General features: G+C 44.6%; 64 protein-coding genes (1 of these 64 running past the window's edge). 49 read left to right on the top strand and 15 right to left on the bottom strand.

Annotated features, from left to right (window positions below):
• From R8N46_RS20670 to R8N46_RS20605, 14 genes are all read left to right on the top strand, one after another.
• On the top strand, positions 1-276 hold the end of the coding sequence (locus R8N46_RS20670; protein WP_103412199.1) for a hypothetical protein. The gene continues 282 nt to the left of window position 1, outside the view; only the last 276 of its 558 coding nucleotides appear in the window; its start codon lies beyond the left edge, outside the window; its stop codon occupies positions 274-276.
• A gap of 11 nt (positions 277-287) precedes the next feature.
• A complete protein-coding gene (locus tag R8N46_RS20665) occupies positions 288-644 on the top strand; it encodes a hypothetical protein (RefSeq protein ID WP_103412200.1) in 357 nt (118 codons plus the stop codon).
• Between the two features lie 31 nt (positions 645-675).
• On the top strand, positions 676-1,143 hold the full coding sequence (locus tag R8N46_RS20660; protein ID WP_261799810.1) for a hypothetical protein: 468 nt from the start codon (positions 676-678) through the stop codon (positions 1,141-1,143).
• 2 nt (positions 1,144-1,145) lie between these two features.
• A complete protein-coding gene (locus tag R8N46_RS20655) occupies positions 1,146-1,943 on the top strand; it encodes a hypothetical protein (protein WP_318098531.1) in 798 nt (265 codons plus the stop codon).
• Positions 1,944-2,072: 129 nt separating this feature from the next.
• Positions 2,073-4,793, top strand: a complete 2,721-nt coding sequence (locus R8N46_RS20650; RefSeq protein WP_318098530.1) for a hypothetical protein — start codon at positions 2,073-2,075, stop codon at positions 4,791-4,793.
• A 2-nt stretch (positions 4,794-4,795) separates the two neighbouring features.
• Positions 4,796-5,137 (top strand): hypothetical protein, encoded by a 342-nt coding sequence (locus tag R8N46_RS20645; RefSeq protein ID WP_103412204.1) that lies wholly within the window; start codon positions 4,796-4,798, stop codon positions 5,135-5,137.
• A gap of 3 nt (positions 5,138-5,140) precedes the next feature.
• Positions 5,141-6,565: a lipopolysaccharide biosynthesis protein BplA gene (locus R8N46_RS20640; protein ID WP_318098529.1), complete on the top strand. Its 1,425-nt coding sequence runs from the start codon at positions 5,141-5,143 to the stop codon at positions 6,563-6,565.
• Positions 6,566-6,676: 111 nt separating this feature from the next.
• The gene (locus tag R8N46_RS20635) at positions 6,677-8,098 is read left to right on the top strand and encodes a hypothetical protein (RefSeq protein ID WP_318098528.1); all 1,422 of its coding nucleotides are present in this window, start codon (positions 6,677-6,679) and stop codon (positions 8,096-8,098) included.
• A gap of 4 nt (positions 8,099-8,102) precedes the next feature.
• Positions 8,103-8,540 (top strand): hypothetical protein, encoded by a 438-nt coding sequence (locus R8N46_RS20630; RefSeq protein WP_103412207.1) that lies wholly within the window; start codon positions 8,103-8,105, stop codon positions 8,538-8,540.
• Positions 8,541-8,543: 3 nt separating this feature from the next.
• Positions 8,544-9,098, top strand: a complete 555-nt coding sequence (locus R8N46_RS20625) for a hypothetical protein (RefSeq protein WP_103412208.1) — start codon at positions 8,544-8,546, stop codon at positions 9,096-9,098.
• 113 nt (positions 9,099-9,211) lie between these two features.
• Positions 9,212-9,814 (top strand): hypothetical protein, encoded by a 603-nt coding sequence (locus R8N46_RS20620; protein WP_164368816.1) that lies wholly within the window; start codon positions 9,212-9,214, stop codon positions 9,812-9,814.
• Positions 9,811-11,322 (top strand): hypothetical protein, encoded by a 1,512-nt coding sequence (locus tag R8N46_RS20615; protein WP_318098527.1) that lies wholly within the window; start codon positions 9,811-9,813, stop codon positions 11,320-11,322. Before R8N46_RS20620 ends, R8N46_RS20615 begins: the two co-directional genes overlap by 4 nt.
• A 5-nt stretch (positions 11,323-11,327) precedes the next feature.
• On the top strand, positions 11,328-11,639 hold the full coding sequence (locus R8N46_RS20610) for a hypothetical protein (RefSeq protein WP_110097063.1): 312 nt from the start codon (positions 11,328-11,330) through the stop codon (positions 11,637-11,639).
• Positions 11,614-13,380, top strand: coding sequence for a hypothetical protein (locus R8N46_RS20605; RefSeq protein ID WP_318098526.1), 1,767 nt, complete (start codon positions 11,614-11,616; stop codon positions 13,378-13,380). Before R8N46_RS20610 ends, R8N46_RS20605 begins: the two co-directional genes overlap by 26 nt.
• 41 nt (positions 13,381-13,421) lie before the next feature.
• Here R8N46_RS20605 and R8N46_RS20600 read toward each other — a convergent pair whose 3' ends face one another.
• Both R8N46_RS20600 and R8N46_RS20595 read right to left on the bottom strand, forming a co-directional pair.
• Positions 13,422-13,979, bottom strand: a complete 558-nt coding sequence (locus R8N46_RS20600) for a hypothetical protein (RefSeq protein ID WP_318098525.1) — start codon at positions 13,977-13,979, stop codon at positions 13,422-13,424.
• 158 nt (positions 13,980-14,137) lie between these two features.
• Complete coding sequence (locus R8N46_RS20595) at positions 14,138-14,890, bottom strand: hypothetical protein (protein ID WP_103412213.1); 753 nt, start codon at positions 14,888-14,890, stop codon at positions 14,138-14,140.
• Between the two features lie 309 nt (positions 14,891-15,199).
• Here R8N46_RS20595 and R8N46_RS20590 point away from each other — a divergent pair, with 309 nt between their 5' ends.
• From R8N46_RS20590 to R8N46_RS20575, 4 genes are all read left to right on the top strand, one after another.
• Positions 15,200-22,132, top strand: coding sequence for an SNF2-related protein (locus tag R8N46_RS20590; protein ID WP_318098524.1), 6,933 nt, complete (start codon positions 15,200-15,202; stop codon positions 22,130-22,132).
• Positions 22,133-22,219: 87 nt separating this feature from the next.
• Positions 22,220-22,636 (top strand): hypothetical protein, encoded by a 417-nt coding sequence (locus R8N46_RS20585; protein WP_103412215.1) that lies wholly within the window; start codon positions 22,220-22,222, stop codon positions 22,634-22,636.
• A gap of 145 nt (positions 22,637-22,781) precedes the next feature.
• A complete protein-coding gene (locus R8N46_RS20580) occupies positions 22,782-24,446 on the top strand; it encodes a portal protein (protein ID WP_103412216.1) in 1,665 nt (554 codons plus the stop codon).
• Positions 24,439-25,470 (top strand): hypothetical protein, encoded by a 1,032-nt coding sequence (locus R8N46_RS20575; protein WP_318098523.1) that lies wholly within the window; start codon positions 24,439-24,441, stop codon positions 25,468-25,470. Before R8N46_RS20580 ends, R8N46_RS20575 begins: the two co-directional genes overlap by 8 nt.
• A 119-nt stretch (positions 25,471-25,589) precedes the next feature.
• Here the strand turns inward: R8N46_RS20575 and R8N46_RS20570 are convergent, their stop codons facing one another.
• Complete coding sequence (locus tag R8N46_RS20570; protein WP_110097010.1) at positions 25,590-25,925, bottom strand: hypothetical protein; 336 nt, start codon at positions 25,923-25,925, stop codon at positions 25,590-25,592.
• Positions 25,918-26,577 (bottom strand): cobyrinic acid ac-diamide synthase, encoded by a 660-nt coding sequence (locus R8N46_RS20565; RefSeq protein WP_158652731.1) that lies wholly within the window; start codon positions 26,575-26,577, stop codon positions 25,918-25,920. Before R8N46_RS20565 ends, R8N46_RS20570 begins: the two co-directional genes overlap by 8 nt.
• Positions 26,578-27,264: 687 nt before the next feature.
• Here R8N46_RS20565 and R8N46_RS20560 point away from each other — a divergent pair.
• The gene (locus R8N46_RS20560) at positions 27,265-28,311 is read left to right on the top strand and encodes a replication initiation protein (RefSeq protein ID WP_318098522.1); all 1,047 of its coding nucleotides are present in this window, start codon (positions 27,265-27,267) and stop codon (positions 28,309-28,311) included.
• Positions 28,312-28,505: 194 nt separating this feature from the next.
• Here R8N46_RS20560 and R8N46_RS20555 read toward each other — a convergent pair whose 3' ends face one another.
• From R8N46_RS20555 to R8N46_RS20540, 4 genes are read right to left on the bottom strand one after another with little or no spacing between them, the layout of a single operon-like run.
• Positions 28,506-29,348, bottom strand: coding sequence for a DNA adenine methylase (locus tag R8N46_RS20555; protein WP_164368922.1), 843 nt, complete (start codon positions 29,346-29,348; stop codon positions 28,506-28,508).
• Between the two features lies 1 nt (position 29,349).
• A complete protein-coding gene (locus R8N46_RS20550) occupies positions 29,350-29,610 on the bottom strand; it encodes a hypothetical protein (RefSeq protein ID WP_103412222.1) in 261 nt (86 codons plus the stop codon).
• 17 nt (positions 29,611-29,627) lie between these two features.
• Positions 29,628-29,990: a hypothetical protein gene (locus tag R8N46_RS20545; RefSeq protein ID WP_222714869.1), complete on the bottom strand. Its 363-nt coding sequence runs from the start codon at positions 29,988-29,990 to the stop codon at positions 29,628-29,630.
• Positions 29,980-30,345 (bottom strand): DUF4406 domain-containing protein, encoded by a 366-nt coding sequence (locus R8N46_RS20540; RefSeq protein WP_103412224.1) that lies wholly within the window; start codon positions 30,343-30,345, stop codon positions 29,980-29,982. The genes R8N46_RS20545 and R8N46_RS20540 overlap by 11 nt, the downstream gene beginning before the upstream one ends.
• A gap of 205 nt (positions 30,346-30,550) precedes the next feature.
• On the opposite strand from R8N46_RS20540, the gene R8N46_RS20535 reads away from it, so the two are divergent.
• The 7 genes from R8N46_RS20535 to R8N46_RS20505 all read left to right on the top strand — a co-directional run bounded on the left by R8N46_RS20535 (position 30,551) and on the right by R8N46_RS20505 (position 35,332).
• The gene (locus R8N46_RS20535) at positions 30,551-30,832 is read left to right on the top strand and encodes a hypothetical protein (protein WP_103412225.1); all 282 of its coding nucleotides are present in this window, start codon (positions 30,551-30,553) and stop codon (positions 30,830-30,832) included.
• Positions 30,833-31,020: 188 nt separating this feature from the next.
• Entirely contained in the window at positions 31,021-31,437 is a 417-nt protein-coding gene (locus R8N46_RS20530; RefSeq protein ID WP_110097014.1) for a hypothetical protein, read from the top strand.
• A gap of 27 nt (positions 31,438-31,464) precedes the next feature.
• The gene (gene rdgC, locus R8N46_RS20525; protein WP_103412227.1) at positions 31,465-32,376 is read left to right on the top strand and encodes a recombination-associated protein RdgC; all 912 of its coding nucleotides are present in this window, start codon (positions 31,465-31,467) and stop codon (positions 32,374-32,376) included.
• Positions 32,367-33,155, top strand: a complete 789-nt coding sequence (gene trfA, locus R8N46_RS20520; RefSeq protein WP_103412228.1) for a plasmid replication initiator TrfA — start codon at positions 32,367-32,369, stop codon at positions 33,153-33,155. Before rdgC ends, trfA begins: the two co-directional genes overlap by 10 nt.
• Positions 33,156-33,219: 64 nt before the next feature.
• Positions 33,220-33,570, top strand: a complete 351-nt coding sequence (locus tag R8N46_RS20515; protein WP_103412229.1) for a hypothetical protein — start codon at positions 33,220-33,222, stop codon at positions 33,568-33,570.
• Positions 33,571-34,249: 679 nt separating this feature from the next.
• A complete protein-coding gene (locus R8N46_RS20510; RefSeq protein ID WP_103412230.1) occupies positions 34,250-34,789 on the top strand; it encodes a hypothetical protein in 540 nt (179 codons plus the stop codon).
• Between the two features lie 12 nt (positions 34,790-34,801).
• The gene (locus R8N46_RS20505) at positions 34,802-35,332 is read left to right on the top strand and encodes a hypothetical protein (RefSeq protein WP_233902835.1); all 531 of its coding nucleotides are present in this window, start codon (positions 34,802-34,804) and stop codon (positions 35,330-35,332) included.
• A 47-nt stretch (positions 35,333-35,379) separates the two neighbouring features.
• Here the strand turns inward: R8N46_RS20505 and R8N46_RS20500 are convergent, their stop codons facing one another.
• The 7 genes from R8N46_RS20500 to R8N46_RS20470 all read right to left on the bottom strand — a co-directional run bounded on the left by R8N46_RS20500 (position 35,380) and on the right by R8N46_RS20470 (position 39,280).
• Positions 35,380-35,625 (bottom strand): hypothetical protein, encoded by a 246-nt coding sequence (locus tag R8N46_RS20500; protein WP_103412231.1) that lies wholly within the window; start codon positions 35,623-35,625, stop codon positions 35,380-35,382.
• Between the two features lie 57 nt (positions 35,626-35,682).
• Positions 35,683-36,006, bottom strand: coding sequence for a hypothetical protein (locus R8N46_RS20495; protein ID WP_103412232.1), 324 nt, complete (start codon positions 36,004-36,006; stop codon positions 35,683-35,685).
• Between the two features lie 59 nt (positions 36,007-36,065).
• Positions 36,066-36,884: a 3'-5' exonuclease gene (locus tag R8N46_RS20490; RefSeq protein ID WP_318098521.1), complete on the bottom strand. Its 819-nt coding sequence runs from the start codon at positions 36,882-36,884 to the stop codon at positions 36,066-36,068.
• Between the two features lie 10 nt (positions 36,885-36,894).
• Positions 36,895-37,491: a hypothetical protein gene (locus R8N46_RS20485; protein ID WP_103412234.1), complete on the bottom strand. Its 597-nt coding sequence runs from the start codon at positions 37,489-37,491 to the stop codon at positions 36,895-36,897.
• Between the two features lie 48 nt (positions 37,492-37,539).
• Entirely contained in the window at positions 37,540-38,730 is a 1,191-nt protein-coding gene (locus R8N46_RS20480; protein ID WP_110097016.1) for a hypothetical protein, read from the bottom strand.
• A 51-nt stretch (positions 38,731-38,781) separates the two neighbouring features.
• Positions 38,782-38,979, bottom strand: a complete 198-nt coding sequence (locus R8N46_RS20475) for a hypothetical protein (RefSeq protein WP_103412236.1) — start codon at positions 38,977-38,979, stop codon at positions 38,782-38,784.
• A 76-nt stretch (positions 38,980-39,055) separates the two neighbouring features.
• Positions 39,056-39,280, bottom strand: a complete 225-nt coding sequence (locus tag R8N46_RS20470; protein ID WP_038195521.1) for a hypothetical protein — start codon at positions 39,278-39,280, stop codon at positions 39,056-39,058.
• 171 nt (positions 39,281-39,451) lie between these two features.
• Here R8N46_RS20470 and R8N46_RS20465 point away from each other — a divergent pair, with 171 nt between their 5' ends.
• From R8N46_RS20465 to R8N46_RS20355, 23 genes are all read left to right on the top strand, one after another.
• Positions 39,452-40,627, top strand: coding sequence for a tyrosine-type recombinase/integrase (locus tag R8N46_RS20465; protein ID WP_110097017.1), 1,176 nt, complete (start codon positions 39,452-39,454; stop codon positions 40,625-40,627).
• A 95-nt stretch (positions 40,628-40,722) separates the two neighbouring features.
• The gene (locus R8N46_RS20460; RefSeq protein WP_110097018.1) at positions 40,723-41,235 is read left to right on the top strand and encodes a PadR family transcriptional regulator; all 513 of its coding nucleotides are present in this window, start codon (positions 40,723-40,725) and stop codon (positions 41,233-41,235) included.
• A 49-nt stretch (positions 41,236-41,284) separates the two neighbouring features.
• Entirely contained in the window at positions 41,285-42,292 is a 1,008-nt protein-coding gene (gene yejK, locus R8N46_RS20455) for a nucleoid-associated protein YejK (RefSeq protein WP_164368909.1), read from the top strand.
• Positions 42,289-43,017 carry a hypothetical protein gene (locus tag R8N46_RS20450; RefSeq protein ID WP_318098520.1) on the top strand — a complete coding sequence of 243 codons (729 nt, stop codon included), beginning with the start codon at positions 42,289-42,291 and terminating at the stop codon, positions 43,015-43,017. The genes yejK and R8N46_RS20450 overlap by 4 nt, the downstream gene beginning before the upstream one ends.
• 3 nt (positions 43,018-43,020) lie before the next feature.
• The gene (locus tag R8N46_RS20445; protein ID WP_164368905.1) at positions 43,021-43,422 is read left to right on the top strand and encodes a hypothetical protein; all 402 of its coding nucleotides are present in this window, start codon (positions 43,021-43,023) and stop codon (positions 43,420-43,422) included.
• Positions 43,419-45,170 (top strand): DEAD/DEAH box helicase, encoded by a 1,752-nt coding sequence (locus R8N46_RS20440; RefSeq protein WP_164368903.1) that lies wholly within the window; start codon positions 43,419-43,421, stop codon positions 45,168-45,170. The genes R8N46_RS20445 and R8N46_RS20440 overlap by 4 nt, the downstream gene beginning before the upstream one ends.
• Positions 45,171-45,181: 11 nt before the next feature.
• Positions 45,182-45,640, top strand: coding sequence for a hypothetical protein (locus R8N46_RS20435; protein ID WP_274021041.1), 459 nt, complete (start codon positions 45,182-45,184; stop codon positions 45,638-45,640).
• A gap of 2 nt (positions 45,641-45,642) precedes the next feature.
• Entirely contained in the window at positions 45,643-46,407 is a 765-nt protein-coding gene (locus R8N46_RS20430; RefSeq protein WP_318098519.1) for a hypothetical protein, read from the top strand.
• Positions 46,407-46,691: a hypothetical protein gene (locus R8N46_RS20425; RefSeq protein WP_274021039.1), complete on the top strand. Its 285-nt coding sequence runs from the start codon at positions 46,407-46,409 to the stop codon at positions 46,689-46,691. Before R8N46_RS20430 ends, R8N46_RS20425 begins: the two co-directional genes overlap by 1 nt.
• Complete coding sequence (locus R8N46_RS20420) at positions 46,679-47,593, top strand: DNA cytosine methyltransferase (RefSeq protein WP_318098518.1); 915 nt, start codon at positions 46,679-46,681, stop codon at positions 47,591-47,593. The genes R8N46_RS20425 and R8N46_RS20420 overlap by 13 nt, the downstream gene beginning before the upstream one ends.
• A 292-nt stretch (positions 47,594-47,885) precedes the next feature.
• Positions 47,886-48,134: a hypothetical protein gene (locus R8N46_RS20415; RefSeq protein WP_110097029.1), complete on the top strand. Its 249-nt coding sequence runs from the start codon at positions 47,886-47,888 to the stop codon at positions 48,132-48,134.
• Positions 48,025-48,633 carry a transglycosylase SLT domain-containing protein gene (locus R8N46_RS20410; RefSeq protein WP_315972593.1) on the top strand — a complete coding sequence of 203 codons (609 nt, stop codon included), beginning with the start codon at positions 48,025-48,027 and terminating at the stop codon, positions 48,631-48,633. Before R8N46_RS20415 ends, R8N46_RS20410 begins: the two co-directional genes overlap by 110 nt.
• Positions 48,630-49,028, top strand: a complete 399-nt coding sequence (locus tag R8N46_RS20405) for a hypothetical protein (protein WP_318098517.1) — start codon at positions 48,630-48,632, stop codon at positions 49,026-49,028. The genes R8N46_RS20410 and R8N46_RS20405 overlap by 4 nt, the downstream gene beginning before the upstream one ends.
• Positions 49,015-49,224: a hypothetical protein gene (locus tag R8N46_RS20400; RefSeq protein ID WP_103412246.1), complete on the top strand. Its 210-nt coding sequence runs from the start codon at positions 49,015-49,017 to the stop codon at positions 49,222-49,224. The genes R8N46_RS20405 and R8N46_RS20400 overlap by 14 nt, the downstream gene beginning before the upstream one ends.
• Positions 49,211-49,642 (top strand): hypothetical protein, encoded by a 432-nt coding sequence (locus R8N46_RS20395; protein ID WP_103412247.1) that lies wholly within the window; start codon positions 49,211-49,213, stop codon positions 49,640-49,642. The genes R8N46_RS20400 and R8N46_RS20395 overlap by 14 nt, the downstream gene beginning before the upstream one ends.
• Positions 49,643-49,654: 12 nt before the next feature.
• Positions 49,655-50,821: a hypothetical protein gene (locus R8N46_RS20390; RefSeq protein ID WP_204330654.1), complete on the top strand. Its 1,167-nt coding sequence runs from the start codon at positions 49,655-49,657 to the stop codon at positions 50,819-50,821.
• Positions 50,811-52,529, top strand: a complete 1,719-nt coding sequence (locus R8N46_RS20385; RefSeq protein WP_110097031.1) for a protein PacB — start codon at positions 50,811-50,813, stop codon at positions 52,527-52,529. The genes R8N46_RS20390 and R8N46_RS20385 overlap by 11 nt, the downstream gene beginning before the upstream one ends.
• A 630-nt stretch (positions 52,530-53,159) precedes the next feature.
• Positions 53,160-53,714, top strand: a complete 555-nt coding sequence (locus tag R8N46_RS20380) for a hypothetical protein (protein ID WP_110097032.1) — start codon at positions 53,160-53,162, stop codon at positions 53,712-53,714.
• 65 nt (positions 53,715-53,779) lie between these two features.
• On the top strand, positions 53,780-54,370 hold the full coding sequence (locus tag R8N46_RS20375; RefSeq protein WP_110097033.1) for a tyrosine-type recombinase/integrase: 591 nt from the start codon (positions 53,780-53,782) through the stop codon (positions 54,368-54,370).
• A 10-nt stretch (positions 54,371-54,380) separates the two neighbouring features.
• A complete protein-coding gene (locus tag R8N46_RS20370) occupies positions 54,381-54,698 on the top strand; it encodes a hypothetical protein (RefSeq protein WP_318098516.1) in 318 nt (105 codons plus the stop codon).
• Positions 54,699-54,712: 14 nt separating this feature from the next.
• On the top strand, positions 54,713-55,360 hold the full coding sequence (locus R8N46_RS20365; RefSeq protein ID WP_318098515.1) for a hypothetical protein: 648 nt from the start codon (positions 54,713-54,715) through the stop codon (positions 55,358-55,360).
• Between the two features lie 44 nt (positions 55,361-55,404).
• The gene (locus R8N46_RS20360) at positions 55,405-55,614 is read left to right on the top strand and encodes a DUF4236 domain-containing protein (protein ID WP_164368856.1); all 210 of its coding nucleotides are present in this window, start codon (positions 55,405-55,407) and stop codon (positions 55,612-55,614) included.
• 294 nt (positions 55,615-55,908) lie between these two features.
• On the top strand, positions 55,909-56,261 hold a 353-nt coding region (locus tag R8N46_RS20355; RefSeq protein WP_318189664.1), incomplete at its 3' end, for a hypothetical protein.

Here is a 56,261-nt window from a genome sequence, read left to right as displayed (position 1 = left end):
AGCGTAGCACCATTCAAAATCCAATATCTCGAAGCCATAAGTCAATACGACTTAGAAAGTGATGAACTGCCGGCTCATATCACGGGGATGCTGCAAAAGTATCTCAAAGTCCTTATCGAAATCCCTAACACAGAGCGTGAACAGTACTCACGTAGCGCTGCAGGCTTACCACTTGATGGAATGCCACAGTTATCAGAGCTGCACGAGCGTAAGCGCCAATTAGAAGAAGAAATGGAAGAGTCGGGCAATATGCTGATGCCTTCCATGTTGCTTTAGGAGAGCGGTCCATGCGCCATAATGACGTTTCAATCGGTACCCCCTTATATTTCTACCAGATCACGCCAGAGGGACCGCTGGTGGGCGAATGGTTAACTTGCACAGTGACAGGGGAGCACGAGCAGGTTTGGCTCGTAAGTTACGAGAATAGAGTCTACGCCGTCGATAAGACCACATTAGTAAGCGAACGTACCGCTTTCTATACCCAAAAAGCGACTGAGAACGAACCTAAAGGGCGTTATGCGCTCTCTGAGTCATTACGCCAGTTCTTTATGGCTAATCGTCACCACAACATGCCTTATCCTCTGATTCGACAGATGTATGACGTGGTGAACAACCATATCACGGGAGCAGCTGATGGCAGCTGATTTCAATCGTGAGAAATTGCTGGTTAAAAAGATGGTTCACACCTATTTCCAGCATCAATGGCAATTTCGCCTAGAAATCGAAGAGCAACCGCTAGATTTTGAAATTTTCATTAAGGACGTGACCTACGGACCTATCGAGTTGGAATATGAACCTGTCAAGGTGGGCGTAAACCAACTGCAGTTTCCTACTGGCGTTATGCCTGTCTCTATTTCAATGACTGTTAGAGATCATGATGATGAGCGGATCCACAAGTGGTTTGCAGAGTGGACCAGCAAAGTGGCAAACGGGGACGGTACCGTGAATCCACCGTTTAACCCTGAGACGAAATGGATCAGGGACTGGAAAAAATACACCCTGCTCCATAAGGGCACGGGCTTTGAAGAAGTGTTGTCTGAGACTTACCCAGTCGCACCGGTACAGCTAGGGGATGTCACACAAAGTTATTCTGAGCATTCTTTTAAAGAATTCCCTCTGACCGTTATCCAATTCCGGAGTTAATCATGTTTGCACCGTTTTCATTACCCAGCAAGCCTATAAAGCAAGTGCTCATTAGAGAGGCAACTACGGCAGAAACACTGGATTTTTGTGATGTTTTGCCAGAGCACGAAGAAGCGCTAACCACTAAGTTTCTGAACACCATTCAAGATAAGGAAGCATTCTCTGACTGTTTGGAGTGGACCGCTGAGGATCGTCGCCTAGCACTTTTCTGGTACTGGATTCATACCACTGAAGACACCTTTGTTTCACTGGATTATGACTGTCCTCACTGTAAACAACCTCACACTCATGAATTTGACATGCGTGATTTAGCGGAGGGTTATCAAGAGATTAGCGGTCTAGCAAGTCGAGATCTGACTTTTGAAGGTCGAAAGTTGGTGATTTCACCGTTAACAGGTAGCCATATGGAAGAGCTTGAGAATATGCGTCTTGCTCTCATGGTAGAGAAAGAGGGTTCGCCAGCAGCAGTGCGAAAACAAGCCGAGATCCGCTTCCATAAGCTCAAGTCAGCCTTGTATATGGCAGATGACCATGAAAAAAGCGCTTACAAGCGAGACGCAAGCCTGAATAACTGGCTACGTGAGTTGCCAGAAACCAAGTATCAAACCCTGCAAGTGCTGGTCAATGATGCGTTGGCAAGTATGGTGCATGGTTTGCCGAGTAAAGTCATGGATGATGGCAAGATTATGTTGCGGTCGCCTAGTCATATTTGCCCTACCATCAAGACCAAAGAAAACAAGGAGGTGACAACTGAGTTGTTGCTTCCCTTTCGGAATTACAGCCGGATTCCGCGAGTATAGTAGTCGTTCTTGGGATGTCATGCTCAATGAGCTATCCCTTGATGCTGGTCAACCGATCGACAGCCTGCTTTGCTCTCCAAGAAGCCGTGTATTGACCATGCATAAACGTTATAGAAAGGCAGGGCAGTCGTGACCACCAAAGACACTCAACAGACCGAAATTGTCGTAGATCCAACTCAACTGTCACCTGTCGATCAGGTGACAGACAAAGCACAGCAGGCAGAAGACTTCCAACCGAAGATCATAGCCATTCTTGATAAGATTGAGTCCAATACGTCTGCTTTACTTCGCCGTGAGTCTATTGCTGGTGGCAAAACCAGTGTACAAGCGGCTTCAAGCTCGAAAACTGCTACCAATACAGTATTAGATAGATACCAATCAAGCACCAATAAAGCACTTATTAGTCAGGTGGTAACATCCACTGACACCACATTGTCTCAAGGTAATGTCGCCCCTCGTTCTGCCAATAAAACACAAGCTCATGCGCTCGCAGGTGAAAACAAAACGCCGGATACGTCGATTCAGCAATCGAAACATGAACAAAGCCATAAAGAGCTTACTCATGAGCAGAGAAACGCTATAAGCAAGCAGCGTAGCAATGCAAGCGTCATAGAGCAGCAATACCAAAAGAGCGAACAGTCCAACCAAATTGCGGATGTGACGTCGGCAAACTCAACAGATAAGGTTTCCCAGAAAGATCAGGCAGACCATCAAACACTAAGCCATGACAAGCAATCGCCCCAGTCTAGTGTGGATGTAGCCCCAACTGGTCAAAATAAGCGTAAACCTGATGCTCGTACCAAACAAGAACCGACATCGGTTAAGCAAGCCGTACCAATCTCAAACAATGAAACCGCTTCTCAGGGTGAAGCGCCCAGTGCTACAGCAAGCCAACAGGCACAAGAAGAACAAAAGGAAAAGCGGGAGCGATCTGGTCTATTAAAAACCGTTGGTGATGTCTTTAAAAAAGCAGCAGAGGAAAGAGAAGAGCTTGAAGCTGGTGATACAGCGACTGACGCTGCAGGCTCTGCTATGGGTGGCTCTCTCTGGGAGGCAGCAAAAGAAGTCAAAGAAGCCACTGATGATGTAAAAAACAGTTCTCTTGGTCAAAAAATCATTGAGAAAGTCACCGGAAAGAAATCAGACGAAGACGAAGAAAGTGATACCTCGACACCGAAAGAAGCGGTTGCCAAAGAGAACAAGAAAGGACCAGTCAGGGATGAGCGTGGGCGTTTTATTAAGCAATCAGAGGCGACTTCTGTTGTAAACCAGCGAAAAGAAGATACCCATAAAACACTAAATCAGTATCAATCAAATACTAACAAGCAAAGTGAAGGTTCAGAAAACACTCTATCTCAAAAAGACAGAGAGACCCATGCGACTGCAAGCGCACAAAATATTGATGGTCATAGCAATAGCAAGGTTCCAACGGAGAGTAAAAGCACTCATGTAGTATTAGATAGATACCAAACTAATACACACAATGAGAGAGATAGAACTACCGAAAAGAAAACGAACACCTCGCACATTCCTGAACGTTCAGAACAAACTCACCGTGAGGTTAACTCACATAAGCAAGCTAGTGTGACGTCTGCTAATGTCGTAAAGGAAAGAGAGCAAGTCCGCAGCAATGAAGCTATTGCGGATCGTCTTGATGAGCAGGTAGAGCTTTCTCAAGACCAACATAAGGAACTGATTAAGACCATCGAAAAGAAAGAGTTCGGCGGCGAATCTGGCGGCTCTCTAATGGATAGCGTTAGCGATCTAACAGATATGTTTGGTGGTGGTGATGGCAAAGAGAAAGGCGGCAGCAAGCGAGGAAGAGGCAAAGGTAGAAAAGGTCGACTAGGCTCGCTGTTTGACCGCTTAAAGGGAACTAAATCAGCTTCAGCCACAAATGCTTCTGCTCTAAAGTCAGCTCCAACAAGCCGTCTTGGTAAAGTTGCACAAGGCGTAAAGAATGCAACCGGAAGCTTAGCCAATACAGGGGTAGGTAAAGCAGCTGGTGGCGCACTCAAAACCGTGGGTTCCGTTGCCAGCCGTGCAGCAGCCCCAGTCGCAGCATTAGCGACTGGATACTTTAAATATAACGAAGTTAAAGATAGAGAAGATCTCACAGGCTCTCAGAAAGCAGTTCAAGTAGGTGCGACAACCGCTGGATCGCTAGGAGGTGCAAGTGCCGGCGCGGCTATGGGTGCGGCTATGGGTTCCGTGGTCCCAGTAGTGGGGACATTAATCGGTGGTTTATTAGGTGCCGCAGTTGGTGGATGGCTGGGAAGCAAGGGAGGTGATGTTGTTGGCGAAGCAGTCAGTGACAGAATGGAAGGTACTGATGGTAAAACACGCGCAGAACGTGAAGCGGAAGCGCTGCAGTCTGCCGAGAAGTCCTCTGAAAGCGCGACAACCAACACAGACAACACGGATAACTCTGAATTAACGACAAACAACAATGAGTCAGCGCAGGCGCTCGCTACCAACAGCAAAGATCAGATGCATAGTACAAATGCCAGTGCTGCAATCAGCTCACAGGCGTCTGAAACCACAGTAATGCCAGAGCAGCTGAAAGCAACATTGCCAGAGATAAGTCCGTCAAAAGCAGCGCTTCATCAAGCGACAACGAAAGAGACTCGAACGGAAAAGACTGAGACTGTCGCTAAAATTGATGAGAAAAAACTAGGTAAAGCAATCGTTGATGCCATGAACAAATCACAGCAACAAAGCGGTGTTAGTGCAGGCTCTTCAGGTCCTCGTTATGCTGCCTCTCAATCAAAATCAGCTTCGGTGCCAACCCCGATTAAAACCGAGTTTGAAGATAAAACTCTCGTGTTGATGGCACATGACAGGATCTAAGTATGGAAGAACTTAATCACCTACTCAATGTTGATAGCACAGGGCTTGCCGTCTCTTACGATGGCAAAGCCCTCAATAACAATATTGAAGAGTGGTTTGATAACCCAGAGCATACTATTGCAGACAACCCCGCATGGGGACATAACTTGGCGCCGTTTCAGTTCTGCGCACAAACAGAAGATGATGCAGTGATGATGGAAATGGCAATCGTGGAAAAGTTACCCCGTGACGTCCAAGGTGTTGTAATCAAGGGGATCCGAGTGACCTTTCCTGAGCTTGATCTCTGCCGCATTGTCATTAGCCATCAATTCGGCTTGTTCGATAACAATATTCCATTGAGGTAGCCAATGAGCAATCTTGAAAACAAGGCAGAAGCACGCGCTTCCTTTACCGACATTATCCGCAAAAAGCCGGTATTAGAACCATTGGCAGATAGTCAGGTAATGCAGGGGATAAACACCTTCCAAAACCTCGCCTTGGAATATGCCATCCATAAACTCGAACGGGCGGTCCAAGAGGGGTATTTGAGTACTGCCTATAATCGCAGTTCAATTCTAGCGCTTGCTGAAGACCGACAGTACCTACCTCGTAAGGCTGCCCCTAGCCGTGGACAGATCCGTATCAGAAACAAACAGAGCCGAGATCGCAGCGTCATGGCGCATTTCCCTATTGTTTCTGAAGATCAGGTTTACTACATGATTAACGAAAGTGTTCGTGTGGCAGCTGGTGGAGAGGTCGTTGTTGAAGGCTCTCAAGTTAAGCAGCATGAACTATCGTTCGTTGTGGAGAAAGAACAACCCTTCTTAGAGTTTGAGTTTGGGCGCTCTATCAGTGTTAACCTGCATAAGTTCAGAGTATTTGTTGATATGGGAAGTGGCTATGAAGAATGGCTACCTACCAATCGCTTTCGCAACGCTCGCGCTGATAAAGTGTTTGATGAGTTTTACTCGCATACCGATCAGGTAGGGATCCGATTTGGCAACAATATTTTCGGACTTATCCCAGCAAAAGACTCAAAAGTAAAAGTTGAGCTATGGCTAACTGAAGGTGACACAAAGTTAATGCCAAACCAACCACTGACGCCAGTGGATGATGACGCAGAAGACATCGAATTTGAAACTGCCTCCGTCTTTACTGGTGGCGCTGCCAGAGAAGAAACAGATGAGCTACGCCGTAATGCGCTTTATTACCCGCTCTATGACGACAACCATGTTTGGGATGATGATTACCTGTTCTTTATTAAGCGCCACTTTCCTGAAGTGATTTGGGGTAATGTATGGGGAGAGGCAGAGCAAGAGAAAATGGATGGTCAACTAAAGCTGGAGAACGTCAATAAGATCTTTCTTTGTGTTTATGCGCCGAACAATGACGCTATCGGTACCGAGATTGCTGCATACATGAAAGAGAACATTCCCCAATTTAACCGCCGTTACCAGAATGTCCCTGTAGATGCTCAGGCATTTACTGCCAAGATCACTGGCAAGCTTTTACGCAGCGTTACGCTAACCGATGCCGAGAAGTTAATCAGCGATACTCTTTGGAACAACTACGGAAAAGACGCTTCAAAGCGAAAGGCAAAAGCCCTCAAACGCGATCTTTACCGTCTGATGAATAACTTAAACATCTTTGAGAGTGAAGATGACATTGATATTGAAATTCTAGGTAAAGCAGAGCCAGAAAACCTCAAGCAAATGATATACATCAATCTTGAAGCCTCCATGGAGATGCTTGACATAGATTACACAAACAACGCTAAGTTAAGTATTTACTAGATACTGATATAACACCTAATAAATACTCGCCATAGGTAAAAAATCTTTTTGTCGTGGCGGGTTCTTGCCTTAAACCGTACCCTCATTCGAGATTTAGAGTGAGGTTTTCCTGTGGCTGAAAAATGGTTAGTTGAGCGTCTTACAAAGAGCAAACAAGGCTCTCCCCAATGGGTAGCGCTTGCTGAAGCATTGGAAGAATACTGGGATACCTATTTTTTCAGTGAACTCCAAACATTTGAAGATAGTAAAAACATCTTCACTGCCAACGATGAGCATCTAAATAAGAAAATTGCCGAGTTTGGTGATTATTTTGATACTGCCTTGCCCATCGACTCTTCAGGTAAGCGGCTGTCTATTTCTTGGCAGCGAGCCAACATTCATGAAAAAGACACTATCGTTCCTTTCGTGAATGCCTTGTGCGTGAACTTCGCAGGGCTTGGTGTGACATGGGAACCTCTCTACTCCAACCGCAGTCAAGCGTATACCTTAGACAATCTATATACAGAGCAAGAGATCCAACTAAAACAGTGGGAGCTAGATGATTTCTGGATGACCTCTCGGGGCAAGATTGCAGTTGATCTCACACACCTTCATCAATTGGGCATGGCTAAAGAAACTTTTATTGCCATAGCTCAACGAGAAATTGAACGATTACGCCCCTCTCATATCGTGTATGACGGTGAATATTTCATTCTAACCATCAATTTCAACTATGAGCCGTTGGGTTATCACGTTAAGCGCCAGACCATAGCCGAAAAAGGCGGCTGTATGTTCTACCGCTTAACGGCTTCTTTTGATGAGCGACCAGCTGACGTACCTTGGTTAGATGAAAGCCCTTTATATGTCGAGCATGTTCGTGGAGTAACAACCAGCCAAGTTGACTTTTCTCTGGGCAATATTTCATGGTCCCTTGATTTGTTCGTTGATTTGGGCGATCGCCGTGTACCACTTGCGGGGAAAGAAGGCGACGTAATCGGGGCGTTGCAGGAAATATCAACGATTGAGCGTTCTGTTCCTATTGAGCATGGGTTTATGCCTATGGATGGTGGTGCTCTATCAGCCGTCCGTTATCCATGCTTGACGTTCAATATGCACTATCAATTTGATGCGATGCCAGCAGACAGCGTTCCAACAAACGATCCTTTACACGGGCAAAGTCGAATGACGATTAGACCTGTCTGGATGAGTTATCAACTGGGGGCGGATTGGTCCCTTGATTTGTTTGTGAAGACACAAGACGGCACTGCAGCATTATCTGGAAAGGAAGGCGATAAACTTCCGCCATTTAAGCAGCATCGAATCCAGTTACGCTCATTTCAAACGGAAGTGAGCCAGCATGGCTTTATTCAAACGAAGCAAACGCAGTCATCTTGTTCCATCGCTTACAGCGCTCAAGCTGAATGCACGGTCAGAGAGTACCCCTCTTTGCCTTTTGAGTTAAAGCAACCAACAGAGATAAACCAAAATCCATGGCTGGGGTTTGACGAAATCCCAGCTGATTTCGCACCGTTAGACACACCACTTTGGAATTAGCGCTATGTCGACAAACCAACCATGGCAGATTGCAGAGCTACTGCCTCGTTTTTACGAAAAAAATGCTCTCTCAATTGCAGGACTGGCGAAACAGTTCAAGATCGTTAAATTTAAGTTTGGTCATGATCCGTTGCTGGTGGATGACAGCAAAACCCCGCCAGCACTCTCACCATTCAATGCAGCAGAAAACGACATCAAAAACGTTTTCTTTGAAGGGACCATTAATCCTGCAGAAGATGTTGTTTGGGCTAATGGGCGATTACTATTCCGCTGTATCATGCCTGAAAATACCTTATCAGAGCCGAAGCAATACAGCCAAACCGGCTTATATGACGATGACGGGGATCTGGTTGCCGTCAGTATTGATTTGCCAGATTGGGTAACACCTGAAGAGGGCATTAACACACACCCATACGTTAACTTCCCTATTTCCGGAGAGTAATGGATGAATACATACCCACAACAACCAATGGACGACTTGAGAGTAGACACAGCATGGCGTGAAAACTTCTCGGGTGCGTCCATGAACCAAAAGTTACAGGGGTTACTACCTAAAGGGGTTTACTCTGGCTTTTCGGTCAAACCAAAGACGGGGCTAACCGTCGAAGTCTCAGGAAGTGATCAGAATATTGCGGTTCTTGAAGTCGGCACTTATTCACTGACAGCAAGAATGCCAAACAATGTTACCAAGCAGGTAACATTGACTGCAGGTAAAACGCAATATGTGGTGCTCGAAGCACAATATGCACTTCACCAAGCGTCTTCTGTCGGTATTTACGTTCGAGATAGCGTGCCGAGTAACGCTATCATGTTGGCTAAGATTACGCTTCCGTCAGGGGCAACATCTGTCCCTGTAGACAGCATTGAGCAAGCATTGCCATCTAAACCAGTTTCAGCCTCAGATTATGCAGAGCTGGCAGCGTATACCATCGACAATGGACGCCGAACACTAGAACTGCAAGAAGAAGTAAACCAGCTCAAAAAGCACCTTGGTCTGTAATCCTCCTATTTACTCTCTCACACGAGGGAGTAAATTTTCCTGTTGATGCGATCCTACCCCCTGCGCTCTACCATCGAACTGTTAACAACACAATCACAGTGTGGAGCGTTCCCGTGAGTTACTTATCTTTCGATTATGCCCAATTCAACGAAAAGGGACTAAAGAAGGTCATTGATGAATTTAAACGTCAAGATCTCCAAGTCACAAGCGTTGAAGCGGACAACAAAGCCAAACGACAGTCTGGAGTGCAGACTAAAAAAGCCACTCTTCATTTTGCCGATGGTCAGAAGCTCATGCTTCAGGCAACCGCGCAAGGGGCTATTTTCCAAGTACGCCTCAATACAAGAGTGATCCCAATCAAGCATGTTGATGATCTAAAAAAAGCCGTTGCAGAAATTGCCGGCAAGGTCAGTGCAAACAGCAAGCAGTTTCAACAGACATTAAAAAAACGAGCAGCCAGAGCCAGCAGTACGAGTAAAGACTCATCAAGCCGAGCTAAAACATCACTTAAAGCTCAGATAGCACTGGCAAACGCTGATAAGCAAGATTTGGAAGCTTCAGTTGCTGAGAAACGAAAGCAAAAGCAGGCATTAGAAGACGGTTTGCCAGCTAAAGAGCAAAGAAAGTCAGATATCAGCACCCACATTAACCAAGAATATTCTGTTTCAGAGCAACTAGAAGCGGAGCTAAAACAGCTAGAGGAGTCCGCAGCATGAACCCAGTGAAAGGATTAAAAGTTTTTGCCATGCCGGACCCACTGGCAAAAGGCTTTACTCGCTCTCAAATCAAAGAAGCAATGTATCAGCTAACCGCAGATCCAGAACAAGAAGCGTTAATGTTTGAGGTTGAGCCTTTGTCAGTCATGGATGCTGCGTATGTTGAGGGGGAACTCGTTGGCAAGCATGATGGTTTTATTCTGGATGCGGTGACAACCAGTTATGCCTCATTCCCTCGCACAATGAAAGCGTTGGCTAGAGCACTAAACCGAGCCTTATCAAGTAGCAATATTACTGTGACAGATCATGAAGTCGGTGAGCCAAAGAAAAACAACCTCTTCGCTACCGTTGCGGCACAATTTTCGTTAAGTGACGGGCAGGCAGTGAGCGTAGTTTTCCATGCGCCTGACGAAGATCCAAAGGTATTTAAGCCTGATGATGTGGTCATTGCCTTTCGTTGGCTGCTAAACAAGCGAGATATTACTCAGGTTGTCGCCCCTGAAATGAATCAAGGGAAAATGCGTGAAGTATCGCTCTCAACGATTGGAAAGCGCATTGGTAATCTTGCCGGCGCTAACTCAGAAGCGTTCCAAGCGAAGCAAAAAGAAGTCAATGATGCTCGAAATCAATTAGCCAGCCTTCAAGAGTCCTCTAATGCACTGCTTGATGAACTCAATCAACTGACAACTGAAGTTTCACAGTTAGAAACCCGCGATCAAGAGCTTGAACACATGGTTACGGTGAAATCTGAAGAACTCGCCAGCCGTCAAGCGTATAACGATAGCCTACGGGAGAAGATTGCCGCGCTAAAAGCAGCTCAGCCTGAGCCAAAGCCAGAGCAAACCCCAGCACAAGGTGAAGGCGAACCTGCTCCCGAAGAAAATGCGACATTAGAACGGTTTAAGCTGGTTGATTCTGGGCTATTCAATGATGTGGTTTCGTCGATGAGCACGATCGCTGCTATTGCCCGTGGTGAAGAGAAAGGGTTAACTCGCTCACTCTTTGTCAATTCCATTGTTAACAAGCTAAAGACTCGACATAACAATGGGCACTCTGAAGTCGTTGATGCTGCACTAGATTTTATCTCTGAAGCACAGAAAGTCCTCGATAAGCCGATCATTTCAGCTCGAAATAGTGTTTGGTCTTTGCATAGTAATGCCGCTGGCAGCAAGGAAGATAAGGATGAACAAGCTACGCCGGATTCGCCAGAAGCATCATCAACGTCTGCAGATACGCCGTCACCGGAGGCAACAAACACACCGGAAGAGTCCCAAGAAGGGGAAAGTGATGAAATGAAAGATCAATCTATAGGTGATAAGCCTCAAGCAGTACTAACATTAGAAGATATCATTAATGGTGTACATGATGATGTTGCTGCAGATGATGTGCTTGAAATGATAGAAGAAGCCAGCGAAGAGTTAGAAAAATTGGGGCTGGTGGATCAATTCGATGCCCTGATCGGCTCAGCGGTAGAAAAATACGCAGAGCTTGATGAGAAGCAGGAGTAATAAGCATGTTATCTGGTGTAGAAAAGCTCAAACTGGCGAAGGAAATACGCCAGTTGAGAGTGCAAATTAAAAGCGCGTCAATTAAAGGGATAGAGAAGTTGAAAATTGCCAAACAAATAAAGGCTATTCGCGCTCAGATTGTGGGTGGTGCTAAAAAGCTCGCTTCTCGCCTTGATGAACTCATTGGTGGCAAATTTGATCACCTAGAGCCAGTTAAGTTTATCGCTATTGTGCGTGAAATATCAGAAGAGTCGGGCGAATTTGAGTCCGTAAAGCAACCAGTAGTTAACTATGTCGAAAAAAGACTCCCAGCCTAAAAAGAAGGCAGTCATTTCCGCCATACAAGCATCCAGTGAGATAGACGGTCTTAGCGCCGTCTTTCTTGCGGCTTTTGGCGAAATGATAAGTGCCCAAACGCACCAAGCTAAGGCACTAAAACAAAAGCTAATCGACACCGAGGATGATTTAGAAAAATTTCAAGTTTGGCGCGATATTGTCTCGCTGCAAGTTGAGTTGAGCCGATACAATGACAACCGACTAGAATTGATATCAGAGCAGGGTGCTGATCTAAACAGTTTACGACAAGCCTATATTGTTCCTGACGATCTTGATGAACGACAGCGACAATTCTGGCAGCAGCATGGCGAGCAATTTCTCAGCAAAGTAATTGAGCCAGAAAAAGCGCAATTACTTAAAGATGTCGCTCATAACATTAACGAATTGCTGCGTAGTAACCCAGACATCAATAAAAAGATTGAGCGACTTGAAAATGAATACATCTCTCCACTCGCAGAGAAAGCCCGTGGGGTGATCGGTCAAATTCACGAACAAGGGCAAAGTGAAGCTCTAATGTCCGAATTTGAAATGATTCGCTCTGCCATTGAGTCTGCTCACCGGACGCAAATAGACCCTGTGCTTATGGCATCCAGTGAAGAATTAGACCAAACCGCACGACTTCAACTTCAAGCGTTACAAGATCAAAAGAAGCGGATAGGGACAGAGTTGATGTCCAGTGTGTATGACTCCCTGCTTGCACATTCTAGCGTCTCTCAGGAAGAGGCTGACCTCTGGGCTACCCATCAAGAGATCAGTGCGTCTGCTATCGCCAGAATGCGAAAATCAGGCTACCCAGAGTCAGAAGTCCGCCGTGACATGGCAACATATTATCGCTTGCTTAACGGTAGGCTCGATAATGTCCGATTGGTAACAACTGGTAGCAAACGAGCCAGTGCCATAATCAATACCGCGACCATTGATATTGATCATGATTTTGACCGTCGCGCGCTATTTCACGAAATGAGCCACCTACTTGAAGCTGACGAGTCAGTTAAATTAGCCAATCAGCGGTTTATCCAAAAGCGTGCCTCTGGCTCCCCACAACGACTCAGCGAACTGACCAACAACCGATCATACAAAAGTGATGAGATAGCTATCCCAGATAACTTTTATTCACCGTATGTCGGAAAAGTGTATGAGAGTGGCGCGACCGAGGTTGCCTCCATGGGGATCCAGCAATTTTCCTCACTTGAAAGCATGTACGCCTTGTATGACAGTGACGAAGAAATGTTTACGTTAATGGTTGGTATGATGACAGGCGTTAACGATACCCTCATACAACGCCAGAAAAAGCAGCTCGAAAAGCAGGTCCATGGAACAAGTTTTGCCAATGCAGTAAAGAAAGTAATTGCGACACTATCATGGCAAGATGGGCATCGTATGGCTTCTGATGAAGCATGGCAACAAGCATTAACGGGAAAAGGGAAGACTAATGCCCACAATAAAAAGTGGGGATGGACTCGGACGCTTGGAACTTGTCAGCTATTTCCAGCCAAGGCGCCTAGACAGCGCAAGCAAATTTACGGTGTAACTGTGATGAGTGGCAAGCAAGACCAAACCCGACACTTCTTTAGAGAAAGAGTGCAGGCAGAAATATTCATGTATCTTCATGAATTATCAGCACGAGGGATTAAACCACTTCCCCAAAGCGCCTTTTATCTAGCCTGCAACAATCAAGCACCCGACTGGTATCAATCAGATACTGAACTACCACTAATTTAATACTTACATTCCGGCTCCAAGTACGATACGGAGCCGGTTTTTTATTCGCACCCTAAAATTCTTGTCATACCTTCTACCACACTCAATCGAATGCGAGCTAGGGAGAGTTCCAGCTTCGCTTTCTCTAGGCTTTCTTCAGCCAGCTCTTTGGCTGTCGGTAAAACCTTAGCCTCACTGTGCAATACAGGTAGATCCGCTTGTGTAAAGAAATCCAACACGTAAGGCTGAAATAGCTCGACTGGTGGCGTTGAATATCCTTGATGGACTGCTCGCTCATAAATCCGCTCAAACTGATCTGGATTTGCGTGCTTACAGTAAGTCAGGAAGCGATCACGCATCGTTCGGTCTGCAACACTAATCATGACAGCAGCATCATGAATACGCGCCCCGAGAAAGATTGACAGGACCGCCTTTCGTGTTTCTTCGTTGTATGGGAAGTTAGCCTTATCCCCACACGGAATAAATTCTTGCTTGCCTCCTTTTTGCTGGTGGCTGGTGGCATTTGCTTCGCTCTTGCGTCCTTCTGATTCCAGATATCTTGTCCCAAAATCCGTATTTTCAATGTGGGCTAAAACTGTATGGATGTAATCACCTAGCACTACATATTTCTCCTTCTAGGTCGAATTTGAACTAACGTCAGTTACATACTGTTTATTTATACAGTATTTTTAATCTTTTTTATATAATTCAAAGACTCAGTAAGGGCGAGTATGCATAAACATACTTATGGTGTATGTAGACAAAAGTGTCCACAAATCTAGCGTATCCTGAATGAATCGCTCTTGGTGATAAGTCGAAATGATGAGTGGCTGGATAATAAAGTACGAAGTTCTGACACGCTGTAACCAGTCTTATCACGGATACGAGCTTTGAGAGATCGCACGGTAGATGGCGTAATCCCTAGTCTTTCTGCGGATTCTTTGTCAGACAATCCCATTTTTTTACAAAATACGAGACGAGATTCCGCCATGCTAAGAGGAGTGGAAAGGTCAGCAAAGTCAGGCAGCTTTACATGTCTAGAATCCATAGGACGGAAAAAATCATTTATCAAAAAAGCGATCCCGATCAAATTTCCGCTTAGGTCAATTAGGGGGTATTTCTGAGTTTCAACAGTATGCAATTTGATACTGTCTCCGAAAAAGTAGTCGCAATCTGCAAAAATCATCGCCTGACGCTCTTCCATAATGAGGCGATCTTGCATGTCGTAGCTCTTGGCTGTCTCATGACGAACGCAGGATGGCATTTCTTCAAGTCGCTTACCGTAAAAGCTATACCCACAAGGTAAATCCACCAACTCCCTATAATGGCAGTTCATTATGAGAAATTCTGAATTAAGCCCTTTAATGCCGGCAGGACCAGGATATCGCATCAATTCAGCAATCAGACAATCACACAGCACGAACTGTCCCGCATGAATCCCATAATGAATGGACGTGTCCTTTCGTGGGTAACACCGTTGGCATAGATGCTTATTCTTCTTTAAGCAGTCTTTATACTTATTTGCGGTCATTCCGTCCTCTACATATCTATTCGACCGCCAACTGAAAGCGTAATTTATACGTTAATTATTATGTTAATTTTTATTGTAGACCACCTTTTGACAATTTTATGTGGATGCCTGTATTCATTGAGCTTGTTACCCTCCCGATGAACATTAATGTTTGCCCATCAAAAGGAGGATGGCGAACCTCCCGCCATACGCTGAATGTACAGATTCTTAATAACAACCCCTTTTAAATCAGAAGTTTCCATTCTGATTGACTCTCACTGGGAACAAAAAGCAACCGTCGAAATGGATGGCACAGCCGAAGATCAGACGATGATAAAAAATTTCATCCGTTTTCATGGCATGACCCCAGACGGACGAATTGCTCAGCTTCCAGAAATGGCACCAATGAGTGCTCATTACTCGTTCACCACTAAAGCCGCGATTGAACAAGGTTTTTCTATTGCGTTTATTGAAGGTGAGCAAAAACCGTACCCACACCGTGATGTTGTGTTTGATAGCGCGGAAGATGAAGAACCATCCTTCACGACCAAACCACAATCATTCAAGCTGCAGGACCGTTATCAGTTCCAAGGTTTACCGATTTCCATTGAAAACAAGGCAGGCACTAAACGTTCAGGTGTAGACCCTGATGGTAGCGAATGGGCAGTGTCAATGCATTATGACTACGGGTACATAAGATCGACCAAAGGAACCGATCAGGAAGGTATTGATTGTTATGTAGGTCCGAACCGAAAAGCCGATCACGTTTACATCGTGAAGCAACATGCGATCGAAAAAATCAAACAATGGTCATCAAAATACTGCCCTCAATGTAAGGAGCACGTTCAAGACTGCGCTTGTCCTGAGTTTTTTGACGAAGACAAGGTAATGCTAGGCTTTGACAACAAAGAGCAAGCCCGAACCGCTTATCTAAAGCAGTATGATTCTGATCTGTTCTTGGGACCGATCTCTACAATGCGCATTGAAGACTTCAAAAAAGCGATCGCTGAAGCTGATGGAGAGGAATTAGACTTACCATTACAGTTTGTGCATGACCATGCTGTGCTTGATAGCGCGACAGATGAACAGGTGCAAGCTCTATTGGCAGCTAAAGATATCAATGAGTTAGAAGCTACTTTCAACCAGATATTCCAGCCTATCGCATTTGCTGGCGATCGTGAGTTTGGTCTAAAAGCCAGTGGCGTAAAAACCCGAGAAGCGATCAACAACAAAGTAAAAGCGATCGTTGATCGTATTAAAGCGTCAAATTGGGACACAAGCACGCTCACAGCGGAAGATTATGATCTGCTTGTTCAATACTCAGGGCGTGGCGGTCTGAGTGAAAATAGCCAATACGAATATTACACTCCAACCTACATTGCAGAAGGGTGCTGGGAGCTGTTGAGTGCGAATGGGTTTGATAACGGCAACGTGTTAGAGCCATCTGCCGGCGCTGGTGTATTTAATGCCACTAAGCATCAAGGCGTTAAAATGACAGCAACGGAAATCGATCCGATCAGTTCTGCCGTGAATAAAATTCTTCACCCTGAAGATAATGTTTTCAATCAATCGTTTGAAAAGATGGCGGTTGAATCACCTGACAACCACTTTGATTCTGTAATTGGCAACATACCTTTTGGCAGTGCCCGTGGTGCGTCTGCTCACGATGACCCTGATCATAAAAGTGAAAAGCTCATTGAGCGTTACTTTATTAACCGCCTTATCGACAAAGTAAAGCCTAGTGGATTACTTGTTCTCGTTGTGCCTGTGAATATTGTGCGCGAACGTGGAAAAGTATGGCAAAAATGGCGAGCCAAGATCAGCAAAAAAGCTGAGTTCCTTGGTGCTCACAAGCTCCCAAGCAAAACATTTGGCAAACAAGGTACCGGTGTTGTTACAGATATTATCGTCTTACGTAAACACTCCAAGAATGCCGCAGAGAAAATCGCTCAACTACCAATGGAGCAGTTACAAGCGGCAAATGTACTATGGGACACTTTCTTAGAAGGTAAGTGGTGGGAGCGTGACGGTAAACCTTTTATTCATGGGAAATTTGTTCCAAAAGATGCCAGTAAAGTACGTGACGACGACAAAGTGATCCGTGATGCGAGTGTTACAGATGTCGCCCTCAAGCGTAAGCTGGCGGCAAAATTCCATTCTCGCATTGACTGGGAAGCCCTAGATACAGCTGAGCCAGCCATTAAGAACTACGTGGAAGGTGATCGCCGTGTTATTGATGAGCGCACGTATGAGTTCACTCGTGGCAACTGGGAGCCTGTTGATGCATTACAAACGACCACTGATATTGATGAAAGTAAATACGGTGTGGCGTCTTTGGAGGCGCTTCAGGGGCTACTTGAAAGTAATCATGGTTTAATGTCGCTCTCAGTGAAGCAGGCATTTGCTGCAATGAAAGCATGGGGACATTTGTTTTCTAAGCCTCAAAAGCAAGCTATTGAATTTGCCATGACGCAACCAAGCGATGAGTATCGAGAGCAAATCTTCCGAGGTTCATTAATAGGTGCTGATCTAGCTCGCTTCCAAAATGATACTAATCAGGATAATTGGAATGCCACTGAACAAATGCGTTTGCAAGAGCTGGTGGCAAACGAAATCAACAAGTATGGACACCCTAAACAGAACAAGGGGCTGATTCTAGCAGGTGAACGCTCTCGCTATTTTGGCGTTTTTTCTAATGCTATGGACGAAAATGGTGATTATTCAACCTTATTAACTGGTGAAGTCAGCACAAAAGGTCTGGCGTTTGATGATACAAATCCACATGCAATTGTGGAGCATCTGTATCTACGTGAAGGCATGATGCACATTACGCTAGAAGACATTCAGCAACTCTATAAAGGCAAGACCCCAATTCAATCATTGTCTGACTTGGCAGATGATAAAAACCTCGCTATTCATCCCGATGGTCTGGTTATGCCAATGAGCCGCTTTTGCTCCGGCGATGTTTACCAAAAAGTGCTTACTCTTAGTCATGCACTCAATGTCGAAACCGATCCAAAACTTAAAGCCAAGTACCAGCAGCAACTGGAAGAAATAGAGCAGCGCCGATACAAAACACAGCCGGAAAATATCGCATTTTCAATGCGCCACAAGTGGATTGACCGCCAGTATGTGTTGGAATTTATGCATGAGAAAGGGTACTCAAACTTAGATTACCTCGTCGATAAAAAGCAGGTTGCGACGGACGATGACACTGGCGGCAGTTTTGTTGAAAACGTGAAAGTGCGTGATACCAGCTCTCCATTTGGTGAGTTTGTTGGTTATGAAGACAATCAAGGCTTCAATAAGCAGCTTAATAGCTGGCTAAATGGCGGCAACGTCACTAGCTCAAAACAAGAGTATATCGAAGAGTACAAAGAGCGCGTTGCGCGTTTGGATGAAGAGTTCCGCTTATGGATGCAGCAGCACAAAGATATTGATGATCTGGCGGAGCTGTACAACCAGAAGTTTAACTCTTACATCCCATTTGAACATTCTGATGCCGATTTAGGTTTAGAAGGTGTTAGCGCCATGGTTAAACCTCATGGCTACCAATGTTCCGCTGTACGCCGCTTGTCAGAAGATGGCTCTGGTATTCTTGGGTTTGATGTTGGTCTTGGTAAGACATTTAGCGCCTTAGCGCTTGCGGCTTACAACAAGCAAATGGGGCGAGCCAATAAAACCTTAATTGTCGTGCCTAACTCTGTTTTAGCGAACTGGTACCACGAAGCGAAGATGTTTCATGGCAATCTGGATAATGCGCTGTTTGTCGGATTTAAACCAAAGTTAGACAAAGACGGGCAAATTCAGCGTGAAGCCGTAAAAGATGAGAAAGGAAACCCAAAGAAAAACAAGCATACAGGTGACGTCGAATATCAAGACATCCTAATCAAAGAATCTGCCGAAGAAGTCTTTGACAAGATGCACCAAATTCCCCAGACCTCAAAATCGTTAGTTGTCATGACATTTGAAAAGTATAAAGAAATTCAAATGCGTCCAGTCAACAAGCATAAGTATGCCGACAAGTGGGTAGAGAAATCGCTAATTTCGGACCAGATGGCAGCAAGTACGGTCGCTGGTGATGACTTCAGTCTTGGTAAGGGCAAAGACAAGATCAGCTATAAAGAAGCGGTTCGTCGTGAAGCCTTGCAACAACGCTTCCTTGAAGACGGCGGTCACAAGAAAGGTGAGTACCCATATTTTGAAGATATGGGCTTCCAATCAGTGATCATTGATGAAGCACATGCATTTAAGAACAGTTTTAAAGCCGGTGACAAAACGGCAAATATTGCATACTTGCCAAACCCGACTGAATCACAACGTGCTATCGACATGGCAATGAAGATGGCATATCTACGTGATCAAAACGAAGGTCGTGGACCTGTTCTTTTATCTGCGACACCAGTAACCAACTCTCCCCTTGAGATTTTCAATATGCTTTCTCTGGTATTACCCGTTGAAGAGTTTGAAAAGTTTGGTGTTTATACTGCAGATGATTTTGTTCGTGTGTTCGGCAAGGTTGAAACCGTTGAGAAAATGACGGTAAAAGGTGAAATCGTACAAAAGGATGGATTAGTCGGCTTCCAAAACTTAGATGGATTACGAAACCTATTCCACCGTTACACCTTAATGCGTAACGCAGAAGACGTAAGCTTAGCGCTACCAGATGCCCCTGAAACTCATGAAAGTGTCGACATGACCGCAGATCAAGAATCGGCATATGAGTCATTACGTGAAGAAGCAAAAGAAGCCAGCAAGCCGGCTCGCCAGCGTAGTGCGAATGCTCGCGCTCTATTCGCTGTTATGCGAGACATGGATAAGGTGACAACAGACATGGATCTGTTCAACCAGACCATGACCTTTACTTTCCCAGCGTCAAAAGCCAAAGCGGTTGATCAGCTTATCGCTGCCCTTCCTGCATCTATCGAAGCAGAGCGCATCGAACAAACTGAAGATGGCGAAGAGGTTAAACGAAAAGTCTCTATTGAGCTGGATTATCAACGAAAGGACGAGTCCGACTCTATTGTGCTGGTGGTTCCTGATGTGTACGAACAGGCTGTACTTGACCGTTTAAATGATGCGGCTATCAAGCCTGCCGACGTAAGCCATCCATTAACGCCTAAGTATGCGAAGCTGGTCGCTAACTTAAAAGCGGAGTTAGAAGTTAAAGGTAAGCAAATTATCTTTACAGAGGAAAAAACTCAGCACCATAAGTTAAAGCGAATCATCGTTAACCAGCTTGGTCTGGATGAAAAGCAGATCGGCATTATCAATGGCTCTGATGCCGCAGGGGCAAAGCTTCAACGAATTGCTGATGCTTACAATGCCGGTGATATTAAAATCGTTATCTGTAACAAAAAAGCTGAAGTCGGTGTAAACCTACAAAAAGGGACCAGTGCAATTCACCATCTAACATTGCCATGGACACCTGCCTCTATTCAGCAACGCAATGGACGAGGGGTAAGACAAGGGAATACAGCATCAAAAGTAAGCCTGTACTACTACCTTGGTAAAGGCTCGTTTGATGGCTACCGCCTTGATCTACTCAATAAGAAAAAGAGTTGGATGCGAGATTTGTTCAATGGAACAGAATCAGAAGCAGTCAATGGCAATGCGATAGATAACGATGACTACCTAGACATGTTTGAAGCCGATCCTGAAGCAGCCAAAGCTAAACGAATGGAACGCTTAGCCCAAAAACAAGCAGAGCGTAAGCGTAAGTCTGATTTGAAATGCGCTGTAGACCTGTCTCAAGTAATTGGCTTACGCAGTCAGTTAGCCAGCTGGGAAGCGGATAAAGCTGAAGACTACAATCGACTGGTTGAGCGTAAAGACAAAGCTCAAGCATCGCTTTCTCGCATTAAAGAAAAAGGAGAAGATAGTAGCAAAGCAGAACAAGCATTGGCTCGAATTAACAAATCCCTTCAAGATCATGATGCGAAATGGGAAGAAGATAAAGCCAAGCTTGAATCTCGACTATCACAACGGATGACGTTCCTAAAGCAAAAAGCGAGTGCTGGCGAACTTCCGTTTGACAGTGCGATTATCGAAAACCCTGAAAATGCCATTGTTGCTCGTGACGGTTCGGTGCTTACGGTTGGCACTTATTTTGAAACGGATTTCGGGGCAATTCTTCGCATTGAACAGGTTGAACAATCTTCACGCTCAGTGCATTACTCTGTGCCTGTTGGGGATGTTTCCTATTATTGGTGGGGGCGCCGCAATGGGGAGTTCATGAAAGCGGATTTAGACTCCATGCCAGACGGATTAAAGCATGTTTCTTTGTCAGATGATGAGGTAAGGGTGAAACAGATTTTATCTATCACTTATACCTACAACACGCTATCAAAACTGAAAAAAGATCAGTTTGTAAAATACCGTGATGACATCAAGCTGCAGGGTTACGGTAACTTCCTATTCCGAGTCAATGGAGAGCTTACTCTCGCCAGCGCAGATCAGCATCCAACAGAAATGTTGGTTTACCCTGACGTCAGTGACAACGCTTTGAAGCGTGAGATTGCATTGCATTACTTAAAACTTCGCAGAGAAGATAAGCCAATGTATGCATGGCGAGAAGTTGTAAAGCCATTCTTTGGTGACTTTTATGATCAAGAAATTGCGGAATACGGACAAAAAGCCTCACAAGCCGATGTCCTAGCAGCGTGTGATAAGGCTTGGATGGACTATCAACCAACGCTCTTAGAAGGCATTCAATTGTCCTCTTCGTTAAAAGGACTGCCAGCAGCAGTAGCTAAGCACCAAGCATACCGTCTGGCTCGTCAGGACTTCCAAGAATCTGCAGAAGATAAAGCTGCAGAGCTTGGGGATAACCGAATGGAAATTAATCGTTGGGTGAGAGAGTTCATTTCAGGGCTTGAAAGCAAGCTACTTGATGAGGCAGAAACCGCGAAACGTCAGGCTGCCGACGCTGAACTTGAAGAGCTAAAAAAGAACCCAGCCTTTAAAGAGCTACCAGCGGAAGTGAAAAAAGGATTTGAAGATATCGGTGTTACTGCGCGATATAACTACAAAGATGTTTCTATTCCTCGTAATGGTCGATACCGCGCTCGCTCATTGTCAGCATTTCAGTATTTCTTCTTGAAAGATGAAAATGGTAAAGCCGGTAAGCTGTTTGCTGCTAAAGATATCCTTAAAAACCGCTTTGGTGCTAAGTTCTGTACCGCAGAGGGTGATTGGGATGGCAGCTGGTGGTATTTCCCTGTGAGCGTTGATGTTAAGGAGGTGTTTGAGATTATCGCCTAACACCTAACAGGTATCAGATAAATACTTATTTAACACTTGTAGGGTATCTGCTATATTGTAGGTACCCTATGGCAAGGAATTACGACCATGAAAATAAAAATCCCAACACAAGCAGAACTTCAGCCTCTTTATGATGAAGCAACGGAAGGGCAGACTGAAGAACAGTGGATGGAAACCTTTCTTTCAGCTGTAGCAAAGATGCTGCGTAAAAATCCACTTTGGTACCGTGCATATGGCATCTATTGGTGGGGTATAAAACAAATGCTTATTGAGCGAGAGCTGGTATCGTCTGATTTTATTGATGCTGAATGGTTAGAGAAAATTCATTATGAAAAACCTGCCTATCTTTTGCTCGCAGGCTTTGCTTACCATGACGAACGTCAAGACATCGGAGCGTTAGAAGATGATACGCATGTCATTGAGTTTGAAGATGGCGCCATAGACAGCTACATCCTAATCGACGAAGACTTTGAATTAGTCGCCGTCGCCAATGCTATTGCTTAAAGCGCAATGAAATAAAGGGTATCAATACGATACCCTTTAAATACTTACAAGATACCCGCCAAGCCCCACTCAAACAAATCTGTGTTGATGCACCTCTAACCACTGCTCGTTACTCTCTCGATGTTAATTAACAGGCGAGAGAATCATGGCTGAGAAAAAAAAGAGGTGGTGGCAACAACTCTCACAAATGTTCCAAGGTCAGCAAGACGATGACCATAGCGGTCATTTAGAGCTGGCAGAATCAGGTTTCGACTATGAGGATGCAGGCAAGCTTGATGATTTACTAGGCAAAGAGGGAGCTAACTCTGAGTCAGAAACCGAAAAGCTGATTGAGCCGTTCCCTCGCAATCGTCGTGCTGGTTATTTGAGATATGAAGAAATGGCAGTCGATCCGACTATCGACAGCGCCCTAAAGATGCATGTTGCCAATGCTCTGTCTGCCAAAACCGACACTCAAGAAATTTTGTTTATTGCCTCCACCAAAGAAGGGGAGGGAGACAAAATTGTTAAGGACCTGCGAAACACTATCGGTCGCTGGTTAAACGAAAATGCCGAAGCAATAGCTTTTCAAGCCGCTAAATACGGTCTGAGTTATGTGCGTCCCTATATCGAGCCACAAAAAGGGATCACTCACATTCGATTTGACCACTATACACATCCTGCTCATATCCGTTGCTATGAGCGAGCAGGATTATTGTGTGGCTACACTTCAAAATACCAACGAAGCCTTGAGAAGAAAGGGCTTGTTGAGCTTATGGAGCCGTGGAAATTTATCCAATTTAAAATCCCTAAATGGGACGGTCACGGCAGCACGCTTATTGAACCTGTGCGTTTAAACCCATTGGCATTTGATATTAATGATGATGACTACCTGAATGAAGAGCCGGTCGAAACACAGGACTACGGTTCCAGTCTGTTACGCTCAGCTTATGATCCATGGGTTGATTTAAATGAAGCCATATTGTCACTCAACTCAGCACGTAAGAACGCTGCGAAGCGAGATCGATTCATCACAATCCAGACCGGTAAGAAAAACCCAACTCTAGCAGCTCAGTATTACAACACCATTTTGGGGGCGTTAAAGCGAAAGTTGAACCTGTCGGCTAAGCGCTCAGCTAAACGTGGGCATATTTCAACAATAGATAACCACATTCTGCCAGTTACCGCTGACGGCTCAGGTCAAGTAAACATTCAAACCGAGCAGTCGGATGTCAATATTAGCCATATCGAAGACGTAAACTTTCATGTCAATCGTCTGTGTAGTGCGCTAGGCGTGGATAAATCACTCGTTGGCTTTACTGAAGATATGAGTGGTGGTCTTGGTGAGGGTGGCTGGTGGACGCAATCTATGGTTGCTGCAATCAAGGCTAATCTAATCCGCCGAGCGATCAAGGCTGGTGCAGAAAAGCTCTGTGAAATCCATGTGTTGATGAAATGGGGCAAGGTTTACACGGAAACAGACAAACCATGGCGTATCGAGTTTAACAGCTTAAATAACGTATTAGAACGTGAAGAAGCGACGGCGAGGGAGTCAAGAATTAACTTCGCAACGTCAGTTGTTACGCTAATGCAAATGCTCGATCCCGAACTCAACAAGTTCAACTTTAAACAGACTTCAAACTGGCTCTTTACTGATGTTTTGCGTGTGAGTGAAGAAACATTTAAGCAACTGATAGAGGCTGCGAAAGATGGTGATCAGGATGAAGTCGACAAGGTTCTGGACTCGGTTTCCGATCCAGATAGCCATAATCAACTGAAAACCATGATTTACAGCTGCATTGCAGAGCTGATGGGAGAGGAAAATGTCTAAAAAAATCCTGCAAAGTATTACCTGTACATTCAATATTTTTGATACAGGTAGAAAGTATACGGGCAAACAACGTGGGTACATTCTTGATAACGTCAAGTCGGTGCTGACAGCGCCTGAAGTGGAAGAGCGTTTGCGTTTACGAGAATTGGTGGGGTATGTCTCACATGGTCTTCGTGAAATGGCTGGCAAGCTTACTCTGGGGGAAACTTTACCCGTTCACTTGCCTAATGGACAAATGACCGTTGTTAACGCTATTCCTGCCTGTGTGACCGTAGGTTTGTCTATTGATGACGATGGCAACCTAACTCACACCCAAGAAGTATTGGACAATGACGAAGGGCGTAAGCTTCTTGGGTTACACAACTCTCGTATTGGTGGTTTTTCGTGGGCTTGTGGTGGTGGCAAAGTTGGGGGCAACACACTTATTAATGGGTTTTATGGTTTTGATTATGTACATAACCCGTTATTCGCTGGCAACCGTGGCTATGTGTTGGATTCTGCATCTGCAGAAGATGAATTTGATCGCCAAGCGGTCCTCGATAATCTAACCAGTGCCGGCGTACCTGAAGATGAGCGAGAAATGGTATTGGATTCGTTCAATGCATCCATGGCGTTTGAGTCGGCTCATTTCAAAGGCATGTTGCTTGATGCTCAGCAGGTAATTGCAGATCAAGATGAGAAAGCCCAAGAGCTTCAACAACTTTTGGACAGTGTCACTGAAGAAACAGAAACGCTGAAATCTGAAAAGACAAATCGTGAGCAGTTCTTTAAACAACTACAAGAGCGTAGCCATGTTGCGATAACTGATCAGGTTCTTGATGCATTGATTAATGCTGACAGTGAAGAAAGCATGGAAACCATTATGCAAATGATTATGGATACCGCCAATATCAGCACTCAGCACCTACCAATAGCAGGGCATAAAAAAACGTTTGTTAAGCAATCAACAGAAACAGACGAGAGAGGCGATAAGAACGATCCATTTAGCATCAATGCTTCTATGGACGCAGGCTTTTACGATTAACGCCTTGCTAGACCTTTAGCTGGCGAAGCCAGCAAATAATCAATAATGATTTAGGAACTTTGTTCCTATGTTATCAGGATGGTTATTAGTTTAAAAAAAGGAGCCAACAGGCTCCTTTTTTATGCTTCTTTTTTCTTTTGCTCTTTAAGAGTTTTCTCAATGAGCTTATTCATGCCTTCTGCGATTAAAACTTGGCAAAGGTGTTTTCTGTTAGCAAATTGAGGGTCCAATTCAGCTAATTTAGTACCCCATTCGCGGTAATATTCATTCAAGTTGATATGCACTGGCTTTTCTGACGATTTTGTTTTGTCAGTCGACTCTAATGCCTCATACCATTCTTGTGATACCTCATCTTGTTGGCTATTAACATCGCCATTGATGAAAGCATCGGCATTTTTTTCAGGCGTTTGGTTCTTTCGAATAGGTTGTCTGAATCGTTTAGTGTTATCAGCCATTTGCTTTCTCCAGTAATTCATTGACCAAGTTGTTCATTTCTGCCTTGGCTTTTGCATCACTCATTTCTCTTACACCACGACCAATAGCATAGGCATCGCTATACACCACTCGGTTGTATGCCACTGTCTCAAGGACTTCCATTGAACTGTATTCTTTAAGAGTACTCTTAGTGAATATAATGTCTTGCTCTCTCGCTGTATGGGTCGGGGCAATCGAGATCATGCAAAACGTTTTAAGCTTAGAGTTAAAATCTTTAGCTGTATCAATAAGGTCTTGTACTTCTAGAATACTGTCTCTATGGTCTTGAGTGGGACGAAAAGGTGCTAAGGCAATGTCAGCCGCCAGTAAGCCACTGCGCATTTCTTGTGTACGAGTCGGGTCAATATTTCCCTGAACATCTACGATCACATAATCGTATTTAGTATCTAACTCCTGCAGGGTTTTAGTGATTTTCCCTCTTTTCTGCACGCAAAAAATTGGTGGCTCAATACCTTCTTCCTCACGGTAAGCACCAAAGTTTGCAGTAGTACCACCAGGATCTGCATCAACCAGACAGACTGAATTATGGCGGTGTGCAAGTTCTACGGCTAAGTTTTGGGAGCAAATAGATTTCATTGCTCCACCTCTTTGCCCAAAAACCAAGATAATCATGAGCATCTCCTTCATTTGTGTGTGCTTATCATAACACACAAAAACTCAATTGATACCCATAAAACACCATAAAAGCACTTAATAGGTATCAGGTAGATACTTATTTGTTATCACTTGGAAGTTGCTATCTAGTTAGGGGCGTTTGACATGTTAGGCTAAGGAGGTGACTAAATTAGTTATCCACAAATCCACACTTCTATAATAGTTATATTTTATTTATGAAGATCTATAAAGATCTATAAAGATATATAAGGCGCTAAAAAACCTTTAGGGTCAATAACTTACAGAACAAACTATTACCTTTTGCTCCGGTAACTAGATCGTTCTACTCCGGTAACTAGATCACTTTACTCCGGTAACTATTACCTTTTACTCCGCTAGATAGATCGTTTTACTCCGGTAACTATTACCTTTTACTCCGGCTTGAGGTGTAAGTTTGTTGATAAATGGCTATTTATGTCCTTGATTCGTTGATTTTTTCTATAACTATTACCTTTTACTCCGCTTTGGCGCTCAAAACTCTCTATAAAACCTTTACTATTACTTCTTACTCCGGTATTAAAGGCAATAAATCACAATAAATGACTTCTTACTCCGGCATTTCCGGAGTAAAGGGTAATAATTAAAAGCCCCTTAGCAGCAAAGAGTCATAGTTAGCAAGAAGCACCGGAGTAAAAGGTAATAGTTATGAATGACAATGACGCCCCTGAGCAAAAGTTGCCAAAAGAACGAACAATCACAAGTGCAGTGTCTGCCGATATCCATAGCGACTTTTTCAAAAAATCTCATGCGCTTGTCTTTTCCCGACTGTCGTTATCACCAGTGGAGCACGATATTTTTGCTCTATTACTGTCACGGTTGCATAAAGATCAGTGGGAAGACTTTATGGCAGGGAAAACACCGATATCACCTAGCTATGAGTTTAAAAGCAAAGTGCTTTGCGACTGGTTTTGCGTGGAAAAGGAAGACCTTTATAACATCCTCTATAAGCCGTCAGAACGATTGGCAGGTAAGAAAATAGGTGTGATACAGGAAGGTGATTCTTTCGACTTTATCCCTTTGTTTAAGCGAGTTAAGTACAAACATGGCACGCTAACCATCAAACCTAATGATGAGCTGATCACAGAGTATTTAGGGATATCCCAAGGTCACGCTCAAATTCCACATAAATCATTCCGACAAATAAAAACGGAGCATGGCAAAAGATTGTATACCATGCTTTGCCGGTTCAAATCCCCTAACACTGAGCTGCACCCACAAACGATTGAAGACCTCCATGGTTTCTTTGGTCTGTTAGATAGGCAAGGGACGCTATTGAAAAAGACTTATGCTGTAAACGCTAACTTTATCAAGCGGATCATTAAACCAGCGATTCAAGAAATTGATGAGAAAGAGCCCCATATTAGATTCCTGATCGATGACAAAACAGGGAACTACGGATTCTCTTACATCAAAGAAGGTAGAAAAGTAGTCGGGATTAAGTTTCTTTTTCAGTGGCAATTGCCGGAAAAAGAAGTCGGCGTTAAGGTTGAGAAAAATCTGACCTACGAGGATGCATTAAGGACATTTGCCGACGTTGTTGATAAGCGATGCATTCCGTCCATTGAGGAAATTAATAATCTAAAAGAACATTTGGTGAGGATTGGTACTGAAGGGCACGATTTTGGCAGTGGGTTCTTTTCAAAACTGAGAGAATCTGAAGAAGCTGCTCAAGAGATTGAAGAAAAAGCGTGATAATTTGAAGTATAACCGTGAAAGATGCCTTCTGTCTTTCACGGTTTATGGGGTAACTAATGATAACAATGAGCTTTTGAGTTTTTACAAAAGCCATATTATTCAAGGCTTTAATTAGTATTGGAGTGGTGTTGATGGGGGTGTTCTACGGAGTCATCACTTCACGATTCACCTCAAATCCTCACGTTTTATCCTCAAACGTTCACTGGTTTAGGGTAGTAAGGTTGTAACCCATCCATGTAGCGCCTAAATTGCTTCTTAGAAAACCCTCTAAGTGCGATCATTTCAAATGTTTTACCTCTCCCGCTCCCTTTGCAGCTGATAGAGCGCCTCACAGGCGTTTTATAGACGGTAAAGCCCTCCTCTCGGTAGATATGGGTAAGTTCAGGCAAAAGCGTGTTAGTGGCGATTACAGCGCCATCGTAGCCACTAAGCATACTAACAATGCGATCTTGTAAGTTTTCATTTTTATCTTTGGTGTAGCCGTTAAATGTTTTCTCATAAGGAGGATCCATTAGGACCATCTGAGCATCGGATATATCTACCGCTGAGAAGCAACCGCAACTAAAGGTCCAGTTTTTAGCGACTCGCATAAACTCTTTTGTGTCCGGTGGAGTGGCGATGCCCTTATAGTCACCAAACGGCATGTTAAATTTGCCTTCTCGTTTGCTTTGGCGAACAAGCCCATTGAAAGAGTGTTTGCATAGATACCAAAAAAGGGCAGCTTCCCTTTCGCCTAGTTCCTGACCAGACAGTAAAGAGTTATTCAGTTCCTCTCTGGCAGAATAGAAGAACTCCTCTTCTAGCAAGAAATCGTTTGGATCTATTTCATACCCGTTGGAGAGTTGCTTATACAAATTGATAAGGGCGGGGTTAGCATCATTGAGGGTGACGTTGTTAAATTCATAAAACAAAGAAAATGCTGCAGAGCCGGCGAAAGGCTCTACGACTCGTTCTGGTGCAATGTCATTAACAATGCGCTCTGCACGTTTGGCAAGCCACGTTTTGCCGCCTGCCCATTTGATTAGTGGTTTCATGCTATCCCTTTTTGTTGCTGGTTTTCCCAAATTGCGGGTGAAATATGATGGCGGTTGCTGCCTTTTCCGTATCTAAATCAGAGAATGCGCTTTTAAGGGAGGTCACTTCCTTAGTGATGTTGGCACCATGGTTGATAGATATGGCGTGCAATCCAGCCAAGAAATGGAGTTTGTATGGAGAGGAAAAGCGAATTAGCAAATCATGGAAGCCTAGTGTTTTAATACGCTGCCATCGTGTATATCGTTGCTGGTGGTTTGACATTCCGCCTCCATTCACAGTCAGTCAAACCGTGATCTGCACTTATCGTGGGTTTCTTGTTCATAGTGCTCTTTTAGTTTTTGCTCCCAATCGGGATAGATAACTTTGAGCACATCATTTTCATCGTTCAATCTGCCGCAGTGTGAACCAAGCTGTTGTAGCTTTTCGGTTCGTTGAATTAGCGCACTTTTAAACCATTTAGCTATTGCTATTGGATCGCCGGTATAACCAAGCCCATCACAATGAAGGCATTCCCATTTAGCAGAGAATAACCCTTTGGTTTCACCTTTCCCGCTGCAGTGAGAGCACACTTCTGGGGTGTGCTCTACTTGGTTGTTTGCAAGCTCTATGGCTGCATCGACTAAAGAACGTTTACTCTTCATCAATGAGCATTAATCCAAGGGAATGAGCAGCAAACACTTCCGCCAGTGCGCCTTTTGACTCCATCCAACCTTTAAGGCGAACAACAGCATTCGAGACAAAAAGATCTGAGAAGCTCAGCTTCATGTACTGGTCGTAAGTTAACCCTTTGGGGTTTCTTGCTGGGTTCAGTGGGATGTGTCCGGCATCCTGTATCATTTCTTCGATACGGAAGAATTCTGGATGATTGAAATGGCGGTGCCCTGTCATTGGTCCGCTGATATAAATTGTGAGCTTTCCTGCATCTTTTCTTAATTGCTTCAAACTTTCTAAAGTCAATTCAGCACGACACGTAACGTGAGCCATTTCCGGTGACATCCAATTTCCCTTTAAAACAAAGTGGTGGACAGAAATTAACACTTTGATGTATGTTAATCAATAGCGTAATTAAAAACGTAATTATTGACGTAATTTAATGCGTTCTAACTAACGGTGAAGAGTAAGTTGGTGATTGGTAAGTGTGCATCCTTCATGTAGCATGGCGATAATCGTCAACTAGATAACAAATTTGATGGATATCAACATGCTAAAAAACGCTGAGGTACGTGTTCTTGTTATTCTCAAGAAAGAGAAAAAGAACACCATTGCCATGACCGACCTCACTCGACGCCTTAATGTCAATGCTGGTATCAAAGCCGCAGAGAAAAACCAGATACTTGAGTCGCTAAAAGAGCAAGGCTTGGTCGCTGTTGAAAGAAAGCAGATACCAGCCATGCGCCGTACTCCAACTTTGATCACTCTCACCGAAAAAGGTAAGCAAGTGCTTAAAGGTGTTGAGTCTGGAGATATCGAGTTTGAAACCTGATTGATCTGCGAAGTTTTGATCCAGTCGAGAAAAGATTAAACAACATTTTTTTGTTGTTTCTCGCCATCGCTAAAAACGGTAAACAGTGCACAACAAAAAGATAAAAGTTTGTTGTGGCAACCAAAAGCGCTTTTGAAGTAGAGCGCGGTACCACGGCTTAGCGGTGACGTTGGAAGGCTGAAATCGAAATGGACAAGACCGAGACAAATCAAGAGCGTGAAATCTCACTCAGAAAAGAAGAACAAATTGCGTGCGCCATTCTAAAGGGCGCTAAAACCGCAGATGTCGCGGCAGTAAACGGTATGAAGTATGCCGCTTGCCGCGAAATCCTTCACAAGTATTGCCGTCGTGTTAATCCTCAAGCTTATGAGTCGATTAATATTGATGCTGCCAATAAAGACTGTCATAGCCCATTCCTTGAACAGCTTCGAGAAAACAAGCATCAGTTTATTTCCCAAACTGCGCCTCGTGATCCTGAACAACTTCGCCGCGAAATCGAACAGCAAAGTGAGCGCCTAACCAGTGCTCAAATAACGCTGCGCTCAGAACGCACCATTCTAAGCCAGTTGGAAGCAGAGCTTGCAGCTGCAACTCAAAAAAAGTAATACCAGAAGAAAGAAGGATCCCAGAGTATGAAGCCTAAAAATATCATGGCTTATCGCTTTTCTCGGACAGTTCAACTCACTCCCGACCAACTAAGTGAGCAACTGTCTGAATTTGCGTTCGTTCCATGCGGTGAGCAAGACAAACGGAAGTTTGGGTGGGCGCCAGTAATGGGTAAACATAGCGATCAGCTATTGCATGTCGGTGCTGATTGGATTTTGCTTGCTGCTCGTCTTCAAGAGAAAATGTTGCCAGCATCGGTCATCAAAGAGGAAGTAAATGAGCGCATAGATGCTCTTGAAGCTGCGGAAGGTCGACCTCTCAAGAAAAAAGAGAAAGACAACATTAAGGATGATGTCGTCATTGATTTGCTACCACGAGCATTTAAACGAACCAATACCACTTATGTTTGGATTTGCCCTAAAAAAGAATTGCTTTTTGTTGATGCCAGCAGCTTTAAGAAAGCGGAAGACGTTTTAGCCCTGCTAAGAAAAACAATCGGCTCTTTGCCGGTGGTTCCTGTTACGTTTGCGTCTGCGATTGAGGTAACTCTGACTGATTGGTTAAAGACTGGTGAAGTTCCTAGCGGTTTTTCATTGCTTGAGGAAGCAGAGCTAAAATCAGTATTAGAAGATGGCGGTCAAATCCGTTGTAAACAACAAGAGCTGACTTCTGAAGAAATTCAGTCACACATTGAAGCTGACAAAGTAGTAACGAAGCTGGCAGTCAACTGGCAAGATCGTGTTGACTTCATCTTGTCGGATGATGGCAGCTTAAAGCGATTAAAGTTTTCTGACGAACTGACCGACCAAAATGACGATATTGCGAGAGAAGATGTCGCTCAGCGATTTGATGCTGATATGGTTCTGTTTGCTGGTGAGTTTGATGCCTTCCTGCCTCAGTTGTTTGATGCTTTGGGTGGGGTAGCGACATGTCAGTAAAGCTAATTGAAAAACCATGGGCGAAAGCCGTTCGCTGCCTACCTAATGAATTAGCGCGATATGCGCTATTCACCGTTGGCACTTCACAAGAGCGTCGATACTACACAAAGCCAATTTTACTGGGATTGCTTGATGGTAGTCATACGCCGATGGAACTGCAGTTCGTAGGACCAGAGCTAAGGCAAGATGATCTAGATGTGTATCTGGAACTTCTTCACTATGCACGCAATGCAGACCTATCAGGTAAGTTGAAATTCAAACGAGCAGAGTTAATGAAGTCTTTAGGCTGGGCTAGAACGCCTTTTTACTATGAAAGACTACTGCAATGTATGCGTCGATTAAGCCAGTCAAATATTGAAGGTCTTATCACTCGAAGAGAAGAAGGCGATCTAATTCAACACCGATTTAACTTTAATTTGGTAGACTCGTTCGAATATAAAGACGTAAATGGTGCAATGGCACGCTTTTGGCATTATCGTTTACCCGTAGAGTTGGTGAAATTTTTCACTTCTTCTGGTTTTGCTAGAATCGATCTAAAACGTCGTCAGGTACTAAAGAACAACAACATAGCAAAATGGTTGCAGTTTTATTTTGCCAGCCATAAAGCGAACAACAAGTACGCTGTGTCAGTAGAAAAAGTGATGCATAGCTGTGGTTCTAAGGCGAGCGATTTGAAAACGTTTCGTCAAAAGTTGAAGACAGCACTTAAATTGCTCAAAGCAGCTGGTATTGTTGATGCCTACATAGATAAAGAGTCAGATCGGATTCTGCGTAAGTAACGCTCATACTGTTCGGATACAACGCCCCGTATTTCAGGGGCGTTTTTATTGATAAGGTCTTATTGTGAATTGGATATTCATTGTTTTTAACCTCATTCCTTTGCTGCTAGGCTGGTTTGGATTTTCAGCCGGCGAGCCTGAACTGGTTACTTTTGCTATCACGCTCATAGCCATACGTGCAGCTCTTGTGCTGTTCACCGTCCCCAAGATGTACCTCAAATTTCAAAAGGCTGATCAGTTAACACGACGCTATCACCGACGCCAACTTAAAAAGCCTGCGACAGTATTCATCGTTTCGTTTATCACTCTTTGGTCGCTGGTGGTATGGGGGGCGGTATTAGTGCTGTGCATGGTAGTGCTAAGCACCGCTATGTACCACGGAATGAGAAACCACATCGTCAGACATTCTTACTGATTTAATTAACCGACCGTAAACGGCATTCTTGAAAGAGAGTGCCGTTTTTTTATGCCTAAATGGTAGGTGTTTAGTGGTGCTTTTATTTGTGGAAAAGCTGTTTATATACAGTGGGATAAGTGCTGTATATACAGTGGAATTGAAGTGAAAAAATGCATAAATCGAGATACCCAAACGCATAAGTTGAGATACTACTTTGCATAAATCGAGATACCCAAACGCATAAGTTGAGATGCCGTTTTGCATAAATCGAGATACTAGCAAAGCATAAGTCGAGATACCAGATTGATTTTATTTCATTGTTAAAACATGAACTTACGTTTCTTGTTTGGTCCAACTTTAAAGCCCAACAACCATCTTATAACCATATATAACCATTTAATAAGCCATCTTATAACCTATTAAATAAAGAAATAATAAAGAGAGATTTTTTAATTTTTAAATTGATGGAAAGAAACAGCTCATCCAAATACAGATAGAGATCTAATAGGATCTTTTGTGATTTCGTCTTGTTAGGCTGTGTCAGTGCCTCGCTATTCAACGTTTCTATGCTCATGAATGCCATTGCATCACTATCTATTGCAAAGGTCCTGCAAGGCTATAGGGGAGGGATTAGAACGTCAGCTGACTTTGTAGGAACTCTGTGCCTATAATGTGATTGTTAAGGGAGGGCTATGCCATGAGTAAACCATTTCAAGTTTATTGGAGTGAAGACAGCCATATAACAAACAAAGCCAATTGGTTGCACTGCGTGGAAACGGATGATCCTGTTAGAGCTGAGCAAATGTACTTCAAGCTGTGCAAGAAGATGCTTGGTAAGCAAGGTTATGTGTTCCTGCAGTCAAGTGATCCTGATGTGGTGCCGTATGGGCGATTTAACACAAGTGTTGGTATTAGTTGGAATGTCGATCGAGAAGAGCAAGAGATCCGTCGTTGGGTAGCGTGGGCTATGCCGCAAGAAATACCCTATAAGCGCTGGAAAGCTCCGACAACATACATGGTTAAGGGGTTGAAAGCTGCAATCTTACTCCGTTCTGGGGAGAAAATAGGCTGTGAGATCTCCGGTGAGATGATTGGTCGAGTGTTAGGTCGAAGTTCCCGAGGGGTTAGGTATTGGATTGCTGAAGACGGCGAGAGTCGAAGTATTGATTATGCTAACTGGCGGTGTTTATTGGAAATGGCTGGATTCAAGAATAAACCGATAGAAACCTATCTGTAGAATTTGGATCTTATGACTGAAACACAACTGGAAAATATGGCAAAAGCCGGCAATATCCTTGCTGGTCAAGCATTGAGGAAATATAAACAAGCTAAAGCACCCAAAAGAACCAACGGGAAGCCGCTTAAAACCGTCCCTGTGAAGCGGAAAGGGGACAAAGGTCCTAGTGGGTTGGAATTGTCTTTTGCTATGCAGGTTAAAGCTGCGGGGCTTCCTATGCCACTCTGGGGTAAGGATGAATTGATGTTTCATCCTAAGCGACGCTGGAGGTTTGATTTTGCATGGAAAGACCACAAGGTTGCCGTAGAGATCGAAGGTGGCACTTATAGCCATGGAAAGAAGCGAATGGATTCAGGGACAGGTAAGGCGGTTACTCAAAAATCGAGGCACTTAACGCCTACAGGTTTTCATGAGGATTGCATTAAGTATGGAGAGGCGGCAATTCTTGGTTGGTGCGTTCTTCGAGTGGATGCCAAAATGATTAAGGACGGTTCAGCCTTGGCAATGCTTGAGAGGGCGATTAAGGATAGAGTATCTGGTTGATGTCGAATGAATATCTAACGGGTATACTATTAATACCCGTTAGATACTTAATTGGTGTCTTCTTGAAAGAGTTCGTCAAGTTCAGATTCATCGACAATGCGTTCGTTTTTTACCAGCCAATTAACCAATAGCGCATATTCACCATCGTTCATTGTTCTGAAGCGAACGCTGTCTGGGGTTGTTCGCCATGCCCAAATAGTGTTAACACTTGTCTTGTAACAAATGTCAGCCACGTCTTGCGCTTTAAGCTTGAAGTGTTTCTGAATGATCTTGAGTTTTTCGTTATTGGTCATTAAGTCGTTCCGTCAGTGTTTCGTAGAAAATAACACTCAGGCGGTACAAAGTACAGGTTAACGCTGAATGGCGGTCATTTTTCCACAATGCTGGCACTTACAACGCATTTTGTTGCGTGTCTTTTCTACGTTCTCTTGCATTTTTAGCCATTGCCAGTACAGGTTAGAGTTTTCATTAGCTAAAAGTTTTAAAACCCACATAGGGCTTAATAGCTCACCACATAAGCCACACTCTATCGTTTCATTAGACTCATCAATCGTAAAATCACCGTGTGGACACTTCAATCGTCTTCGATACGTCTGAGTCTCTTTAAAGATGGGCTTATCAGAAGGAGGCTGTTTTATTTTCTTAAACTTAACAATGTTGTCGTTATCTTCCATTTTGAGTTCCGTTGTTTGGTACCCTCATCTGTGAGGGCACCAGTCAATCAATGGTAGGGTTATCGGCAGGCGCAGGCTTCAGCTTCGCCGTTGTGAAGCGCTTTTCTGTTAAATTCAACTTCTGCTAACAGGTCCACTAACTCTTTATCTGAGTTCTGTTGATAGCCAAGGGCTTTGAGCAGGGAGCTTTTGAACATTTCTTGCTGTTCAGTCTCCATAGCGACAACGTTATGCCCTTTTGTGATTTCAGTGATCAGTGATGATGTGATTTCGATAAGGTATTCAGCTTCGTGCAAAGCATCATATAGCGCATGATGAAGAGGACCTTTGCGTTCTAGTGTGTATTTAGGGTCAATGCCAAGTAACAGTCGACCTAGCAAACAGGCGGTGCGTAGTGATTGATTGCCTCGGAAATACCAAGGTTGCTCAATGCCTGCTTCTTCATAAGCGTGTGATAGGATAACGTTGTCAAATTCTGGACCGTTCCCCATAACCTGAGCTTTAGTGCCCTCTGGTGTGTTTTCCTTAATGTAGTAAGCAATTTGATGGAGAGCTTCAGGAAGAGATAAGCGTTCTTCTTGCTTCTCTGCTGAAAATAGTTCCGCATACGCTTCTGGTGATTCAGTTTTTTGTTTTTCCCAGAAAGCCATTGTGCTGTTTGGTTGGTTGATGTCGTCTTTGATGCGGTTTTCTTGCCCCTCATCGCTGATCAACATGTAGGTTTGGTTGATGATTCGGCGCTGATATAAATCAACAGTTACAACGGCAGCTGAGAAGATGTGCGTATTCGGACCTATAGAGCCTGTTTCGATGTCGGCTACATGGATTACTGGGCTTGATTTGATGCTTTTTAGGTATTCAAGTGTTGGTAAGATCATGGCTTTATCTCTATTTTTCAATGTCTAATGAATCTAAGGTAATTCTCTCGCCCACAACAGTGGTTGAGTAAGTGACTGAGTATTCAATTTCTAACTCATATTCGCCGCCACAGATATCACACGTTTCTTTTCCGTCCGATGGTTCGTCTGGTTCGTAGCTGCTGGCACAATGAGGGCAGACAATCTCATCATTGTTCTTGTAGTCCCATTCGTCATAATCGTCACTTGCAACCTTTTCCAGTGCTTCTCGTTTTAGTTTGAGGGAAAGGGCGGTTTGGCATGGATCGCATCTAAAGCCATTTTTTGTTCCCCAGACAGTCCCTATGACTTCAGAACGATTAGTTTTGCAGTCAATACAAATGTTGTGCTCATCACAGACAAAGTAATCCCAGCCCTTTGATGAGCCTAAACACTTCTCACAGCCAACAACCCAATACCAAGCACCATCAATAAATTCAGATTTGAGACCTTTTTGTGGAGGGGTTAGCTCCAACGTTGGCAAGTTATCGTTGTCACGGTTCCAAACTGCTTTCATTGGTCCGTTATGAACTCGATCGGTCCATTCAGGTAGTGCTTCAGGAATGAGTATTTTGATATTTTTATCCATGGTAATTTCCTGCTGGTGGCTGCGACCTTTGCCGCAGCCTGTTGTTCGTTAAGCGGCTTTAGGTTGGCGATTTAGGTCTGACCAGCAATCATGCTGTCGTTGCCATTGGTCTACTAACTTGTCCAGCTTGGAGTAGATTTGCTTCACAGCTGCTTCTCCGAATCCTTTCGATGCGTCACCGGCTTTGTCTTTAACGATGGCAAGTAGGCGGTGAGGTGGAATGTGAAGAACGCTGTATAGACTTTGGAATCCAGCGTTGTTTAGTACTTCAAGATGCTTAGGATCCAACTCAGCATCTTCTAGGTACGTTTCTTTAGCCCACTCCATACGTTCAATGAGGTGGGGGTGGGTGATCTCGATGCGGTTGATAATGAGTTCATGCAAAGCGTCATGAATGTCAGTTGGCCAACGGTCAGCTAAGTAATCGCATGGAGGGTAGAAAGGTTGTAGCCAGTCTGTCACGGAAACAGTGATATTTAGCCCGTGGTTGGTTTTAACCTCGTAATACCAGTCAAGGTCGTTAATGATTTTGATGGTTTTTGCTTCTGGTCGGAATGATAAACCATACTCAAACACATGGATGTAGCACTTCAATATGCCATCACTACCAACAAATACCTTATTGATAACGTCACCGTCTTTGTGCATTAATCGAGAGCGAGCTTCGTTTAGCTCTTCAGTAAGTTGCGTGTTGGCTTGGACCATGACGTTCTTCTTAGTCTCTGTGTCCACCAGCTGATTTTTAAGATCACGGATCTTGATGCGCTGCTCTTCTAATAGCTTTTGTTTTTCGTCGTTCTTTTTACGCTGGGCAGCTATACGGGCTTTCATTTGCTCAGGCTGCATATCTTGCAGGCGTTTAAGCTCTGCCAGTTTATCTTTTACATTGGCTTGAGTGAGTTTAGCTTGAGCTTTTTCTCGTTCCGCTTCTGCAGTGGCTTTTTTGGCTTCAAGTTCAAGCTCGTCAAGGTTAGAGCGAAGATCCGCTAGTGCTTTTTCTGTTTTGGATAAGCTCTCTTGCGTTTGTTCAAGCTCATCACAAAGCGAATTAAAGTCATCAACTTCAATGTTGTATTGCTCAATAACGATTTGCTCAATTTGATCAATCATGGTGATTGCAGCGTTTACAGATGTGTGAGCAAGACCTTCCGTTTTGTCTGCAGCAATGCCTAGCTGGTAACGAGCAGGGTTAAGAGCGGACTGTAGGGCAATCGCTACGGTGCTTTTCTCGGTTGTCATTCTACTTCTCCTTCAATTTTTAAACTCGGTAGTAATAAACGGGATGATGGCTTATGGCTGCATAGAGCTATTTAGGAAGCTCCAGATTTTGTCGATATAAACTTCGAGCTTCTGATCAATGCGCGTGAGCTTTGCTTGCAGCGACTTCTTGAGGCGCATAGAATAGGGAACTGGTTTACGCATAAGAAAACAGTGAGCAGCTAACAGGCGCTCTGAGCGTTCCATTCTGGATAACTGTTGATTGTCCATTGTTTGGGATCCTTCTTCCTGTGTGGTGTGTAGACTATGGCGTATCAATCTTTGGTCGGGGCGATACGCCAACCTTTCAAAATTTCGGCTTAATTCTTAGCTTGAATCTCTTTCCATCGGCTTTTTTGCCGGTCAGATTAAATTCACCATCAATTTCATCAGCCAACCTTTGGGCATCAGCGTGGAAATCTGCGAACTGGTGTCGCGTCAGGTTGTTTGCTGTATTTCCCTGAAAGTGCGCTGAAAGCACTATTACCTTGTGCTTCCCATCTCCGTTTGCATGTCTTTGTAGTGTTGTCATCAACATTTTCCTGTTGTCGATAGTTAGAAAATCTGGTGTTAACGTCACCGAGACAGTTAGCTCTCTTCGTGCTAACGACGCCAATATATATCTAAATCCTGTACAATGTACAGGATTTTTTTAAAAAGGTTGAGCCAGAGGTAAAAAGTCACTCAGCCGTTGGGACTCTTAATGCAGACACTTACAGTCAGTTTTTCCGAATCATCCGTTAAGCGAGCGCTAAAAACCGCTGAGGGTTACGAAATCAAAGTTTCGTCCAAGCCCACGGTATTGTTGCGTCCGCATAAAGGGTTAGAAACTGGCACTTGGTATCTGAGAAAAGGTAAGAAATATCACCCACTAGGTGGTTATCCGGCGGTTCCTGTATCACTGGTAAAAGAGCGTTTGCCTAGCATAGTGATGGAGTTAACGCTGAACCCTGAAGCGAATATCGAGATCAGCGGCTTCCAGAACGTTTCTGATCTGCTTGAGTGGTACTGCGATAGAGCGCAATCAGATCGTGAGTTATCTAAAAAGCGTAAAGCCACGGTGAAGTCCGTTATCAATAAGCACCTGATCCCTATGCTGGGTGATAAGCTGATTGATGAGTTGAACCATGCTTGCATAGACGATGCGCTTATCTGGCGCCTTCAAAGTAAATACTCCTTATCTAACGTCAGATTGATATTTTCCGCACTGAAAGCGGCATTTAAGCTTGCCTCCAAGCAAAACCGTATTAGTACCAATCCTTTGGCTGGTCTTCAGTTCACTGATTTCATTCAAAAACGCATCAATCCCAAGGATGCGCAAATCAGAGCGTCGGATATTCCAGCGGTACTTTCTTCGCTGGTGGATTGTCACTACAGCACCAGAATGCTGATTTTCATGATGTTGCTATTTGGTACCCGTATAGGCGAAACACGTCAGGCTAAGTGGTCCCATATAGATGGTGATTATTGGTACCTACCTGCAGAGCACACCAAAACGAAGCAGTCGCACCGCTTACCTTTGACTGAGCCAGTTAAAGCTTTGCTTGATGCTTACCGGAATGCTCAAAAATCCAAGGGTTACACAGGGCAATTTCTATTCCCTAACGATGATCGTAGTGGTCAATGTGTTCCTGCTAGTACCGCGAGCACTCAAATTAAGCGCATTTCAGCCAGCAATTGGACAGCGCACGACTTACGAAAAGTAGCGCGTACGGTCTGGGCTGATCTTGGTGTGGATTACATGGTGGGTGAAATGTTGTTGAACCATGCTCTTAGCAAGCTGGATAAGACTTATATCCATACTCACGTCGAACACAAGATGAAAGAAGCCCTTAGCGAGTACCACGACTGGCTAAAGAAACAGGGATTCCCGTTCTAATCTTCTCAAAAATTCCACTTAAAAATAAATAATCCTGTACAATGTACAGGTTTTTATTATATGGTGTTTCCACTTTCTAAAAAAGGAGTGTCGAAATGCTGTTAAACGAATTGAATATCCACCTGCTTTCTTTGCTATCTGAGCATAAAACGGCGACAGGCTATGACCTGACAAAAATGATGAGCACTAGCCATGTATGGCGTGCGTCCCACCAACAAATCTATCGCTCCCTGAATAAGCTCGCAGATGATGGTTTTCTGGCTTGCAAAGATGAGCCGCAGAAAGGTAAGCCCGATCGTAAGGTTTATTCGCTGACCAATGATGGAATTGCCAAGCTCAATGAGGCGGTAGAAAGCGCCATCCCTTCAATTAAGTCCCTGCACAGCATTCGTACTGTCATGTTGAACGTGGGTAATCAAAAGTATTTTGAAGAGCTATTGGAGCAGTTAAGAACTGAGATCCAAAAGACCGAGCAGCTCTTAGAAGAAACTGAACTCCCGTCAGAACGAATCTCAATGCAGCGTGAGATCTATATCAATCGCGCTGAAGAAAGCTATTGCGTAGAAGTCTTGGAGTACCTGCAAGACTCTAAGCGTATGGCTGCTTAATTACAGACCCTGACCAAAACCCTTTAAATCACACAAAGAAGGAAACCCAATGAGTATTTCACTGAATGCAGTTGCTCTACACCAGTTGGTTAAAAACGAACAAGACGAATTGACGGTTAACTACGGTAATCACCATCATCCAATCCAGCCTGCGTATGAAGCGCTAGTAGAAGAGCTTCATCGCGCTTATTCGGGTAAAACCAAGGGCTACGGACAATTTCAGTCGGATAGTGAGTTCAAGCAGTGGTTAATTGATTGCCGTAAAGGTAATGCTCCTTTCTATGAGTTCTCTAAGACAGGCGCAGTCCGACTTAAAAATGAACTAAGCAAATACCCATTTGCTGATGAGGGCACACTCGTTTTTGCTCAGTATCAATCATTGGCAACTGATTACTTACTGGTGGGCTTAGTTTCATCTAACTCTGGTATGACCGTAATGGATAACCTAAGCCTAAGTGCTACGGCTTATCTGGATATTGCCAAGATGGATCTTGCCGCTGTAGTGGACCTGTCGACATTTGAAACGGATACAGAATCAAATCGCTACCTATCATTCATCAAAGGGCGTGTAGGTCGTAAGGTGTCAGACTTCTTCCTTGATTTTCTGCAGGCAGAAGTTGGCTTCGATGCAAAGCAACAAAACCAAGTTCTCATGCAGGCGGTTGAAGATTTCTGTGCGGATGCGAAGTTAGACCGCGAAGAAAAGATGTCCGTTAAGAAGCAAGTTCATGATTACTGCAATGGACAAAAGAAACTTGGTGAAGAAGTTTGCGTTAAAGAGCTGTCAGGTGAGCTGCCAGACTTCGGTGACGTGGGTTCGTTCGTGAATTACACCCAAGATCAGGGTTATGAACTAGAAGAAAGCTTTCCTGTAGATTCTGCCTGTGTTCGTAAGCTTACAAAGTTTGTTGGTGCTGGTGGCGGCATCAATCTTACCTTTGACGCGCTGTTACTAGGCGAGCGTGTTTTCTATGATGCGGAAACCGACACTCTTACCATCAAGGGAACCCCGCCTAACCTGCGTGATCAGTTGTCTCGTCAAGGGGGTGCTAAATGAACCCTCTATTCAATGCTAATGGTGAGCAAATTCCACCACGTCCAGAGCTGACCGATGAAATGAAAAAAGCCGGCGCATTAAAAGCGGTTCAAAGCGGTCACTTAGCTCGTGTTGATGAAGATGAAGCTGAGCAGTTTTCAATAGATATCGCCAAGCATTACTACAGTGGTGTTGATGCTTATGACTTAGCTAAAGATATGGATAGTTATGGTGGCTGGGACGTTGATTCAATGTTTGTTGATGATATGGAGCAGGTTGATAGCTACATCCAAGAAATTCATCGTGATGCTATTAAGGACTGGGCTGAAACTTACCAGCCTGTGCCTCCTTTCGAACTTGGAACAGAGCTTTGTGTTCATTCTTTTGATGGTCCTAATCATGGCGTAATCGACCGTATTTATGAATATGACCCTGCAAAGTACTGCGTAAAAATGGCAGGAACTGCAGACGATGATACCTCTCGCCGCTTAATCAAGTTTGAGGAAGCCAAGCTGCGCAAGGTGGTTGTTGGTGATGTGGTGGAGCCAATAAAGACAGATTACCAGTTAGCAAGTGGCTATAGCCGCTATGACAACGCTGTGGTTGCGTCTGTTGAGCCATTTGTACTGGTGTCCCATGGCGCCGATATGCGCTGGCAATCGACCGTTAAGCGTGAGCACTTCAAAGTAGTTGGCAAGGTGGAAGGCGAAGCGCTGGAAGCCTGTATGAAGCGTTTGGAGGCTTAAACCATGCAAAACAAAGTCGGGGCAGAGTCAATCTGCCTCAACGATAAGCTTGAAGCCTTGATCGCCATACTTCGCAAAGGCAAATATGAGTTTGCGGATGAGAAAGTATGCCAAGAGTACTTAGAGGAGCACTTCTCTAATCTAGGGCTTCGATTTGAGCGTGAATATCGTTTATCTGATGGTCGTAGCATCATCGACTTCTTCTTTCCCAATTCTGGGATCGGTTTGGAAGTCAAAGCATCTAAGGCTTGGAACAAGATGGGCGTTTATCGTCAGTGTGAGCGCTACTGCCTGAATCCTGAAATCTCTGGATTGATATTGGCTACAGCGAGACCGCAAGGTTTGCCAGAACAAATTGAGGGTAAGCCAACGCGCTTTTATCACTTAGGGGAGAACGGGCTATGAGCAAACTCGTGATTAATCGAACCTTTGGAGCGTTGCGCCGTTCTGATACTCGTTGGGAGCTGGTGGATATCGAGCCTCATGTGGCAATACGCCTTAAACAGCTTTTCCCTAAGATCCCAAAGCATCAAGCAAAGTTGTTTTCGCTTCAGGACTCTCAAGAAGTGGCGGCAGATCTTCTTTGGTTTACTCAGAGGTATGCACTAAAAGCGTCTGATAAAGATCTAAGGTACTTAAAAAAACGCAGTCGTGAATACCATAAGAAGCAGGAAGAGGCGCACTCTATTTTGCTTCCTGATTACACGCCTGCAGTACGCGCAGGATTAATGCCTAATCAGTCGCTTCGTGATTATCAATTAGTTGGGCTTGATCTGCTCGAATCGGTTAAGCGTCTTTTGGTTATTGATGATGTTGGTCTAGGTAAGACATACCTTGGTTTGGGGGTAGGTCTACTTCCTGATGCTTTACCACTGGTAATTGTGGTGGAGCCGCACTTACAAGATCAGTGGTGTGAAAAAGCAGCTGAGTTTATCAACCTATCGGTCCATAAAGCGAAAGGCAATAAGCCATACAAGCTGCCGCAAGCTGATATCTATGTTTTTAAGTACAGTCAGCTGTCGTCATGGGTAGATGTATTGTCCGCAGGATGGGTAAAAGCCATCGTATATGACGAAGTTCAACAGCTAAGACGTGGAGAGGAAAGCCAGCGAGGTATGGCGGCGTTTGTTATCAACCAGAACGTATCAATGGTTGTCGGTTTAACAGCAACGCTTATCTACAACTACGGCATTGAAGCTTTCAATATTAGCAACATGATTAAGCCAGAAGTGCTAGGTAGTCGTGATGAGTTCTTGCGTGAATGGTGTACTCGTGATTATGGAGTCGCCAACGATAAGGGGATTGTGGCGGACCCTGATGCGCTTGGTTCGTACTTGAGAGAGTCAAGAGTACTTATTCGTCGCACGAAGGCAGATGTTGGTCAGGTTGCTAAGCAGTTAGAGCCGCATATTGAGTGGGTGGCTCCAAACATGAAGAAAGTTGCTGATATGGAAGTGTTAGCCGAGCAATTAGCGGTGAAAACCTTATCCGGCTCTTATGTTGAACGAGGACAAGCAGCACGAGACTTTGACCTCAAGATGCGCGAAATGACGGGCATAGCAAAGGCTCACAGTGTCGCTGCCTATGTACGAATGTTTATAGAGTCTGGAACCCCTGTCGTTCTATTTGGCTGGCATAGGGGCGTTTATGACATATGGGCTAAGGACCTCGCAGACCTTAATCCTCTGTTTTATACCGGCTCTGAGAGTCAAACCCAGAAGGAACGAAACAAGAAAGCGTTCATCAATGGTGAGTCAGACCTTTTGATTATGAGTCTTCGTTCTGGGGCAGGTACTGACGGCATTCAGCATCGTTGTTCAACGGTCATCTTTGGTGAAGAGGATTGGAGTCCGCAGGTTATGACCCAGTGCATTGGTCGTTTGGACCGTGACGGGCAGGAAGACTCAGTGTTTGTGTTTCATGCAGTGACTCAATACGGCAGTGATCCGGAAATCCTCTCTATCTTAGGTGTGAAATCATCACAAGCCCGAGGCATCCAAGACCCAGGTTCTAAGGTGGTTGGTAAGCAGGTAGATACAGACCGTATCAAAAAGCTTGCAGAGAACTATTTGGCAAGCCGTGGCGTGAAAGTGCCAGAGAAAGCGAAATCGCTCAACGATGCAGACGTAGAGCTGCTTAGAGAAGTTATTTAGGTGCTAAGGATATGGAAAAACTATTGAATAACAAGCCAGAAGTGGCGTTGAAACAAGTGGCAGCAGCACTGAGAGAAACAAGAAAAGGTTCTGACCGTGCAGTTAAGGAAGATGGCGAAGTTTTAGGTTATTGGCAGACTCCAGAATTTATCGAATACCTGTTAGAGCTGGCTGATGAATGTGATCGTGTATCGGTTAATTCTTTGGAAGAGGGAGAGGTTGAAAATGGGCAAGTGCATTTTTCAATGGATGGGTTTCGAACTCAGCTAAGTGAGGATGTAAAAGAGTTGCGCGATCTGGTTGTTTCGGTTGTTAAAGATGAATGGTTTGAAAAAGACGATCTGACAAGCAAGATGAATGACGTGATTTGTAAAAGCAATGGGTTCAATTGTGTGTCGCTAAATGGTTGTGACAGCTTTTCTAACTTATCCAGTATTGAAGTTGAGTTAATTGATTTGGAGGGTTGTTAACTATGAAAGAAACATACCTTCCATTTACTGCCGATATGGTTAATGCGTTGTTGGACGGGCGAAAGTTAGTAACTCGTCGTCCCTTAGTTATCCCTGATGGCTGGGAGCTTCATGACCGCAAACCATCAAAAATCACCAGTTCTCATCCTAAAAAGGGCAAGTGGGGCGCGTTAATACGTCGAGGGGTAGGGACTGATTTCCCTCAGTCAGATCTTGTTACTGCTCCCTGCTTTGTTGGTGATCTAGTTTGGGTTCGTGAAACGTGGGGCGTTGTGAATCACTCATTTGATGAAGACGGCAATATGGTTGAATGGACGCCAGATAGACCAGCTTTACCAGTAAGAGAGCTGAAGTACGGCAAGGGCTATTACACAGGGAACGTAATTTATCGTGCTGATGGTGAAATGCGCTGGTGTGATGATTTTGAAGAAGAAATATCAGCATGGCACCCGTCAATTCACATGCCAAAAGCAGCAAGTAGAATCACATTAAAGGTAACGGATGTCCGTATTGAACAGGTTCAGGATATTACTGAAGCACAAGCTGTTCTTGAGGGAATGCCAACTGATGAAGAATGTCAGCGTATGGCTGTTGAGTCTGGCTTGAGTTGGTACCAAAAGCCGGTTACGTGGTTCAAAAATCTATGGAATGGCATTTATAGCGATTGGGATGCTAACCCGTATGTTTGGGTAATAGAGTTCGAGGTCATCAACAAGAACATATCATTGGTTGTTGAAGAGCTAAAACAACAGGAGGGAGCCGTATAATGAGTATTGAAGTGGTGGAAGCAGTAAAGGTATTTCGCCGTAAAGTCTGGATTGAATCAGATATTACGGGAGCAAAACACGTCATGATTCAGCATGATGATGGAGTTAGCAAGCCATTCACGTACTGCTCATTTTTTTACGACTACGCTCACACGAGCAATGCGAATATAAAGGCACAAGCCGAGGCTGTAGCGCATAGTTTAGGTGCTAATTACCCTATCGAAGACCGGACAAGAAGCTTGGAAGAGTCTTTTAAGCGACAGGGTGGCGAATGCGAGGAATAGACTTGTTTGCTGGCGCTGGTGGCACAACCACTGGCGCCAAAGATGCGGGTGTTAACGTAGTTTGGGCTGCAAACCATAACCCTGTTGCTGTTGAGTTTCACGCTAAAAACCATCCAGAAGCGAAGCATGTTTGCCAAGATCTTCATCAAGCTGATTGGGGCTTGGTTCCAGAGCACGATATAGTATTCGCTTCGCCTTGTTGCCAAGGTCATTCAAGAGCAGCAGGAGCCAAGAGGAAGACTGTTAAAGCTGATTTAAGTAGGTCAACCGCTTGGGCTGTTGTTAGTTGCTTAGAAGCTCATAGAACACCAGTAGCTATCATTGAAAACGTTTTAGACTTTCAAAGGTGGGAGTTATTTGAACCATGGTCAATGGCTATGGAAAAGCTAGGTTACAGTTTGTCTCTAAACGTGGTGAACGCAGCTGATCTAGGGGTGCCGCAAAACAGAATTAGACTCTTTATTGTGGCAACTCGCAGTAAGAACCCGATCGAGTTAAACATACCTAAGGTTGAACATGTGCCGGCTAAATCATTCCTTGATTTAAATCCGGCTGGTTATCAATGGGACTTGGTTTGTAATAGGGTTGAAGCTACTCAAAATCGAGTGATGAATGGTCGAAAAGAGCATGGCGACATATTTTTAGATGCTGCATATGGCACTGAAAAGGGAGGGCGGTCCATAAATAAACCGTTAGGTACTGTTACCACGAATAATAAGCACTCATTGGTTATGGGAGACAAGATAAGACCGCTTTCTATAAGGGAGCAGGCTTTGGCACAAACGTTCCCTGAGCATTATCAGTTTCCGGAATCGAAGACCCAAACTAAGCTGATGATAGGCAACGCGGTACCGCCTGTTATGGCTAGAGAGGTTACTAGGAATGTGATGTTGTCACTTTAACTAGCGTGTTATTGATTAAAGACCAGCCAGAGTGCTGGTTTTTTTATGCCTAAATTTCACCAGAAAAGCCAGATAAAAAATGAGACTGGCGCGTAATCTCTGTTTTGCTTCTTATTTCCTCAATCCCTTGTGTGGCGTGGCTTTGCATAGCCTGAGTGAATCTATTGTGTAGGAGGATTCACGCTCTAGTCCGCCGCAGGTCAATAAAAACGTGTTGATGCGATAAATCCCCCGTCGAAACAAACTACAGGCTCAGCTAACGCTGTCTTTTTGTTAATAAATCGGAGGGCTTATGCCTGAATCAATCAATCTATTCACGATGGGCGCTACTGCTCTGACTGGTATCGGTATGAAGTTGGTGTTTTTGTGCCTTGCTTTGGTTGTTATGACCATGATGCGCAAGGTTATTTTTGGTGATGACGGGGTGAAAAATGACTGGATTGCGCAAGCTAAAGAAAAGGGTGATTTCCGCTCTGTTGCTATTTACCAGTGCGTTATGTTCGGTAGTACCTGTTTCCTCCTTGGCAGCGTCCTTTCCTGACAAATATGACGCTCAGATCAAGAAGTCAGCTAAACGCTGGCTTCCTGCTTATGAGGCGGTCTATGGGATGGAGATTTTAAAGGCTCAACTGTATCAGGAGAGCCTTCTTGATCCGCAGGCTGTCAGTTATGTCGGGGCGGCAGGATTGGGGCAGTTTATGCCTGCAACATGGGCTGAAGTGTCGGGGCAGCTTGGTTTTAATGGTGTGTCGGTGCATAGCCCAGAGCACAACATTGAAGCCGCTGCTTACTACATGGCAGGCAGGTTGAATGTATGGCAGTCCCCCCGTCCAATGTCGGACCGCTTATCGCTCGCATGGGCTTGTTACAACGCAGGGTGTGGCTGGATCCTCAAGGCTCAAAAGCTTTGTGGTAATCCCGCTCCTTACAAAGACATTATCCGGTGTCTTCCGCAGGTAACAGGGCATCACTCGAAAGAGACAAAGACCTATGTTGAGCGTATCTGGCGGTATTGGATGCAGATGAGGATGCTCAAATGAACCCTGTGTATGCCGCAGGTGGTCTCATTGGGGCTTTGTTACTGGGCGTCGTAGGCGTCCAGTACATCACCATCAATGGCTTAGAGACCACGATAGAAGCCAAAACGCAAGAGAATGCCAAGCTGGCGCAGACTAACGCCCAGTTTAAGCAGGAATTGCAACAGTCCAACGAGCAAATCACTCAGATGAAGCAAGCGCGAGACCTTGAGCGGAAGATTTCTGCAGAGCGTGAGCGTGAACTTTCTAAGAGTAACAGCGAGTTAGGACGGAAACTCGCTCAACTTGAGGAGGAGAGTGCCAATGAGGGGGAAGAGTCTGCGTGTTTGCGTACTCGGATGCCTGACAGCGTTATCCGGTTGCTCGGCGGTACCGCCAAAGACAGTGACGGTCATTAAAACCGTTGTAGAGAAACAATATCCACCGCCAGAGTGGCTGAAAGACTGCCCTGATGCCCAGCTGAAGGGAGAAAGCTTTAAAGATGCCATCGTTCAAAGTGCTGAGCGTGAAGCTGTCATTAAAGCCTGTAACGTTGATAAACAGTCGCTTCGTGAATGGGTAGAGGACGAGGGTTCACAGGATGGCGTTGACTGAACTTAAAGACTACCTAGTGCCCGTGATCACTGCCGTTCTTGGGGCTGGTTTTTGGGACTTTATGAAGAAACGGCAGGAAAAGCCGCTTGATGAAGCCAAAGCCGCCACCGAAGAGAAACGGGCTGATGAGGTCATGATTCAAGGGGCTACGTCTGTTGTGGAGTTACAGCAAAAGGTTATGAAGCAGTTGCAGGAAGACCTTGATAGACGTGTTAAGGCTATTGAGGACCTGTATTCAAAGCAGTTGGAAAGTGAGCGCAGAGAATGGGAGCGAGAGCGCAGTAAGTTGGAAAACCAAGTTACTGAAATGTCTCAGCGATTAGGGAAATTGGAGGAGATAAACAAGAGGTTACTTCAAGAAAATGAATTACTAGCAAAGTGCGATCACTGTATTGCTGAAGCAGCGGCAGCACAGTAGTAGAGGTTAGCTATGGCTAGAAAGTCCACCTACGATTGGTCGAGTCTACTGGCGCTGTTGTTTCAGCGCCAGAAGGATGACCCTAAGTACAAAAATAAAGACTTCGCAGAAGATGAAGGGGTTCCGCTCGGCTCTCTTACCCGTGCGATTACCCAATACCGGAAAGGCAAGATTGAAGTATCCGATCATGCGCCGATTGACCACGATAGTGATCGTAAAAACGATCTTAATAATGATCGTTTAAGTGATCGTAATACCAACAAAAGCACATCAAAAAAAGGCGGTAAAACCAATAACAAACAAAGGGTTAATGGTAATAATGATCACTCTGACGGGCAGCGCGCGCGCAATAGTGATCGATCGTTTTCTCAGGCTGGTGCAAAACGAAATAGAGGTGGTCAGGCTGGTAATTCGAATGCTCGTAAACACGGGCTGTACGCTCAACACCTAACCGATGAAATGGCAGAAGCCTATGAAGCGGCATTCTCTGCTGCTGGCGGTATTGATCATGAGTTAGCGTTGGCTCGTGCCAAGTTGGCAGAAGCTTTCCGATTGAAAGGGGAGCAAGAGTACATTGAGAAGCGAATTGCTGAAGACCAAGCAAGAAGAGCCGAAGAAGCAGCGAATGAGCCTCCACCTGTTGTTGGTCCTGATGAAGAAGGGCTTCCTAACTTTCAAAAGCCGGATTACTTCAACCATGCTGCAATGCGTGCAGAAGTCTTTGAAGACAACATAGGTCCACTTGGTACCACGATAAAAATGAAACGTGTGGATTGGGATGCTGTCATTGACCGCTGGATGGGGCGCGTTGCCAACTTGGAGTCACTGCGTCAAAAGCTACTTCAAGGCAGCACATTAACGTATAGCGAGCAATTGGCTATCAAGTCGACAGTCTTTAATCAGTTGGCTAATGAAGAGATAGATGCTTTAACCGCTGGGCACATGCTCAGTGCGAATGGGTTAGATATTCCGCCTAACCTACTGGCTCAGATCCGCTTTGAGCTTGGTGAAGGTGATGACGACGATTCAGAACTGCCAACGGGTGCAGTTACACCTCAATTGGTGGAAGAGCGCGAGAAACAATTGCAGCTCGGCAACCAGCAAAGCTCTGAAGAGTTTTTAGCGGCACGTATGGCTGAGTTGGAAGCGTTAAACGCTGAGGACCGTCATGGCAGCTAGAAACCGAAGCCGCAAAAAGCATAAGCACGCCGCTATTACGCTGGATCCTCGTTATCTGGATTTTGCAGCGAGCTACCGAAGTCGACCGTTGGCTTTCATCTACGACATTATCGGGATGGAACCATCGTTTCAGCAAATTGAAGTCATTAACGCCCTGACTCCGGTCGGGGCGCGTGTGTCTGTTGCTTCTGGTCACGGTACGGGTAAGTCTCACCTAACCGCAGCTTTGTGTCTTCATTTCATCATTACACACCCAGAATCTCTGTGTATGTTGACGGCAAACTCCTTAGATCAGGTAACTAACGTTGTCTTCTCATACATTAAGCGCCTTTGGGTGAAGATCTGCCAGCGTCAGCCGTGGTTGGAGCAGTACTTCGTCATTACAGCTAAGTCTTTCTATGCGAAAGGCTACAAGGGCGTATGGCAAATTTTCGGGAAAACATGTTCAAAAGGCAATGAGGAAGGCTTAGCCGGTCAGCACCGTAGGGATTACATGGTGGTGGTCGATGAAGCGTCTGGTGTATCCGATCGAGCGTTTGAAGTGCTTCGTGGTGCATTGACCGAAGACAACAACAAAATGCTACTCATTAGCCAGTTTACGCGCCCAACTGGTCACTTTGCTGATTCACAAATGGAATTGGCAGAGCAAGGGTTGTACACGGCTATCACGCTTAATAGTGAAATGAGTCCGTTTGTTAACCTCAAGTTTATCCGAGAAAAACGTATCGAATACGGGGGTGTGAGTAGCCCTGAGTATGGCATTCGTGTTCTTGGTGTGTGTCCTGATGATGCAAGTGGCTTCCTGATCTCCCGTAGCATGGTCGATAAAGGCTTTGAGGCGGTTATTGAGTTCGTTGATGAGTGGGGATGGGTGGCTGTTGCCGACGTTGCAGGCGGTGAAGGTCGAGATAGCTCAGTGCTCAAGATCGGTAAGGTTTGTGGCTTTGGTAGTGAGCGACAGGTAGAGGTCGTTAAGGCTATCGAAGCACCTGCAGATATGGATGGGGTTCAATTTGCTCGCTTTATCCATCAAGAAACATCTGGCTACACCAATATCACTGTTGGTATTGATGCGGACGGGTACGGTCTGACAACTGCTCAAGAGTGTGAAAAGCTTGGTGTGAATGTTACTCGCATCCACTGGGGTAGACCTCCACATGCTAACTCAGTGAAACAGCGATTCCCGAAAGAAAAAGACTATGCGTGTGTCATGGTCAAGGAAGCGTTGAATACTGGTCGCTTGAAGCTGCATAAAGGTGAGACGAAACAGTTTGAGAAGAAACTGCAGAAGCAATTCGTCAAGATCCCGTATGAGTTTGATGAGTTGGGACGTTGGCGCCTGTTCTCTAAGAAGCAGCTGCGTAGTGAGGGCATTAAGTCTCCTGATATTTTCGACGCAACAGCATTCTTCTGGTTGGTGGATTACATTCCTGCCGGCGAGCAAAGCGACGGTCAATCTGATAGTGCACTGGCTAACGCAATGGCATTGCTGGGAGAGGAAGAATCAAGCCCAGCAGATCAGGCAGTGGCTGCAATTGAAAGCGGTGGTGTGGTTGAGTGTCTTGCTGAAGATTACCCCGAGGTTAGAGCTGCGATACAGTCAGCATGTGGTGATTGGATAGAGGACGGCTTGGAGGAGTACGCTCAAGTTGGCTTGATGGAAATCGAGCGATTGGATGAGTTCTTCAAGTTTTATAAGCGAGCATAAGCGGTTATCCCCAAATTAAGGGGATAACCCTGTGTAAAAAATACTCATGCTAACTACATAGGAACAATGGTCCTAATCGTCTAAATTACGGGCAATGGCTGCGCCATTGTGTGGCTTAGTAAGGCGGCGAGGATAACAAGAAAATGTTGTAGTACCAGCGCATAAGCGTCCGTACTATCGTTTGTGAAAGCTTCCTTCTTTCAACTCGGTGTAAGACAAAGCCCGCTCTTGTGAGTGGGCTTTCTTATATCCAACATTTTTTTGTTGTGGTTGGCTGCGTAGTGACCGCACTAAGATGAACGGGCATTGTTTGCAATGGCGTAGCTTCCCTTAGCTGCACACGGGGGTTCGGTAAGTGGTGTTTACACTGGCTGTCGTCCCCCAACCTCATGCCAAGAGCGAGCATTGCTATCCCAATGTATAGATTGCACTGCCAGTAGGGTATTAGGGTAGCCTCGCAAGGATGCGGGGCATTTTTTTAGCTTCCTAATTGCTAAAAGCACGTTTTAGCAATAAGAAAACGCCCGTCATTTCTCACATTCCCCTATCTTTCCCTTGATTGATTTACATAATCTTATTATATTCTCGTTATAGCAATTAGATTTGTAACCCCGACCAAAGGAAAAAATCATGAAAATCGAACAAAGCACAGCGATTAAGTTGCGCATTACTGAGGTTGAATCCCTCGACCCAATCACTGTTTTTTTAGAAGACTATGAAATTGGCAAAGGAAAGATTGTCATTGAATGCTACGGTAAGTCTTGGTCTTCATTCTGGGGCGCCATGGGTGGAAGAACTATTGCGCAGTTCTTCTGCAGCTGCGATGAGGGCTACCTGATCTCTAACCTGTGCGGAGCATTAAGTAGTGAAGAGCCTGATTATGACGCTTTCTTACCCTTAGCTAGAGAGCACATATTAGGTCGCCGTCGCATGAATCATATCGGCTCTAGCTTAGCTCGTGCGCTTTACGATATTGAAGATTGGGAAGAATACGCACCAGAACATAGCTATGACACTTATAAATGCCCTGATTTTGAAAGCGAAGAAGAGTTTGAGTATTTGGACTTTGGTTCAATTACTGTCCCAACGCGAGTTCCTCACAAATACGCCTATATGGTCCGCATTATTGAAGCGGTACAAGCAGCTTTAACAGAGTCTGGTTTGGCAATAGAACAAGCGGCGTAACGCAAATAACCGAAAGCATGATCAAGTGCAGGTAATTTCGACTTCCTGCACTGTGAGGGATAAAAATGAAACAAGTAGACCCAATTAAAGATCTGGATGACGTGAGAGCCATCTATAACCGCTTGAAAAAGTGGGGAAACCATCGTGAAGCGGAGTTAGTTATGCTTGGTTGTAACGTGGCGCTGCGTATTAGTGACTTGCTGAAGCTGAGGTTTGATGACATCAAGACAATGCAGCTTGAAGGTGAAGACATTGGTTATGTAGAGCTAGAAGAGAAAAAGACCGGTAAACCCAAGCGTCTTACTCTCAATCGTACAGCTATGCAGTGCGTGGAACGCCTCAAGTCCAATCATCCAGAAGCTATTTATCTATTCCAAGCTACAGGGAATCGCGTTAAGGGCGATCCTAAGCCCGTTAGTCGTCAATGGATATCTACCAAGCTGATTGATGTAAAAGATAGTCTAGGGCTTGATTACAGCTTAAATACCCACTCACTGCGCAAGACCTTTGGTTATCACGCATATAAGCGTGGTACCGATATCAACGTATTGCAAAAGCTGTTTAATCACTCAAGCGTGACAGAGACGTTCAAATACATCGGTATCACAGATGAGCGTGTGCGTGATGTTTACCTAAGTATTGAAATTGGTTTGTAAGGAGGCATGGATGTCAGATTTAAGCGAAGACACCAAGGCACACCTTCACAGCCAGTTAGTTAAGCTTGGTGACATGATGGGCGATGGTCTTCATCATGAGCCAGATGGTAAGTGGATTGAGAGAGAATATCGTCAGGTGTTGAAAGCACTTGGTTTGCTTCCGAAGGTAAAGCGTCGTTCTAACGTAGATGCAATCAACGAGGCAATGACTCGCAGAGTTACTGATGTTCGTTGTGGCTCATGTGGAGGTCAGTTAAAGCAAACGCGCTCAGGCTCTAAAAGAGCAAAATGTGAGGGTTGCGGCTCTCGTTGGCAGTTATTGAAGTGATTGGCGGTGATGTCATGAAAGGAAATGTATATACACATGTAGTAGCTGAAGAAGCTGAGCGCGGGATCACCATTAGAACCAGTGATTTTCCGTCTTTCGGGCGTACTACGATTCAAGCGGCAATGTCTTCTACGATGAGCAAAGTTACTCAAGCTATGGCGGTGCCAGAAAGCTATTTGGGAACAAGAGAGCCTGATAGTGCTATTTACTCGGCATACGCTGATCTGCAGTTGGCTAAGCGAATATTGCATGGAAAGTCTGACCAAGGCTCTGAGGGCGATATTCATGTGACCTTTAACACAGCCCAAGACTCTCGATTTACTGTTGATGATCTGCAAATGTTCCAGTTGGATATGACTTCATTGAGAGAGGAATATCATAAAACAGAAGCGGCTAGGTTTATATCGTGGCTCTTTGAATGCCTTGCTGGGCTTGGTGTTGCGTCTGTAGATAGTGCTCGTCAGCAAGGGTATAAGTTTCTCATTCTGGATAACCAGCAAACACACCTTAGACCATGGGAGCGATCGGTCGAGCGGTTGGTCGTTATTTTATCCCCTAAAGGAGACAAAGTGGCGGCACGTTCAATCTCTCCTCAAGCTCTCAATGTGTTAGGTAGTGTTTTTGAGGAAGCAGTCTCTGAACTTGCAGGGCGAACAAAATAGAATATTAAAGGCGGGATTATCTCGCCTTTTTGTTAGGGGTAAATATGAAAGGTTTGCGGTATCAAAAAAGAATTAAAGTATTGCCTTTTCTTTGGGTGAATATATCCAAGTCTAATTTTTCAATAACGATAGGAAACCGATTTATTAAATTTAATATTGGTCGTCGTGGTCTTTGGTTTAGCGGCTCTTTAGTTGGTACAGGGTTGTCATTTAGAAAGAAAGTGCCGCTGAATACCAATAAGGACAAGGCGTGAAAAAAGATAAAAGAAATAAACGCTCAGCTCAAAAGAAAAAGCAAAGAGCCATAACTAAGCCAGGGTGAACGCATGAGTTACCACCCTGTTAACAGTTACAATTATTTAACCTGCAAAAATACTAACCATCAAAAATAGAGGTTAATTTTCAATCAATCATGGCTGACTAAGTGTGGATACCAAAATGCAGATTAGCTTCCAGCTACATTTTCAACTTGTTTCGTTAACAAAAAATCTACTCATGCGCTCGCCCTGATAACTAAGCAGCGTGAAGGTGAAGTAAAAGCGCGTGAGGTGCGTCAGCAAGTTGAAGCGTTATTGACCCAAGGTAATCCTACTGAAGAAGCTGAGACGCAGGATCTTTACGGTGATAAACTGCTCTGGTACATAGGGCGATGTTTGCATAATGATGCGTTCCCGCCGTGGGTGATTGGAAAGCTGTTAGGCGGTTTGCATTGGAGCAAAGTGAATCAGCTATTGGATGAGCAGTCGCTGCAGTTACCCAAAGAGGTAGGTAAGCGAAGAGCCGTTACTGATAAAGGGCAACCATATCATGCTGGGTTAAGTGGCTCAGGATTAACATGGAAGCTCTCTTTAGTGCGATTCTTATCGGATAAATATCAATTGCCTCTCAATTTACCCTCTAG

Origin of the sequence: Vibrio sp. 1874 (genome assembly GCF_033344395.1) — a bacterium.
Lineage (GTDB): Bacteria > Pseudomonadota > Gammaproteobacteria > Enterobacterales > Vibrionaceae > Vibrio > Vibrio alginolyticus.
Note: the sequence above shows the minus strand (reverse complement) of the source record. Positions and strands in the feature narration are given on the sequence as shown.

What these genes read in the sequence shown, in the direction of transcription:
- R8N46_RS20665 (WP_103412200.1), top strand. Translation starts at nt 288, where the DNA reads ATGCGCCATAATGACGTTTCAATCGGTACCCCCTTATATTTCTACCAG.
- R8N46_RS20660 (WP_261799810.1), top strand. Translation starts at nt 676, where the DNA reads ATGGTTCACACCTATTTCCAGCATCAATGGCAATTTCGCCTAGAAATC.
- R8N46_RS20655 (WP_318098531.1), top strand. Translation starts at nt 1,146, where the DNA reads ATGTTTGCACCGTTTTCATTACCCAGCAAGCCTATAAAGCAAGTGCTC.
- R8N46_RS20645 (WP_103412204.1), top strand. Translation starts at nt 4,796, where the DNA reads ATGGAAGAACTTAATCACCTACTCAATGTTGATAGCACAGGGCTTGCC.
- R8N46_RS20640 (WP_318098529.1), top strand. Translation starts at nt 5,141, where the DNA reads ATGAGCAATCTTGAAAACAAGGCAGAAGCACGCGCTTCCTTTACCGAC.
- R8N46_RS20630 (WP_103412207.1), top strand. Translation starts at nt 8,103, where the DNA reads ATGTCGACAAACCAACCATGGCAGATTGCAGAGCTACTGCCTCGTTTT.
- R8N46_RS20625 (WP_103412208.1), top strand. Translation starts at nt 8,544, where the DNA reads ATGAATACATACCCACAACAACCAATGGACGACTTGAGAGTAGACACA.
- R8N46_RS20615 (WP_318098527.1), top strand. Translation starts at nt 9,811, where the DNA reads ATGAACCCAGTGAAAGGATTAAAAGTTTTTGCCATGCCGGACCCACTG.
- R8N46_RS20610 (WP_110097063.1), top strand. Translation starts at nt 11,328, where the DNA reads ATGTTATCTGGTGTAGAAAAGCTCAAACTGGCGAAGGAAATACGCCAG.
- R8N46_RS20605 (WP_318098526.1), top strand. Translation starts at nt 11,614, where the DNA reads ATGTCGAAAAAAGACTCCCAGCCTAAAAAGAAGGCAGTCATTTCCGCC.
- R8N46_RS20595 (WP_103412213.1), bottom strand. Translation starts at nt 14,890, where the DNA reads ATGACCGCAAATAAGTATAAAGACTGCTTAAAGAAGAATAAGCATCTA.
- R8N46_RS20590 (WP_318098524.1), top strand. Translation starts at nt 15,200, where the DNA reads ATGATAAAAAATTTCATCCGTTTTCATGGCATGACCCCAGACGGACGA.
- R8N46_RS20585 (WP_103412215.1), top strand. Translation starts at nt 22,220, where the DNA reads ATGAAAATAAAAATCCCAACACAAGCAGAACTTCAGCCTCTTTATGAT.
- R8N46_RS20580 (WP_103412216.1), top strand. Translation starts at nt 22,782, where the DNA reads ATGGCTGAGAAAAAAAAGAGGTGGTGGCAACAACTCTCACAAATGTTC.
- R8N46_RS20575 (WP_318098523.1), top strand. Translation starts at nt 24,439, where the DNA reads ATGTCTAAAAAAATCCTGCAAAGTATTACCTGTACATTCAATATTTTT.
- R8N46_RS20570 (WP_110097010.1), bottom strand. Translation starts at nt 25,925, where the DNA reads ATGGCTGATAACACTAAACGATTCAGACAACCTATTCGAAAGAACCAA.
- R8N46_RS20565 (WP_158652731.1), bottom strand. Translation starts at nt 26,577, where the DNA reads ATGATTATCTTGGTTTTTGGGCAAAGAGGTGGAGCAATGAAATCTATT.
- R8N46_RS20560 (WP_318098522.1), top strand. Translation starts at nt 27,265, where the DNA reads ATGAATGACAATGACGCCCCTGAGCAAAAGTTGCCAAAAGAACGAACA.
- R8N46_RS20555 (WP_164368922.1), bottom strand. Translation starts at nt 29,348, where the DNA reads ATGAAACCACTAATCAAATGGGCAGGCGGCAAAACGTGGCTTGCCAAA.
- R8N46_RS20550 (WP_103412222.1), bottom strand. Translation starts at nt 29,610, where the DNA reads ATGTCAAACCACCAGCAACGATATACACGATGGCAGCGTATTAAAACA.
- R8N46_RS20545 (WP_222714869.1), bottom strand. Translation starts at nt 29,990, where the DNA reads ATGAAGAGTAAACGTTCTTTAGTCGATGCAGCCATAGAGCTTGCAAAC.
- R8N46_RS20540 (WP_103412224.1), bottom strand. Translation starts at nt 30,345, where the DNA reads ATGTCACCGGAAATGGCTCACGTTACGTGTCGTGCTGAATTGACTTTA.
- R8N46_RS20535 (WP_103412225.1), top strand. Translation starts at nt 30,551, where the DNA reads ATGCTAAAAAACGCTGAGGTACGTGTTCTTGTTATTCTCAAGAAAGAG.
- R8N46_RS20530 (WP_110097014.1), top strand. Translation starts at nt 31,021, where the DNA reads ATGGACAAGACCGAGACAAATCAAGAGCGTGAAATCTCACTCAGAAAA.
- rdgC (WP_103412227.1), top strand. Translation starts at nt 31,465, where the DNA reads ATGAAGCCTAAAAATATCATGGCTTATCGCTTTTCTCGGACAGTTCAA.
- trfA (WP_103412228.1), top strand. Translation starts at nt 32,367, where the DNA reads ATGTCAGTAAAGCTAATTGAAAAACCATGGGCGAAAGCCGTTCGCTGC.
- R8N46_RS20510 (WP_103412230.1), top strand. Translation starts at nt 34,250, where the DNA reads ATGAGTAAACCATTTCAAGTTTATTGGAGTGAAGACAGCCATATAACA.
- R8N46_RS20505 (WP_233902835.1), top strand. Translation starts at nt 34,802, where the DNA reads ATGACTGAAACACAACTGGAAAATATGGCAAAAGCCGGCAATATCCTT.
- R8N46_RS20500 (WP_103412231.1), bottom strand. Translation starts at nt 35,625, where the DNA reads ATGACCAATAACGAAAAACTCAAGATCATTCAGAAACACTTCAAGCTT.
- R8N46_RS20495 (WP_103412232.1), bottom strand. Translation starts at nt 36,006, where the DNA reads ATGGAAGATAACGACAACATTGTTAAGTTTAAGAAAATAAAACAGCCT.
- R8N46_RS20490 (WP_318098521.1), bottom strand. Translation starts at nt 36,884, where the DNA reads ATGATCTTACCAACACTTGAATACCTAAAAAGCATCAAATCAAGCCCA.
- R8N46_RS20485 (WP_103412234.1), bottom strand. Translation starts at nt 37,491, where the DNA reads ATGGATAAAAATATCAAAATACTCATTCCTGAAGCACTACCTGAATGG.
- R8N46_RS20480 (WP_110097016.1), bottom strand. Translation starts at nt 38,730, where the DNA reads ATGACAACCGAGAAAAGCACCGTAGCGATTGCCCTACAGTCCGCTCTT.
- R8N46_RS20475 (WP_103412236.1), bottom strand. Translation starts at nt 38,979, where the DNA reads ATGGACAATCAACAGTTATCCAGAATGGAACGCTCAGAGCGCCTGTTA.
- R8N46_RS20470 (WP_038195521.1), bottom strand. Translation starts at nt 39,280, where the DNA reads ATGACAACACTACAAAGACATGCAAACGGAGATGGGAAGCACAAGGTA.
- R8N46_RS20465 (WP_110097017.1), top strand. Translation starts at nt 39,452, where the DNA reads ATGCAGACACTTACAGTCAGTTTTTCCGAATCATCCGTTAAGCGAGCG.
- R8N46_RS20460 (WP_110097018.1), top strand. Translation starts at nt 40,723, where the DNA reads ATGCTGTTAAACGAATTGAATATCCACCTGCTTTCTTTGCTATCTGAG.
- yejK (WP_164368909.1), top strand. Translation starts at nt 41,285, where the DNA reads ATGAGTATTTCACTGAATGCAGTTGCTCTACACCAGTTGGTTAAAAAC.
- R8N46_RS20450 (WP_318098520.1), top strand. Translation starts at nt 42,289, where the DNA reads ATGAACCCTCTATTCAATGCTAATGGTGAGCAAATTCCACCACGTCCA.
- R8N46_RS20445 (WP_164368905.1), top strand. Translation starts at nt 43,021, where the DNA reads ATGCAAAACAAAGTCGGGGCAGAGTCAATCTGCCTCAACGATAAGCTT.
- R8N46_RS20440 (WP_164368903.1), top strand. Translation starts at nt 43,419, where the DNA reads ATGAGCAAACTCGTGATTAATCGAACCTTTGGAGCGTTGCGCCGTTCT.
- R8N46_RS20435 (WP_274021041.1), top strand. Translation starts at nt 45,182, where the DNA reads ATGGAAAAACTATTGAATAACAAGCCAGAAGTGGCGTTGAAACAAGTG.
- R8N46_RS20430 (WP_318098519.1), top strand. Translation starts at nt 45,643, where the DNA reads ATGAAAGAAACATACCTTCCATTTACTGCCGATATGGTTAATGCGTTG.
- R8N46_RS20425 (WP_274021039.1), top strand. Translation starts at nt 46,407, where the DNA reads ATGAGTATTGAAGTGGTGGAAGCAGTAAAGGTATTTCGCCGTAAAGTC.
- R8N46_RS20420 (WP_318098518.1), top strand. Translation starts at nt 46,679, where the DNA reads ATGCGAGGAATAGACTTGTTTGCTGGCGCTGGTGGCACAACCACTGGC.
- R8N46_RS20415 (WP_110097029.1), top strand. Translation starts at nt 47,886, where the DNA reads ATGCCTGAATCAATCAATCTATTCACGATGGGCGCTACTGCTCTGACT.
- R8N46_RS20410 (WP_315972593.1), top strand. Translation starts at nt 48,025, where the DNA reads ATGACTGGATTGCGCAAGCTAAAGAAAAGGGTGATTTCCGCTCTGTTG.
- R8N46_RS20405 (WP_318098517.1), top strand. Translation starts at nt 48,630, where the DNA reads ATGAACCCTGTGTATGCCGCAGGTGGTCTCATTGGGGCTTTGTTACTG.
- R8N46_RS20395 (WP_103412247.1), top strand. Translation starts at nt 49,211, where the DNA reads ATGGCGTTGACTGAACTTAAAGACTACCTAGTGCCCGTGATCACTGCC.
- R8N46_RS20390 (WP_204330654.1), top strand. Translation starts at nt 49,655, where the DNA reads ATGGCTAGAAAGTCCACCTACGATTGGTCGAGTCTACTGGCGCTGTTG.
- R8N46_RS20385 (WP_110097031.1), top strand. Translation starts at nt 50,811, where the DNA reads ATGGCAGCTAGAAACCGAAGCCGCAAAAAGCATAAGCACGCCGCTATT.
- R8N46_RS20380 (WP_110097032.1), top strand. Translation starts at nt 53,160, where the DNA reads ATGAAAATCGAACAAAGCACAGCGATTAAGTTGCGCATTACTGAGGTT.
- R8N46_RS20375 (WP_110097033.1), top strand. Translation starts at nt 53,780, where the DNA reads ATGAAACAAGTAGACCCAATTAAAGATCTGGATGACGTGAGAGCCATC.
- R8N46_RS20370 (WP_318098516.1), top strand. Translation starts at nt 54,381, where the DNA reads ATGTCAGATTTAAGCGAAGACACCAAGGCACACCTTCACAGCCAGTTA.
- R8N46_RS20365 (WP_318098515.1), top strand. Translation starts at nt 54,713, where the DNA reads ATGAAAGGAAATGTATATACACATGTAGTAGCTGAAGAAGCTGAGCGC.
- R8N46_RS20360 (WP_164368856.1), top strand. Translation starts at nt 55,405, where the DNA reads ATGAAAGGTTTGCGGTATCAAAAAAGAATTAAAGTATTGCCTTTTCTT.